Annotated in this window: 50 protein-coding genes, 1 rRNA gene and 1 pseudogene (1 of these 52 running past the window's edge); 20 read left to right on the top strand and 32 right to left on the bottom strand. The window is 63.7% G+C overall.

From position 1 onward, the window contains the following. The 4 genes from GV035_RS21810 to GV035_RS21825 form a co-directional block, all read left to right on the top strand. Positions 1-790, top strand: the 3' portion of a protein-coding gene (locus GV035_RS21810; protein WP_159837019.1) for a prepilin peptidase. It extends 122 nt beyond the left edge of the window; only the last 790 of its 912 coding nucleotides appear in the window; its start codon lies off the left edge, out of view; the stop codon is at positions 788-790. 28 nt (positions 791-818) lie between these two features. Continuing rightward, positions 819-1,433 carry a dephospho-CoA kinase gene (gene coaE / locus GV035_RS21815; protein ID WP_159837020.1) on the top strand — a complete coding sequence of 205 codons (615 nt, stop codon included), beginning with the start codon at positions 819-821 and terminating at the stop codon, positions 1,431-1,433. A 163-nt stretch (positions 1,434-1,596) separates the two neighbouring features. Then, complete coding sequence (gene zapD, locus GV035_RS21820) at positions 1,597-2,352, top strand: cell division protein ZapD (RefSeq protein WP_159837021.1); 756 nt, start codon at positions 1,597-1,599, stop codon at positions 2,350-2,352. Positions 2,353-2,421: 69 nt separating this feature from the next. Further along, on the top strand, positions 2,422-2,613 hold the full coding sequence (locus GV035_RS21825; RefSeq protein ID WP_159837022.1) for a DNA gyrase inhibitor YacG: 192 nt from the start codon (positions 2,422-2,424) through the stop codon (positions 2,611-2,613). A gap of 6 nt (positions 2,614-2,619) precedes the next feature. Here GV035_RS21825 and GV035_RS21830 read toward each other — a convergent pair whose 3' ends face one another. The 4 genes from GV035_RS21830 to secA all read right to left on the bottom strand — a co-directional run bounded on the left by GV035_RS21830 (position 2,620) and on the right by secA (position 8,195). Then, entirely contained in the window at positions 2,620-3,060 is a 441-nt protein-coding gene (locus GV035_RS21830) for an NUDIX domain-containing protein (RefSeq protein ID WP_159837023.1), read from the bottom strand. Beyond that, positions 3,057-3,920, bottom strand: a complete 864-nt coding sequence (locus GV035_RS21835; RefSeq protein WP_159837024.1) for an ATP-binding protein — start codon at positions 3,918-3,920, stop codon at positions 3,057-3,059. The genes GV035_RS21830 and GV035_RS21835 overlap by 4 nt, the downstream gene beginning before the upstream one ends. Positions 3,921-3,952: 32 nt before the next feature. Continuing rightward, positions 3,953-5,194: a bifunctional glutamate N-acetyltransferase/amino-acid acetyltransferase ArgJ gene (gene argJ / locus GV035_RS21840; RefSeq protein ID WP_159837025.1), complete on the bottom strand. Its 1,242-nt coding sequence runs from the start codon at positions 5,192-5,194 to the stop codon at positions 3,953-3,955. A 187-nt stretch (positions 5,195-5,381) separates the two neighbouring features. Then, positions 5,382-8,195: a preprotein translocase subunit SecA gene (gene secA / locus GV035_RS21845; protein WP_159837026.1), complete on the bottom strand. Its 2,814-nt coding sequence runs from the start codon at positions 8,193-8,195 to the stop codon at positions 5,382-5,384. Positions 8,196-8,492: 297 nt separating this feature from the next. Here secA and GV035_RS21850 point away from each other — a divergent pair, with 297 nt between their 5' ends. Then, positions 8,493-8,987 (top strand): DUF721 domain-containing protein, encoded by a 495-nt coding sequence (locus GV035_RS21850; protein WP_159837027.1) that lies wholly within the window; start codon positions 8,493-8,495, stop codon positions 8,985-8,987. Between the two features lie 49 nt (positions 8,988-9,036). Here GV035_RS21850 and lpxC read toward each other — a convergent pair whose 3' ends face one another. The 18 genes from lpxC to coq7 all read right to left on the bottom strand — a co-directional run bounded on the left by lpxC (position 9,037) and on the right by coq7 (position 29,457). Further along, the gene (gene lpxC, locus GV035_RS21855; RefSeq protein WP_159837028.1) at positions 9,037-9,954 is read right to left on the bottom strand and encodes a UDP-3-O-acyl-N-acetylglucosamine deacetylase; all 918 of its coding nucleotides are present in this window, start codon (positions 9,952-9,954) and stop codon (positions 9,037-9,039) included. A 263-nt stretch (positions 9,955-10,217) separates the two neighbouring features. Next, entirely contained in the window at positions 10,218-10,721 is a 504-nt protein-coding gene (locus GV035_RS21860; protein ID WP_159837029.1) for a peroxiredoxin, read from the bottom strand. 267 nt (positions 10,722-10,988) lie between these two features. Next, positions 10,989-12,185 (bottom strand): cell division protein FtsZ, encoded by a 1,197-nt coding sequence (gene ftsZ, locus GV035_RS21865; RefSeq protein ID WP_159837030.1) that lies wholly within the window; start codon positions 12,183-12,185, stop codon positions 10,989-10,991. Positions 12,186-12,329: 144 nt separating this feature from the next. Then, positions 12,330-13,562: a cell division protein FtsA gene (gene ftsA / locus GV035_RS21870; RefSeq protein WP_159837031.1), complete on the bottom strand. Its 1,233-nt coding sequence runs from the start codon at positions 13,560-13,562 to the stop codon at positions 12,330-12,332. Positions 13,563-13,588: 26 nt separating this feature from the next. Beyond that, complete coding sequence (locus GV035_RS21875) at positions 13,589-14,341, bottom strand: cell division protein FtsQ/DivIB (protein ID WP_159837032.1); 753 nt, start codon at positions 14,339-14,341, stop codon at positions 13,589-13,591. 12 nt (positions 14,342-14,353) lie between these two features. Next, positions 14,354-15,295: a D-alanine--D-alanine ligase gene (locus GV035_RS21880; protein ID WP_159838155.1), complete on the bottom strand. Its 942-nt coding sequence runs from the start codon at positions 15,293-15,295 to the stop codon at positions 14,354-14,356. Between the two features lie 32 nt (positions 15,296-15,327). Beyond that, complete coding sequence (gene murC, locus GV035_RS21885) at positions 15,328-16,722, bottom strand: UDP-N-acetylmuramate--L-alanine ligase (RefSeq protein WP_159837033.1); 1,395 nt, start codon at positions 16,720-16,722, stop codon at positions 15,328-15,330. Between the two features lie 3 nt (positions 16,723-16,725). Further along, positions 16,726-17,841: an undecaprenyldiphospho-muramoylpentapeptide beta-N-acetylglucosaminyltransferase gene (gene murG, locus GV035_RS21890; protein ID WP_159837034.1), complete on the bottom strand. Its 1,116-nt coding sequence runs from the start codon at positions 17,839-17,841 to the stop codon at positions 16,726-16,728. Beyond that, positions 17,838-19,100, bottom strand: coding sequence for a putative lipid II flippase FtsW (ftsW, locus tag GV035_RS21895; RefSeq protein WP_159837035.1), 1,263 nt, complete (start codon positions 19,098-19,100; stop codon positions 17,838-17,840). Before ftsW ends, murG begins: the two co-directional genes overlap by 4 nt. Then, positions 19,097-20,608, bottom strand: a complete 1,512-nt coding sequence (murD, locus tag GV035_RS21900; RefSeq protein ID WP_159837036.1) for a UDP-N-acetylmuramoyl-L-alanine--D-glutamate ligase — start codon at positions 20,606-20,608, stop codon at positions 19,097-19,099. The genes ftsW and murD overlap by 4 nt, the downstream gene beginning before the upstream one ends. 45 nt (positions 20,609-20,653) lie before the next feature. Then, the gene (mraY, locus tag GV035_RS21905) at positions 20,654-21,823 is read right to left on the bottom strand and encodes a phospho-N-acetylmuramoyl-pentapeptide-transferase (protein ID WP_159837037.1); all 1,170 of its coding nucleotides are present in this window, start codon (positions 21,821-21,823) and stop codon (positions 20,654-20,656) included. 23 nt (positions 21,824-21,846) lie between these two features. After that, complete coding sequence (locus GV035_RS21910) at positions 21,847-23,277, bottom strand: UDP-N-acetylmuramoyl-tripeptide--D-alanyl-D-alanine ligase (protein ID WP_159837038.1); 1,431 nt, start codon at positions 23,275-23,277, stop codon at positions 21,847-21,849. Then, positions 23,274-24,818: a UDP-N-acetylmuramoyl-L-alanyl-D-glutamate--2,6-diaminopimelate ligase gene (locus GV035_RS21915; RefSeq protein WP_159837039.1), complete on the bottom strand. Its 1,545-nt coding sequence runs from the start codon at positions 24,816-24,818 to the stop codon at positions 23,274-23,276. Before GV035_RS21915 ends, GV035_RS21910 begins: the two co-directional genes overlap by 4 nt. Beyond that, positions 24,815-26,677, bottom strand: coding sequence for a peptidoglycan D,D-transpeptidase FtsI family protein (locus GV035_RS21920; RefSeq protein ID WP_159837040.1), 1,863 nt, complete (start codon positions 26,675-26,677; stop codon positions 24,815-24,817). The genes GV035_RS21915 and GV035_RS21920 overlap by 4 nt, the downstream gene beginning before the upstream one ends. Next, positions 26,674-27,018: a cell division protein FtsL gene (ftsL, locus tag GV035_RS21925; RefSeq protein ID WP_159837041.1), complete on the bottom strand. Its 345-nt coding sequence runs from the start codon at positions 27,016-27,018 to the stop codon at positions 26,674-26,676. The genes GV035_RS21920 and ftsL overlap by 4 nt, the downstream gene beginning before the upstream one ends. Beyond that, positions 27,015-27,968, bottom strand: coding sequence for a 16S rRNA (cytosine(1402)-N(4))-methyltransferase RsmH (rsmH, locus tag GV035_RS21930; RefSeq protein ID WP_159837042.1), 954 nt, complete (start codon positions 27,966-27,968; stop codon positions 27,015-27,017). The genes ftsL and rsmH overlap by 4 nt, the downstream gene beginning before the upstream one ends. Before the next feature lie 16 nt (positions 27,969-27,984). Continuing rightward, positions 27,985-28,413 (bottom strand): division/cell wall cluster transcriptional repressor MraZ, encoded by a 429-nt coding sequence (mraZ, locus tag GV035_RS21935; RefSeq protein ID WP_035510172.1) that lies wholly within the window; start codon positions 28,411-28,413, stop codon positions 27,985-27,987. Positions 28,414-28,803: 390 nt separating this feature from the next. Then, positions 28,804-29,457, bottom strand: a complete 654-nt coding sequence (gene coq7, locus GV035_RS21940; protein WP_159837043.1) for a 2-polyprenyl-3-methyl-6-methoxy-1,4-benzoquinone monooxygenase — start codon at positions 29,455-29,457, stop codon at positions 28,804-28,806. A 350-nt stretch (positions 29,458-29,807) separates the two neighbouring features. On the opposite strand from coq7, the gene GV035_RS21945 reads away from it, so the two are divergent. Then, entirely contained in the window at positions 29,808-30,983 is a 1,176-nt protein-coding gene (locus GV035_RS21945; RefSeq protein WP_159837044.1) for a porin, read from the top strand. A 137-nt stretch (positions 30,984-31,120) separates the two neighbouring features. On the opposite strand, the gene GV035_RS21950 is transcribed toward GV035_RS21945, so the two are convergent. Next, the gene (locus tag GV035_RS21950; protein ID WP_159837045.1) at positions 31,121-32,794 is read right to left on the bottom strand and encodes a long-chain fatty acid--CoA ligase; all 1,674 of its coding nucleotides are present in this window, start codon (positions 32,792-32,794) and stop codon (positions 31,121-31,123) included. Positions 32,795-32,921: 127 nt separating this feature from the next. Further along, positions 32,922-35,003, bottom strand: coding sequence for a molybdopterin-containing oxidoreductase family protein (locus GV035_RS21955; protein ID WP_159837046.1), 2,082 nt, complete (start codon positions 35,001-35,003; stop codon positions 32,922-32,924). Between the two features lie 155 nt (positions 35,004-35,158). Here GV035_RS21955 and GV035_RS21960 point away from each other — a divergent pair, with 155 nt between their 5' ends. Next, positions 35,159-36,349, top strand: a complete 1,191-nt coding sequence (locus GV035_RS21960) for a M20 aminoacylase family protein (RefSeq protein ID WP_159837047.1) — start codon at positions 35,159-35,161, stop codon at positions 36,347-36,349. 89 nt (positions 36,350-36,438) lie between these two features. Here the strand turns inward: GV035_RS21960 and rrf are convergent. Continuing rightward, positions 36,439-36,552: ribosomal RNA gene (rrf, locus tag GV035_RS21965) — 5S ribosomal RNA — on the bottom strand. A 706-nt stretch (positions 36,553-37,258) separates the two neighbouring features. Next, entirely contained in the window at positions 37,259-38,035 is a 777-nt protein-coding gene (locus GV035_RS21970) for an enoyl-CoA hydratase (RefSeq protein WP_159837048.1), read from the bottom strand. A gap of 137 nt (positions 38,036-38,172) precedes the next feature. On the opposite strand from GV035_RS21970, the gene paaN reads away from it, so the two are divergent. From paaN to paaK, 4 genes are all read left to right on the top strand, one after another. Then, the gene (paaN, locus tag GV035_RS21975; protein WP_159837049.1) at positions 38,173-39,882 is read left to right on the top strand and encodes a phenylacetic acid degradation protein PaaN; all 1,710 of its coding nucleotides are present in this window, start codon (positions 38,173-38,175) and stop codon (positions 39,880-39,882) included. Positions 39,883-40,012: 130 nt separating this feature from the next. Next, positions 40,013-40,804: a 2-(1,2-epoxy-1,2-dihydrophenyl)acetyl-CoA isomerase PaaG gene (paaG, locus tag GV035_RS21980; protein ID WP_159837050.1), complete on the top strand. Its 792-nt coding sequence runs from the start codon at positions 40,013-40,015 to the stop codon at positions 40,802-40,804. A gap of 61 nt (positions 40,805-40,865) precedes the next feature. Further along, a complete protein-coding gene (paaI, locus tag GV035_RS21985; protein ID WP_236572760.1) occupies positions 40,866-41,252 on the top strand; it encodes a hydroxyphenylacetyl-CoA thioesterase PaaI in 387 nt (128 codons plus the stop codon). 76 nt (positions 41,253-41,328) lie between these two features. Beyond that, positions 41,329-42,633: a phenylacetate--CoA ligase PaaK gene (gene paaK / locus GV035_RS21990; RefSeq protein ID WP_159837051.1), complete on the top strand. Its 1,305-nt coding sequence runs from the start codon at positions 41,329-41,331 to the stop codon at positions 42,631-42,633. A gap of 23 nt (positions 42,634-42,656) precedes the next feature. On the opposite strand, the gene mltA is transcribed toward paaK, so the two are convergent. Then, a complete protein-coding gene (gene mltA / locus GV035_RS21995; protein ID WP_201304012.1) occupies positions 42,657-43,898 on the bottom strand; it encodes a murein transglycosylase A in 1,242 nt (413 codons plus the stop codon). 94 nt (positions 43,899-43,992) lie between these two features. Further along, positions 43,993-44,367 carry a Co2+/Mg2+ efflux protein ApaG gene (apaG, locus tag GV035_RS22000; RefSeq protein WP_159837053.1) on the bottom strand — a complete coding sequence of 125 codons (375 nt, stop codon included), beginning with the start codon at positions 44,365-44,367 and terminating at the stop codon, positions 43,993-43,995. A gap of 263 nt (positions 44,368-44,630) precedes the next feature. On the opposite strand from apaG, the gene rpe reads away from it, so the two are divergent. The 8 genes from rpe (at position 44,631) to GV035_RS22040 (ending at position 51,831) form a co-directional block, all read left to right on the top strand. Then, positions 44,631-45,320, top strand: coding sequence for a ribulose-phosphate 3-epimerase (gene rpe / locus GV035_RS22005; RefSeq protein WP_159837054.1), 690 nt, complete (start codon positions 44,631-44,633; stop codon positions 45,318-45,320). After that, complete coding sequence (locus tag GV035_RS22010) at positions 45,317-46,054, top strand: phosphoglycolate phosphatase (RefSeq protein ID WP_159837055.1); 738 nt, start codon at positions 45,317-45,319, stop codon at positions 46,052-46,054. The genes rpe and GV035_RS22010 overlap by 4 nt, the downstream gene beginning before the upstream one ends. Before the next feature lie 420 nt (positions 46,055-46,474). Further along, a complete protein-coding gene (gene trpE, locus GV035_RS22015) occupies positions 46,475-47,971 on the top strand; it encodes an anthranilate synthase component I (protein WP_159837056.1) in 1,497 nt (498 codons plus the stop codon). Between the two features lie 12 nt (positions 47,972-47,983). Then, on the top strand, positions 47,984-48,568 hold the full coding sequence (locus GV035_RS22020; RefSeq protein WP_159837057.1) for an aminodeoxychorismate/anthranilate synthase component II: 585 nt from the start codon (positions 47,984-47,986) through the stop codon (positions 48,566-48,568). Between the two features lie 4 nt (positions 48,569-48,572). Further along, positions 48,573-49,604: an anthranilate phosphoribosyltransferase gene (trpD, locus tag GV035_RS22025; protein ID WP_159837058.1), complete on the top strand. Its 1,032-nt coding sequence runs from the start codon at positions 48,573-48,575 to the stop codon at positions 49,602-49,604. Positions 49,605-49,615: 11 nt separating this feature from the next. After that, the gene (trpC, locus tag GV035_RS22030) at positions 49,616-50,401 is read left to right on the top strand and encodes an indole-3-glycerol phosphate synthase TrpC (RefSeq protein ID WP_159837059.1); all 786 of its coding nucleotides are present in this window, start codon (positions 49,616-49,618) and stop codon (positions 50,399-50,401) included. A gap of 12 nt (positions 50,402-50,413) precedes the next feature. Continuing rightward, entirely contained in the window at positions 50,414-51,067 is a 654-nt protein-coding gene (locus tag GV035_RS22035; RefSeq protein WP_159837060.1) for a CYTH domain-containing protein, read from the top strand. Beyond that, complete coding sequence (locus GV035_RS22040) at positions 51,064-51,831, top strand: uracil-DNA glycosylase (protein ID WP_159837061.1); 768 nt, start codon at positions 51,064-51,066, stop codon at positions 51,829-51,831. The genes GV035_RS22035 and GV035_RS22040 overlap by 4 nt, the downstream gene beginning before the upstream one ends. A 59-nt stretch (positions 51,832-51,890) precedes the next feature. Here GV035_RS22040 and GV035_RS22045 read toward each other — a convergent pair whose 3' ends face one another. From GV035_RS22045 to GV035_RS22060, 4 genes are all read right to left on the bottom strand, one after another. Then, positions 51,891-52,487, bottom strand: a complete 597-nt coding sequence (locus GV035_RS22045) for an FMN-dependent NADH-azoreductase (RefSeq protein WP_159837062.1) — start codon at positions 52,485-52,487, stop codon at positions 51,891-51,893. Between the two features lie 147 nt (positions 52,488-52,634). Further along, a complete protein-coding gene (locus GV035_RS22050; protein WP_159837063.1) occupies positions 52,635-54,452 on the bottom strand; it encodes a M61 family metallopeptidase in 1,818 nt (605 codons plus the stop codon). Between the two features lie 111 nt (positions 54,453-54,563). Then, positions 54,564-55,295, bottom strand: coding sequence for a DsbC family protein (locus GV035_RS22055; protein WP_159837064.1), 732 nt, complete (start codon positions 55,293-55,295; stop codon positions 54,564-54,566). Positions 55,296-55,371: 76 nt separating this feature from the next. Next, complete coding sequence (locus GV035_RS22060) at positions 55,372-56,544, bottom strand: UbiH/UbiF family hydroxylase (RefSeq protein WP_159837065.1); 1,173 nt, start codon at positions 56,542-56,544, stop codon at positions 55,372-55,374. Between the two features lie 200 nt (positions 56,545-56,744). Between GV035_RS22060 and GV035_RS22065 the strand changes: the two are divergent. Then, a pseudogene (locus GV035_RS22065) lies at positions 56,745-56,846 on the top strand (GTPase); the annotation flags it as partial. Positions 56,847-57,122: the final 276 nt, after the last annotated feature.

The following is a 57,122-nucleotide window of genomic DNA, read 5'->3' on the forward strand; positions in this document are numbered from 1 at the left end:
CTTTCTGAGCGTCGTCGTGCATCGCTTGCCGGTTATGCTCGAACGCGCGTGGCGAGCGGAATTCGACGCCGCCGTGCCTGATGCGCCGAAGCCGCCGCCCGACGGCTATCCGGCGCGGTTCAATCTCGCCGTTCCACGCAGCGCGTGTCCGCATTGCGGTCACGTCTTGCGCGCGTGGGAGAACATTCCGGTCTTAAGTTATCTCGCGCTTCGTGGACGCTGCTCCGCGTGCGGCGCGCGTGTGAGTCCACGCTATCCGCTGATCGAATTGGCGACCGGCGCGTTCGCCGCCCTCTCGCTCTATGCGTTCGGCCCGGACTGGCCCGCGCTCGCCGCGTTCGGACTCTGCGCGACGCTGCTCGCCGCCGGCCTGATCGACTACGACACGCGTTATCTGCCGGACGTGCTCACGTTGCCGCTGCTTTGGGCGGGACTGATCGTCAATTTCGGCGAAGGCGGCTTCGCGACGCTGCACGACGCGGTGATCGGCGCGATCGCCGGCTACCTGTTTCTGTGGTGTGTGTACTGGCTCTTCAAGCTGGTGCGCGGCGTGGAAGGCATGGGCTACGGCGATTTCAAGCTGCTCGCCGCCATCGGCGCGTGGCTCGGCTGGGCCGCGCTCGCGCAGGTGCTGCTGATTTCGGCGGTGGCGGGTGCGCTGTTCGGTATCCTCGCGACATGGCGCGGACGCATGCGCTTCGAAGAGCCGTTGCCGTTCGGGCCCTTTCTCGCGGCGGGCGGCGCCATCACGCTTTTTATCGGCACGCCGCTTTACGCATTGTTCGGATGAACGAGAGCATGAGAACCAGGAGCAACGGATGTTCAGCATAGGGCTGACAGGTGGCATCGGCAGCGGCAAGAGCACGGTCGCTGATCTTTTCGCGGCGCACGGCGTACCGCTTGTCGATACCGATCTCATCGCGCATCAGGTGAGCGCGCCCGGCGGCGTCGCGATGCCGCTGATCGCGAGCGAATTCGGCAGCGCGTATGTCGCGCAGGACGGCTCGCTCGAACGCGCGAAAATGCGCGAACTCGTGTTCGCCGACGACACCGCCCGCGCGCGTCTTGAAGCCATCCTGCATCCGCTGATCCGTGCTGAGACCGGGCGTCAGCGGGCGGCGGCCGGCGGCGCGTACCATATCGTCGTGGTGCCGCTGCTTGTCGAGTCGGGGGACTGGGCGTCGCGGGTATCGCGCGTGCTCGTCGTCGATTGCCCCGTCGAGATGCAAGTTGCGCGCGTCATGCGTCGCAATGGCTTTTCACGCGAGCAGGTGCTGGCGATCATCGCCAAGCAGGCGTCGCGCGAAGCGCGGCTTGCCGCAGCCGACGATATCGTGCTCAACGACGAGGCAGCCACGCTCGCGTCACTGGCGCAAGACGTTGCGGCGCTGCACGCACGCTATCTGGAACTGGCGTCGGGAAGAAAGGCCTGAGCGGCGCATTGCTTGCCCGAAACAACAGGAAAAGTTCCATTTATTGCCGTGAAACGCGTCAAAAGCGCCGTAAATGTGAGCGGATTTGCTAGGGTAAGGTTGCGGCATTAGAATGTCCTGACTTCCGCTCATGGAAGCAACCGACCCACGCCGAGGCGAGCGCTTGATTCTTTACGAGTATCCCTTCAACGAGCGGATTCGGACGCTGCTGCGCCTCGAAGACTTGTTCGAGCGCTTCACGTTCTTCCTCACGCAGGAAGATCCCCGGGAACATCACGTTGCGCTCACCACGCTCTTCGAGATCGCGGAAGTCGCGGGGCGTACTGACCTCAAAGCCGATCTGATGAAGGAACTGGAACGGCAGCGGCAGACGCTGGCGCCGTTTCGCGGCAATCCGGGCATCGAGCAGGATGCCCTCGAAGCCGTTCTCGGCGAGATCGAGCAGACACTTGCCGGGCTGACCGACATGCACGGCAAAACCGGTCAGCATCTTGCCGATAACGAATGGCTCGCAAGCATTCGCAGCCGCACCATCATTCCCGGCGGCACCTGCAAGTTCGACCTGCCGTCGTATTACGCATGGCAGCAGTTGCCTGTCGAGGAGCGGCGTCAGGACATCGCCAAATGGGTCATGCCGATGCTCGCCCTGCGCGACGCCGCCGCTATCGTGCTACGGCTCGCGCGAGAATCCGGTCAGGCGTCGAAGGTCATGGCCATGCAGGGCAGCTATCAGCAGATGCTGTCCGGCCGTACCTATCAGTTGATGCAGGTGCGCGTGTCGCCGGAAGTGCGTGTCATTCCCGAGGCGAGCGCCAACAAGTACATGCTGTGGGTGCGCTTCACGGTGCAGGACGGCGACCTGAAACCGCGCGCCGTCGATGTCGACGTGCCGTTTCATCTGACGCTTTGCAGTCTTTGAACCACGCGGTTTGGCCTTATATGATCGAATGTCGATCAACGCTGGCTCAATTCAGAACGTCTCACCGTCATGATCACTGTCGTCAAATGCCCGACCTGCGAGAAAGAAGTGCGCTGGGTCCCGGAAAACCGCTTCCGTCCGTTCTGCTCGGAGCGGTGCAAACAAATCGATCTGGGCGCCTGGGCGACCGAAAAGTATCGTATCTCGGGCAATTCTCAGGAAACGCCGCCGGACGACGATTCGCACGGCGGTCTCAACTAACGCGCCCTACTGCCGCGCTTCCGCCGCGAGCCACTCCAGCACGGGAATCGCGGCGGGCAACAGCGGCCCGACTTCCACGGGCAGCGTCTGCCACGCGATAGCCTGTCCTTCGCGGCCGAGCGGCGTGCCGGACCACTCCCTCACCTTGCAGAAAAAGAGCCGCACGTATGCGTGCGGATAGTCGTGTTCCAGCGTGCGCCAGCGTTCGCACGCGATCACGTCGATACCCAGTTCCTCGTGCAATTCGCGCCCGAGCGCGGCTTCGACGCTTTCGCCCGGTTCCAGCTTGCCGCCCGGAAACTCCCAGTAGCCCTCGTAAGGCTTGCCTTCGGGCCGCTGCGCGAGCAGATAACGGCCATCGGGCTGCACCATCACGCCGACTGCGACTTCGGTCACGTTGCGGCCATCGGGAGCGAGATCGCTCGAAACGTCCAACGCGCCGCTCATTGCTTGCGGCCCGACCAGTCGCGTGCGAACTGCCACGCCACGCGGCCCGAGCGCGATCCGCGCTCCAGCGCCCAGACGAGCGCATCGCCACGAGCGGCTTCGATCTCGCTGGCGTCGCAGCCGAAATGCTGGAGCCAGTGCCCGACGATCGACAGATAGTCGTCCTGCTTGAACGGATAGAAGCTGACCCAGAGCCCGAAGCGTTCGGATAGCGAAATCTTCTCCTCGACCACTTCGCCGGGATGAATCTCGCCGTCCGACGTGTGCTTGTAGGTCTCGTTGTCGCTCATGTACTCGGGCAACAGATGCCGGCGGTTCGACGTCGCGTAGATCAGCACGTTGTCCGACTGCGCGGCGACCGACCCGTCCAGCGCCACTTTCAGCGCCTTATAGCCCGATTCGCCTTCTTCGAACGACAGATCGTCGCAGAACACGATGAAACGCTCCGGCCGCGTCGAGATGAGATCGACGATATCGCCGAGATCGTGCAGATCGTCCTTGTCGACTTCGATCAGGCGCAGGCCGTCCTTCGCGTACGCATTGAGGCACGCCTTGATGAGCGACGACTTGCCCGTGCCGCGCGCGCCCGTGAGCAGCACGTTGTTGGCCGGCAGCGTATTCACGAACTGCCGCGTGTTCTGCTCGATGAGCGCCTTCTGGCGATCGATGTTCTGCAAGTCGCCGAGCGAAATCTGCGAGATGGCCGGCACCGGCTGCAAAAAGCCGCGCCCCTGCCGCTTGCGCCAGCGAAACGCAACCGCCGATTCCCAGTCGATTTCCGGCGTGGCCGGCGGCAGCATCCCTTCGATGCGCGCCAGCACCGCTTCGGCGCGCGTGAGAAATTGTTCGAGTTTGTCCATGTTCATTTCTATGCGCGCCGATGAAACGCGCTCTACGAGCGGTAATCCGCGTTGATGCTCACGTATTCGTGCGAGAGGTCGCAGGTCCAGACGGTCGCCTGTTGCTGGCCGCGGCCGAGCACCACGCGAATGGCGATCTCGCTCTTCTTCATCACGCGCTGGCCGTCTTCCTCGCGGTAGTCGGGATTGCGCCCGCCCGCCTTCGCGACGAGCACGTCGTCGAGATACAGGTCGATCTTGCCGACATCCAGATCCGTCACGCCCGCATAGCCGATGGCGGCGAGAATCCGGCCCAGGTTCGGGTCCGACGCGTAGAACGCCGTCTTCACGAGCGGCGAATGACCGATTGCATAGGCAATCTGGCGGCATTCGGCGACGTCCTTGCCGCCTTCGACCGTGATGGTCATGAACTTGGTCGCGCCTTCGCCGTCGCGCACGATCAGTTGCGCGAGTTCCTGTGCCACGGACGTGACCGCGTCGCGCAACGCGGCGTAAGCGGGCGAATCGGTGGACGTGATCGCGGGCAGGCTCGACTTGCCCGACGCGATGAGAATGAACGAATCGTTGGTCGAGGTATCGCCGTCGATGGTGATGCAGTTGAACGAACGATCCGCCACGTGCTTCACCAGTTCGTCGAGCACCGGCTGCGCGACGGCGGCATCGAACGCGAGAAAGCCGAGCATCGTCGCCATGTTCGGCTTGATCATGCCCGCGCCCTTGCTGATGCCGGACAGCGTGACCGTGTGGCCGTCGATTTGCACCTGACGCGACGCGGCTTTCGGCAGCGTGTCGGTGGTCATGATGGCTTGCGCGGCGTCGAACCAGTGCGCCGCCTGTTGATTCGCGAGCGCGGCGGGCAATCCCGCTTTCAGACGGTCGATGGGCAGCGGTTCGAGAATCACGCCCGTCGAGAAGGGCAAAATCTGCTGCGGCTCGACGCCCGCGAGACGCGCGAGTTCCGCGCAGGTTTCGCGCGCGTGCGCCATGCCCGGCTCGCCGGTGCCGGCATTCGCGTTGCCCGTGTTCACCACCAGCGCGCGAATCTCCTTGCCGCCCGCCCGGACCGCGTCCAGATGCTCGCGGCACACCGTGACGGGCGCCGCGCAGAAGCGGTTTTGCGTGAACACGCCGGCGACGGTCGCGCCTTCATCGACGCGAATCACGAGCACGTCCTTGCGATTCGGCTTGCGGATATTCGCTTCGGCCCAGCCTAGCGTGACGCCTGTGACCGGATGAAGCGCGGCGGGATCGATCGAGGGGAAGTTGACAGCCATGTTCGCGACTCGCTGAAGGTGGCGAGTGCCGGCTCGCATGCGCCGGCACGCTGTGAAAGACTGACGCCGCCCGGCAGGCCGGGAGCGCCGTGAAACGCCGGGCGCGCAGCGCAGCGCGTGCCCGGTTCCGCAAAGACAAACGACGCATTGCTGCGTCGCTTGCCTCGTTTGTCGATCGGACAGTTCGTTATACGAGCTTGCCGTGACAGTTCTTGTACTTCTTGCCGCTGCCGCACGGACACGGGTCGTTGCGGCCGACCTTCGGCACGTCGTCGGCGGGGCGCGTCGCGACGGTGATGTCGTCGCCGCCGGCCATCGCCTGGCTGATCATCTGCGCGGTGGCCGTCGCTGCCGCTGCCGCGGGCGCGGCCGGCGCCGCCGCCGCGTTGTAATCCGCGTGCGTGAACGACACGTTCTCGACGTGGCTGCCCTTCTCTTCGTACTGCTCGGCGGCTTCCTCGAGCTGTTCCGGCGACTGGATCTGCACGTTCATCACGACGCGCGTGACTTCCTGCTTCACCGCGTCGAGCATAGCGGCGAAGAGTTCAAACGCCTCGCGCTTGTATTCCTGCTTCGGATTCTTCTGCGCGTATCCGCGCAAGTGGATGCCCTGACGCAGATGATCCAGCGCCGCCAGATGCTCGCGCCAGCGGCTGTCGAGCGTCTGCAGCATGATCGAACGCTCGAACGCGCTGAACGACTCACGGCCCACGAGCGCAACCTTCGCCTCGTACGCTTCGTCTGCGGCGGCCAGCACCGCTTCGGAGATTTCCTCGGCGTCGATCGAATTCGACTCGTTGATCATCTCCTGAATGGCGAGATCGAGCGACCACTCGTTGCGCAGCACTTCTTCGAGCTCGGGCGCGTCCCATTGCTCTTCGATGCTGCCCGCCGGAACGAACGTGCGCACGAGATCCGTGATCACGCTGTGACGCATGGCCGCGATCGTTTCCTGCACGTCGTTGGCTTCGAGCAGTTCGTTGCGCTGCTGATAGATGACCTTGCGCTGATCGTTCGCGACGTCGTCGTATTCGAGCAATTGCTTGCGGATATCGAAGTTGCGCGCTTCCACCTTGCGCTGCGCGCCTTCGATGGAACGCGTGACCATGCCCGCTTCGATCGGCTCGCCTTCCGGCATCTTCAGCCGGTCCATGATGGCGCGCACGCGATCGCCCGCGAAAATGCGCAGAAGCGGATCGTCCAGCGACAGATAGAAGCGCGACGAGCCCGGATCGCCCTGACGCCCCGCGCGGCCGCGCAACTGGTTGTCGATACGGCGCGACTCGTGGCGCTCGGTGCCGATGATATGCAGCCCGCCCGCCGCCTTCACGTGGTCGTGCAGCGCCTGCCATTCATCGTGCAGCTTCTGGATGCGCGCGACTTTCTCGCTCTCGGGAATGGAGAGATCAGCTTCGATGAACGACGCCTGCTTCTCCACGTTGCCGCCGAGCACGATGTCCGTGCCGCGGCCCGCCATGTTCGTCGCGATGGTGACGACGCCCGGCCGGCCCGCTTCCGCGACGATCGCCGCTTCGCGTGCGTGCTGCTTCGCGTTGAGCACTTCGTGCTTGATGCCCGCCTGCGTCAGCATGCCGGACAGCAGTTCGGACGCTTCGATCGACGTCGTGCCGACGAGCGTCGGCTGGCCGCGCTCGACGCAATCGCGAATGTCGCGGATGACGGCGTCGTAACGTTCCTTCGATGTCTTGTAGATCTGATCCTGCTTGTCGACGCGCTTCGGCGGACGGTTCGTCGGAATCACGACCGTCTCCAAGCCGTAGATTTCCTGAAACTCGTACGCTTCCGTGTCCGCCGTGCCGGTCATGCCGGACAGCTTCGCGTACATGCGGAAATAGTTTTGCAGCGTGATAGAGGCGAGCGTCTGGTTCTCGGCCTGAATCTGCACGTGCTCTTTGGCTTCGACGGCCTGATGCAGACCGTCGGACCAGCGGCGGCCGGTCATCATGCGGCCGGTGAATTCGTCGACGATCACGACTTCGCCGTTCTGCACCACGTAATGCTGATCGCGATGGAAAAGCGTATGCGCGCGCAGCGCGGCATAGATGTGGTGCATCAGCGTGATGTTCTGCGGCGCGTACAGGCTCTCGCCCTCGCCGATCAGACCCCACTCGGCGAGCAGGCGCTCGGCCTTCTCGTGACCCGATTCGGTGAGGAACACCTGACGCGCTTTCTCGTCGAGCGTGTAGTCGCCCGGCTTTTCGACGCCCGTGCCGTCCGCCTTTTCCTCGCCGATCTGCAGTTCGAGCAGCGGCGGCAGCGCGTTCATGCGCACGTAGAGTTCGGTGTGGTCTTCCGCCTGACCGGAGATGATGAGCGGCGTACGCGCTTCGTCGATCAGAATGGAGTCCACTTCGTCGACGATGGCGAAGTTGAGCGGCCGCTGCACGCGCGCGTCGGTCTCGTAGACCATGTTGTCGCGCAGATAGTCGAAGCCGAACTCGTTGTTCGTGCCGTACGTGATGTCCGCCGCGTACGCCTCCTGCTTCTGCGAGTGCTCCATCTGCGACAGATTCACGCCGCACGACAGCCCGAGGAAATTGTAGAGGCGCGCCATCCACTCGGCGTCGCGCTGGGCGAGGTAGTCGTTCACCGTCACCACATGCACGCCGCGGCCCGACAGCGCGTTCAGATACGCGGCGAGCGTGGCGACGAGCGTCTTGCCCTCGCCGGTACGCATTTCCGCGATCTTGCCGTAATGCAGAACCATGCCGCCGATCAACTGGACGTCGAAGTGGCGCATTTTCAGCACGCGCCGGCTCGCCTCGCGGCAGACGGCGAACGCCTCCGGAAGTATCACGTCGAGCGATTCGCCGCCCGCGACGCGCTTGCGGAATTCGTCCGTCTTCGCGCGCAACTGATCGTCCGAATATTTCTCGACGGTCGGCTCGAGGGCATTGATCGCCACAACGGTCTTTTGGTACTGCTTGACCAGCCGCTGATTGCGGCTGCCAAAAATCTTCTGAAGGAAACCGGTCGTCATTGGATCAGTGTCTGCGTCGCGGCTTCGGACGGGCGCGTGTGCCAGCTACGGCTAGCTGCGTCCGGGCTCGGAAAACCTCGGCGACTTAAGTCCATTGGGTGAAATTCGAATCGGGAATTTTAGCACGCGAGTCAAGCACATCCTGCGTCGGCGTGGGCGCGCGGGCGTCGGCGCGACGCGACAGTCAACCCGTTGAAAGCTTGGCCGCGCGGGCTTTCGCGGCGGGCGTTCGCGCGAAGCGGGTGGCAGGCTCGCGGTACAATCGAGCGGTCGCATCAGACGTCCGCTGATTAAAAAATGAGCCGCTTTTCTACAAATTCAAGGTCTGCGCCGAGGCGGTTCGATCCGCGCCGGCCGCAAGCCCTAGCCGACGTGCTCGATCGCACCGATGCGTTTCGCGCGCTGCGCGCGGGCGTCGAGCAAGTGGCGGCGTTGCAGCGCGATTTGGCCGCGCTCTTGCCCGACTATCTCGCGGCCAACGTGGAGCCCGGCTTCATCAAGGACGGCGTGCTCGCGCTTTTCGCCGCGCACAACGCGCTGGCGGCGCGCTTGCGACACATCGAGCCGCGGCTCCTGTCGGATCTCCAGCAGCGCGGCTGGGCGGTCGATTCGCTCAGGATTCGCGTGCGTCCGCAATCGATGAAGGAAGCGCCGCCGCCGAAACAGGCGCGCATGTCGGCGGCCGGCGCCTCGGCGCTGCACGATCTTGCGGAGACGCTCGCGCCCTCGCCGCTACAGGAGGCGCTCGCGCGCATGGCGGCGCGTCACCAGGGGCGCGGGCAAAAAAAATGAGCGGCGCTTTCGCTGCCGCTCACCTTCTCGTCCCGCTGTGTGCCGATGATCAGGCAAACGCCGTCTGCGTATCGAACGCGAAACCGCGCGGCGCTTTCTGCGTGTCGTCGAACGTGACGATCTCAAAAGCCTCTTCGTTCGCGAGCAGCTCGCGCAGCAGCATGTTGTTCATGGCGTGACCGCCCTTGTACGCGGTGTACGACGCGAGCAGCGGATGACCCACGACGTACAGATCGCCGATGGCGTCGAGCATCTTGTGCTTCACGAACTCGTCGTCGTAGCGCAGGCCGTCGTTGTTCAGAATGCGGTATTCGTCGAGCACGATGGCGTTGTCCATGCTGCCGCCGCGCGCCAGACCCAGCTCGCGCATCATTTCGACTTCATGCGCGAAACCGAACGTGCGAGCGCGCGCAATCTCACGCACATACGACGTCGTCGCGAAATCGACTTCCAGCGCCTGCCCCGTCTTGTCGACGGCGGGATGGCGGAAATCGATCGTGAAGCTCAGCTTGAAGCCGAAATACGGCTCGAGGCGCGCGAACTTGTCGCCATCGCGCACTTCGACGGGCTTCGTCACCTTGATGAATTTCTTCGGCGCGTTCTGCTCTTCGATGCCGGCCGACTGAATCAGGAAGACGAATGAAGCGGCGCTGCCGTCCATGATCGGGATTTCCTCGGCGGTCACATCGACGTACAGATTATCGATGCCCAGCCCCGCGCACGCCGACATCAGATGCTCGATGGTCGACACGCGCGCGCCGTCCTTCTGCAACACGGACGCGAGGCGGGTGTCGCCGATCGACATGGCGGACGCGGGAATATCGACCGGCTGCGGCAGGTCGATGCGAGAAAACACGATGCCCGTTCCAACCGGCGCCGGGCGCAGCGTCAGATCGACCTTGCGGCCCGAATGTAGCCCGATTCCCACGGTTTTGACGACGGTCTTGATTGTTCGCTGCTTCAACATGATTTTTGTCCGATAGCAATTCCCAATAAAGAGAATTAATCGTTTATTGAACTCTAATAGGCCGAAGTATACTCCATTCGGCTCAAGCCGTCCCAAAGCAGGAGGTATCAACTGTTTCCCTGTGTTACGCCGGGAAACGGGGACAGTCAAGTAGAACGGGCCGATGGCCGGAATGGAGGCATTTCCGGTCATCGGCCCCAAGTTGCCGCCGATTGCGAGGGCGTCTGTGAGCGTTGCGCAAAGACAACGCGACGCCGCTGCGATCAGCGCAACGTCGCCAGAATGCTGCGAGCGTCGCTGACTTCGAACTTTCCGGGCGCTTCGACAGCGAGCGTCTTGACCACGCCGTTGTCGACCACCATCGCGTAACGCTGGGAACGGATTCCCATGCCACGCTCGGATAAATCCTGATCCAGTCCGAGTGCCTGAGTGAAACGCGCACTGCCGTCCGCCATCATCCTCACCTTGCCCGCGGCTTGGAGATCGCGTCCCCACGCGTTCATGACGAACGCGTCGTTGACGGAAACGCACCAGATTTCGTCGATGCCCGCGGCCAGGAACTCATCCGCCGCCTCGACATAACCCGGCACGTGTCTGGCGGAACACGTCGGCGTGAACGCGCCCGGCAATCCGAAGATCACCACGCGCTTGCCGGCGGCCCGCTCGCGCACCGCGAACCCTTTCGGTCCCACGGCGCAGCCCTCGCTCGCCACTTCGATGAACTCGAAGAGACGCACATCAGGCAACGTTTCACCCACTTCGATCATGCTCGGTCCTTCCCTCGTCAGTGCTCGAACACCTTGCGATTGACATCGTCCCGCAGCCTCGCCTCACGTGCATCGGCGATTCAGGCTTCATTTGCTCGTCGGCAAATTCGTGGAGGTCGGCTGGCCACGGCCTGGCGTCTGATGCTGACGCGGCCTTGGACAGTCGCCCCACGCGAAACCTGCGTCGCCGGTTCACGCCCGGCGCGTCCCTGCGGTGGCTGCACCGCTCTTACTAGCGAGCTAGCGAGCAACGAGCACCGCGCGACTTTAGTCCGCTTGCTTGCGCAGGAACGCCGGGATGTCGTACGTATCGACGCCCTTTTCCTGCAATGCCTGCACGTGCGATGCCGCCGTTTCGCGCGTCGAACGCCATACCGCCGGCGTGTCCAGCGAGCCGTAATCCGTTGCCTGACCGTGCTGCGGTGCGTACGTGTTGTGCGCCGCGTGCGCGACCGGCTGATTGTCGGTGCCCGTGCGCAGAAGGGTCATCGGCGCTTGCTGCTGCTTCTTGGCTGCGCGGCCGAGTCCGGTCGCCACCACCGTCACGCGCAGGGCGTCGCCCATTGCGTCGTCGTACACGGCGCCGAAGATCACCGTTGCGTCGTCAGCAGCGTAGCTCTTGATGGTGTTCATCACTTCGCGCGTTTCCGACAGACGCAGCGAACGGCTCGACGTGATGTTCACCAGCACGCCGCGCGCACCCGACAGATCCACGCCTTCCAGCAGCGGGCTCGCCACCGCCTGTTCAGCCGCGAGACGCGCGCGATCGACGCCGGCGACCGTCGCCGTGCCCATCATCGCCTTGCCCTGCTCGCCCATCACGGTCTTCACGTCTTCGAAGTCGACGTTCACGAGGCCGTCGACGTTGATGATTTCTGCGATGCCCGCGACAGCGTTGTTCAGCACGTCATCCGCGCACTGGAAGCACTTGTCCATTTCGGCGTCGTCGCCCATCACCTCGAACAGCTTGTCGTTCAGCACGACGATCAGCGAATCGACGTGATCCTCCAGTTGCTGCGAGCCGGCTTCCGCCACGCGCATGCGGCGGCCGCCTTCGAATTCGAACGGCTTGCTCACGACGCCCACCGTCAGAATGCCCATTTCCTTCGCGATCTGCGCCACCACCGGCGCCGCGCCCGTGCCCGTGCCGCCACCCATGCCCGCGGTGATGAACACCATGTGCGCGCCGCGCAGTGCATCGGCGACACGCTCGCGCGCGTCTTCAGCCGCTTCCTTGCCCTTCTCCGGCTTGGCGCCTGCGCCCAGGCCGGTCATGCCCAACTGCAACACATGCGGCGCGCGCGAACGTGCGAGCGCCTGCGCGTCGGTGTTCATCACGATGAAATCGACGCCCTGCACACCCCGGTTGATCATGTGCTGAACGGCATTGCCGCCCGCACCACCAACTCCGACCACCTTGATGATCGTTCCGTTGGTTTCCGTTTCCAGCATTTCGAAATCCATGTTGCCTCCGTCAAGAATGAAGATCGGCGTTATTCGGAAGAGAGATCGGGCAACCCCTCTCCGCGCGCTAGCCGCCGGTACCGGCGCGAATTATATTCATTACTTAAATACGTTTGTTTCGTACTGCTCTGTTCCGCGCAAGCTTCAGAAGTTTCCGAGGAACCAGTCTTTCATTCGTGTGAGCACCTGGCCCATCGATCCGTTCTGCACTGCGACCTTGCGGCCGCGCATGCGCTGCGAACGACCTTCGGCGAGCAGGCCCATGGCGGTCGAATAGCGCGGGTTGCGCACGACATCCGCCAGACCGCCGGCGTACTCGGGCACGCCGATACGCACTGGCTTCAGGAAGATGTCTTCGCCGAGCTCGACCATGCCGGGCATCATCGCCGCGCCGCCGGTCAGCACGACGCCGCTCGACAGCAGTTCTTCGTAGCCGGATTCGCGCACGACCTGCTGCACGAGCGAGAACAGTTCCTCGACGCGCGGCTCGACCACCGCCGCCAGCGCCTGACGCGACAGCGTGCGCGGACCGCGTTCGCCGAGACCCGGCACTTCGATCATCTCGTCCGGGTCCGCGAGCGCCTGCTTCGCGATGCCGTACGTCACCTTGATGTCTTCCGCGTCCGGCGTGGGCGTGCGCAGCGCCATGGCGACGTCGCTCGTGATTTGGTCGCCGGCGATCGGAATCACGGCCGTGTGACGAATCGCGCCTTCGCTGAAGATGGCGATGTCCGTGGTGCCGCCGCCGATATCGACGAGCACGACGCCCAGTTCCTTCTCGTCCTCGGTCAGCACCGCGAGCGACGACGCGAGCGGCTGCAGGATCAGGTCGTTCACTTCGAGCCCGCAGCGGCGCACGCACTTCACGATGTTCTGCGCCGCGCTCACTGCGCCCGTGACGATGTGCACCTTCACTTCGAGGCGGATGCCGCTCATGCCGATCGGCTCGCGCACGTCTTCCTGACCGTCGATGATGAATTCCTGGGTCAGGATGTGCAGCACCTGCTGATCGGTCGGAATGTTGATCGCCTTGGCCGTCTCGATCACGCGCGCGACGTCTGTCTGCGTGACTTCCTTGTCCTTGATCGCGACCATGCCGCTCGAATTGAAGCTGCGGATATGGCTGCCCGCGATGCCGGTGAAGACGTTCGTGATCTTGCAGTCCGCCATCAGCTCCGCTTCCTCAAGCGCGCGCTGAATGGATTGGACCGTCGCCTCGATGTTGACCACGACGCCTTTTTTCAACCCCTTCGAGTCGCTCTGACCGAGTCCGATCACCTCGTAGTGGCCTTCGCCCTTCAATTCGGCGACGATCGCGACCACCTTCGACGTTCCGATGTCAAGGGAAACCAGCAGGTCTTTATAGTCTTTGCTCATAGCGTGCTCATGCCTGTGATGTCTGCCTACTTCTTGGCCTTGTCGGTGTCGTTGATGAAGCGCATGCCGGCGGCGCGTATCGCGAAGCCGTTGGGGTACCGCAAATCCGCATATTCGATCTCCTTGCCCCACCGCCCCGTCACCGATGCCCACGATGCGACGAAACGCTTGCAGCGGTCATACAGCGTGTCCTGGTTGCGCTCGCGGCCCAGTTCGATCTGCGTGCCGTTCGAAAGCTTCACGGTCCACGCGAAACGCGGCGACAGCGTGACTTCCTCCGGCTGCGCGTCGAGCGGCGCGAACCACTTCTGGAAGTCGCGATACCGCGCCACCACTTCCTTCGCCGTGCCTTCCGGACCGTCGAACGCGGGCAGGTCGTCGTCGAGTTCGCCCTGATTCGCGGTGAACAATTCGCCGTCCACGCTGACCAGCTGGTCGTTGCCCCACGTGCCGAGCGGCCTGTACTCTTCGAGCGTCACGGCGATCGCGTTCGGCCACACGCGACGCACGCTCGCGCGGCGCACCCACGGCATCTGTTCGAACGCGGTGCGCGCGGTGTCGAGATCGACGGTGAAGAAGTTGCCCTTCAGGTGCCCCACGACGCTCGCCCGCACCGTCGGCGAATTGATGTGCGAGGTGTCGCCGTCGATCTGAATCTCGCGCAGCCGGAACTCGGGACGCTGGATCGCGTAGACGCCCGCCGCGCACAGCAGCATCAGCACGAGCATGGCGTGCAGCGCGCTTGCGGCGAGATTCATCTGGCGAACGTTGTTCCACATGGTTGCGCTTCGTCAGTTCTTGAGAGTGAGAGACAGCACCTTCACGACCAGATCCTGGTAGCTGATGCCCACCGCGCGCGCCGCTTTCGGCGGCAGCGAGTGATCGGTCATGCCCGGCGCCGTGTTCACTTCGAGGAAGTACGGGTTCCCGTCGGCGTCCAGCATGAAATCGGCGCGGCCCCAGTCCGTGCAGCCGAGCATGTCGAACGCGCGCTGCGTCAGTTGCTTCATGCGCGCTTCTTCGGCGTCCGTCAGGCCGCACGGAATCAGATACTTCGTGTCGTCGGCGACGTACTTCGCGTGATAGTCGTAGAACTCGCCCGCCGGAACGATCTTGATGACCGGCAGATCGAGATCGCCCGCGATGCAGCACGTGTACTCGCCGCCGCCTTCGATGCTCTGCTCGACGATCACGATCTTGTCGAACTTCGCGGCTTCTTCCAGCGCCGGCGCGAGTCGTTCCGCGCTCTTCACCTTGATGACCGCGACGCTCGACCCTTCGCTCGCCGGCTTCACGAAAAGCGGCAGCCCGAGCTTCGCGATGATTTCCTGTGCGCGCGATGCGTAGCCGTCGCCGCGATAGACCGTTTCGAACGGCGGCGTCGGGATGCCGGTCTGCTGCCACACGAGCTTCGTGCGCAGCTTGTCCATGCCGAGCGCCGACCCGAGCACGCCGCTGCCCGTATAGCGGATGCCGTAGAAATCCAGCGCGCCTTGCAACTGGCCGTTCTCGCCGTAGCCGCCGTGCAGCGCGATAAACGCGCGCTCGAAGCCTTCCGCTTTCAGATCCGACAGCGGCCGCTCGGCGGGATCGAACGGATGCGCGTCGATGCCCGCGTCGCGCAGCCCTTCCAGCACGAGGCGGCCCGAATTGAGCGAGACTTCGCGCTCGGCGGAATTCCCGCCGAGGAGCACCGCCACTTTGCCGAAGACCTTCGGATCGATGTTGTTCACTGTGTTACTCATGACGTCGTTTGTTGCTGTCCTCACTGCGGCTGGCTCTGCGCGAGCCGCCCGCATACACCGCCGATGGAGCCCGCGCCCATCGTGATCACCACGTCGCCATGGCGCGCGAGCGTCGTCACCGCGTCCGGCACTTCATCCACCGTTTCGACGAACACCGGCTCGACCTTGCCCGCCACGCGGATCGCACGCGCGAGCGCGCGGCCGTCGGCGGCGACGATCGGCGCTTCGCCTGCGGCGTAGACATCGGTGAGCACGAGGGCGTCCACGGTGGACAGCACCTTCACGAAATCTTCGAAACAGTCGCGCGTGCGCGTGTAGCGATGCGGCTGGAACGCGAGCACGAGACGCCGGTCCGGGAAGGCGCCGCGCGCCGCCGCGATGGTCGCGGCCATTTCCACCGGGTGATGCCCGTAGTCGTCGATCAGCGTGTACGCGCCTTCGTTGTCGTTCGTCTTCACGTCGCCGTAACGCTGGAAGCGCCGGCCGACGCCGTTAAATTCGGCGAGCGCCCTCTGGATATCGGCATCCGCCACTTCGAGTTCAGTCGCGATTGCAATCGCGGCGAGCGCGTTCTGCACGTTATGCAGGCCCGGCAGATTCAGCACGATGTCGAGCGGCGGCGCATCTTCGCGCACCGTCGTGAAGTGCATGCGGCCGTCGCGCGCTTCCACGTTCACCGCGCGAACCTGCGCGTCCGCGCCGATGCCGTAGCGGATGATCGGCTTCGACACGAACGGCAGAATCTCGCGCACGTTCGGATCGTCGACGCACAGCACCGCGATGCCGTAGAACGGCAGCCGGTGCGTGAATTCGATGAACGCCTGCTTGAGCCGCGCGAAGTCGTGGCCGTAGGTGTCCATGTGATCGGCGTCGATGTTCGTGATGACTTCGATCACCGGGAAAAGATTGAGGAACGACGCGTCTGATTCGTCCGCTTCGGCGACGATGAAATCGCCCGTGCCGAGCCGCGCGTTCGCGCCCGCGCTGATGAGACGCCCGCCGATCACGAACGTGGGATCGAGCCCGCCTGCGGCCAGCACGCTCGCGACGAGCGATGTCGTCGTGGTCTTGCCGTGCGTGCCGGCAATGGCGATGCCCTGCTTGAGCCGCATGAGTTCCGCGAGCATTACGGCGCGCGGCACGATCGGCACGCGCCGATGGCGGGCCGCCAGCACTTCGGGGTTATCGGGACGCACGGCTGTCGACACGACGACGGCGTTCGCGCCTTCGATGTTGTGCTCGTGGTGGCCGATCTCGACGCGCGCGCCCAGTGCCTTGAGGCGCTCCGTGACGGCGCCCTTCGAGAGGTCCGAGCCGCTGACCTGATAGCCGAGATTCAGCAGCACTTCCGCGATGCCGCTCATGCCTGCTCCGCCGATGCCGACGAAGTGAATGTGCTTGACGATGTGTTTCATGACTTAATGTGCCTCTCGAGCTTGGCGCGTAAGATGCGCGCCGGCGACGTCGGCGCACACGCTCGCGACCCGTTCGGTCGCGTCCGGTTTCGCCAGGGCGCGTGAGCGCGCGGCCATCTCCGCCAGCGTGTCGCGCGTCTGCGCACGCAACCAGCCGGCGAGCCTTTCCGCCGACAAATCGCGTTGTTGTATCAATTCCGCCGCGCCGTTCTTCGCGAGGAACGCACCGTTGGTCGTCTGGTGATCATCGACGGCGAACGGGAACGGCACGAAAAGCGCGGCCACGCCGACCGCTGCGATCTCCGACACCGTCATCGCGCCCGAGCGGCAAATCACGAGATCGGCGGATGCGTACGCGCTCGCCATGTCCTCGATGAACGGCACGAGCTGCAAGTCTTCGCCGCGCGCAAGACCGGCCGCCGCGTAGTTCGCTTCGAGTGCCTCGATATGCTTCGCGCCCGCCTGATGGACGATGCGCGGCCGTTCTTCCGGCGACAGCAGCGCGAGCGCCTTCGGCACCGTTTCGTTGAGCGCAGCCGCGCCGAGACTGCCGCCGACGACGAGCACGTTCAGCTTGCCGGTGCGCGACGCGTAGCGTTCTTTGGGCGGCAATGTCGACGTAAGTTCCGCACGAATGGGGTTGCCGGTCCATTCAGCATTCGGCAGAGCATTCGGAAACGCGACAAGCACGCGCTTCGCGAGATGCGCGAGCACCTTGTTCGCGAGGCCCGCGATGGAGTTCTGTTCGTGCAGCACGAGCGGGCAGCCCGCGAGCTTCGTCATCATGCCCGCCGGAAACGTGATGTAGCCGCCCATGCCGAGCACGACATCGGGCTTCACCTGACGCAGCACGCGCAGGCTTTGCGAGCACGCGCGCATGAGGTTCACCGGCAGCATCAGCTTGGTTTTGATGCCCTTTCCGCGCACGCCGCCGAAGCGCACGCATTCCATCGGGATGCCGTGCTTCGGGACGAGCGTCGCTTCCATGCCGCTCGCGTTGCCGAGCCAGACGACGCGCCAGCCGCGCGCCTGCATCCAGTGCGCGACCGCGAGCCCCGGAAACACGTGGCCGCCTGTGCCGCCCGCCATGACCATCAGCGTGGGACTGTGCGCGCTCATACCTTGCCTCCGCGCATCAGCACCCGGTTCTCGTAATCGACACGCAGCAGCACCGCCAGCGCGACGCAGTTCAGCAAGATGCCCGAGCCGCCGTAGCTGACGAGGGGCAGCGTCAGGCCCTTGGTCGGCAGAAGGCCCAGGTTCACGCCCATGTTGATGAACGTCTGCGCGCCGAACCAGATGCCGACGCCCTTTGCCATCAGACCCGCGAACGTGCGATCCAGCGCCAGCGCCTGACGCCCGATTTCGAACGCGCGGCGCACGATCCAATAGAACAGCAGAATCACGCAGATGACGCCGACGAAACCCAGTTCCTCGCCGATCACCGCGAGGATGAAGTCGGTGTGCGCTTCGGGCAGATAGTTGAGCTTCTCGACGCTGCCGCCGAGACCCACGCCGAACCATTCGCCGCGCCCGAACGCGATGAGCGAGTGCGTCAGCTGATACGCCTTGCCCTGCGCGTAGCGGTCGTCCCACGGGTCGAGGTAAGCGAAGATCCGCTCGCGACGCCACGGCGAGAGCCACACGAGCATCGTGAATGTGCCGACCGCCGTGAGCACCAGCCCGCCGAACAGCTTGCCGTTCACGCCGCCGAGAAAGAGCACGCCCATTGCAATGGCGGCGATCACCATGAACGCGCCCATGTCGGGTTCGAGCAGCAGGAGCGCGCCCACCGCACCGACCGCCACGGCCATCGGCAAAAAGCCCTTGCCGAAGCTGTGCATGAACTCCTGCTTGCGCACCGTGTAGTTCGCGGCGTAGATGGTCACCGCGAGCTTCATGATTTCTGACGGCTGCATGTTCGTGATGCCGAGCGGAATCCAGCGGCGCGCGCCGTTCACGCCCTTGCCGATATGCGGGATCAGCACGATGACGAGCATCACCAGCGCGACCAGAAAGAGCTTCGGCGCGAGCTTGTCCCAGGTCTTCACCGGAATCTTGAACGCAACGACGGCGCCGACGATCGCCGTCGCCACCGAAATGAGGTGCCGCACGAGGAAGTGATAGTCGCGATACTGCGCGTACTTCGGCGAATCCGGCATGGCGATGGACGCCGAATACACCATCACGATGCCGAGCCCGAGCAGCGCGATCGTCACCCACAGCAGCGAATGATCGTAGTCGAGCATGCGCGAGCGCGCGGGACGCACGCCGTTGACGGCGCTCGAAATGCCGCCCGAGCGCCCGGCGAGCGAATCGTTCGCGACCGCGCTGCGCTGCCCGGTGATTTTCGATCCGAAGCGGTCCGACCAGCTCATAACATCACTCCTCGCGCGGCGGCGATATCTTCGACCGCGCCGCGAAACACGTCGGCGCGGTGTGCGTAGTTCCTGAACATGTCGAGGCTCGCGCACGCGGGCGACAGCAACACGGCGTCGCCCGGTTCGGCGATGCGCGATGCAGCCAGCGTCGCGGCTTCGAGCGTCGCGTGATCTTCGAGCGCGACGCCCGTCGATGCGAGCGTCTCGCGGATACGCGGCGCGTCGCGGCCGATCAGCATCACGGCACGCGCCCAGCGCGCGACCGGCGCTTCCAGCGGCGAAAAGTCCTGGCCCTTGCCGTCGCCGCCCGCGATCAGCACGACGCGTTGCGCGAGGCCATCGAGCGCGGCGACCGTCGCGCCGACGTTGGTCCCTTTGCTGTCGTCGACATAATCGACGCCATCGATCTGCGCGATCACTTCCACGCGGTGCGGTTCGCCGCGATATTCGCGCAAGCCGTGCAGCAGCGCGGCGAGCGGCATATCGATCGCGCGGGCGAGCGCGAGCGCGGCGAGCGCGTTCGCCGCGTTGTGCAGGCCGCGAATGCGCAGCGCGTCGGACGGCATCAGCCGCTTCGAAACGACGTTCGGCGCGGCGACATCCTGCTTGCGGCGGCGCGACGGCGCGGGTTCGTCGGCGGCGTCGCGGTCGATGCCTTGTGCGAGCCACGCGATGCCGTTGTCGCGCAAGAGGCCGTAGTCGCCCACCTTCGACGGCTCGTTCAGCCCGAACGTCACGACGCGGTCCTGCGCGATATTCGCGGCGAGCGCCATCGTGCGCGCGTCATCGCGATTCAGCACGCGGACCGTGCGCGGACCGAAGATGCGGCCCTTGGCGGCGGCGTAGGCGTCGAGCCCGCCGTGCCAGTCGAGATGATCCTGCGTGATGTTGAGCACGGCGGCGGCATCCGGCGCGAAGCTGTGCGCCGTTTCCAGCTGGAAGCTGGAGAGTTCGAGCACCCAGACGTCCGGCAGCGCGGTCTGATCGATGGCTTCGGCGAGCTTGTCGAGCATCGCCGGGCTGATGTTGCCCGCGACCGCCACGCGCTTGCCCGCGCGCTCGCACAGGAGCCCGGTGAGCGCGGTGGTCGTGGTCTTGCCATTGGTGCCGGTGATCGCGAGCACCTTCGGCTGATAGCCGTTCACGGCGAGTCCGGCGAGCGCCTGCGCGAACAGTTCGAGTTCGCCCCACACCGGGATGCCGCGCTCGTTCGCCGCCGCGATGAGCGGCGCGAGATCCGGCGCGAGCGGCGAAAGGCCGGGACTGATGGCGAGCAGTTCGATGCCGCCATCGAGCAGTTCGGTCGTGAACGCGCCGCCGACGAAGTCCGCGTCGATGTTGTGAATCACGAGCTCCGAGAGATTCGGCGGGTTGTCGCGCGTATCGGCGATCCGCAGCCGGCAACCGTGCCTGGCGCACCAGCGCGCCATCGCGAGGCCGGATTCACCGAGCCCCAGCACGAGCACCATCGGACTTTGCCGACCGGAGAACTTCTCGCCAAACATCGCTTTACCCTTTCCTGAAACCTGAAAAACCGCGGACGTGCACGATCAACGCAACTTGAGCGTCGACAAGCCGAAGAGACACAACATCAAGGTGATGATCCAGAAGCGCACCACCACTTGCGTTTCCGTCCAGCCGGACAGTTCGTAGTGGTGATGGAGCGGCGCCATCTTGAAGAAGCGGCGGCCTTCGCCATAACGGCGCTTCGTGAACTTGAACCAGAAGACTTGCAGCATGACGGAGAGCGTTTCCGCCACGAAAATGCCGCCCATGATGAACAGCACGATCTCTTGCCGAACGATCACCGCGATTGTGCCGAGCGCGCCGCCGAGCGCGAGCGCGCCGACATCGCCCATGAAGACTTGCGCGGGGTGCGTGTTGTACCAGAGGAACGCGAGACCCGCGCCGCCCATCGCGGAACAGAAGATCAGCAGTTCGCCCGCGCCGGGAATGTGCGGAAAGAGCAGGTACTTGGAATACACCGAGCTGCCCATGACGTACGCGAACGCGCCGAGCGACGCACCGACCAGCACGACCGGCATGATGACGAGACCGTCGAGGCCGTCGGTGAGGTTGACCGCGTTGCTCGATCCGACGATCACGAAGTACGTCATCGCGATGAAGCCCCATACGCCGAGCGGATACGTGATCGACTTGAGAAACGGCAGCATGAGGTCGGCGCGCGCGGGCAGGCCCATCGAGAGGCCGCTGCGCACCCACGCCATGAAGAGGTCGAACACGCGCGTGTTGCTGGCCTCGGACACGCTGAACGCGAGATACACGGCGGCGAAGAGGCCAATCACCGATTGCCAGAAATACTTCTCGCGTGAGGACATGCCGCGCGGGTCCTTGTGCACGACCTTGCGATAGTCGTCCACCCAGCCAATCACGCCATACCCGAAAGTGACGAGCATCACGATCCACACGAAGCGGTTCGTGAGATCAGCCCAGAGCAGCGTGGAAACCGCGATGCCCATGAGAATCAGCACGCCGCCCATGGTCGGCGTGCCCGACTTGACGAGGTGCGTTTGCGGGCCGTCCTTGCGCACCGCCTGACCGACTTTCATGGCGGTCAGCTTGCGGATGACCCACGGGCCGCAGACGAGACCGATCAACAGCGCCGTCGCCGTGGCGCCCACCGCGCGGAACGTGATGTAGGTGAACACGCGCATGAAGCTGGCGTCATTCTGAAGCCATTGCGCGAGTGCGAGTAGCATGCTGGTCCTTCTCTTTCTGTGAGTCAGTGTGCAGCGGGCGCGGTGCCCGCAGCGGGTGATTGGGGGCTCGTCAGGGCGTCCACCACGCGTTCCATCTTCATGAAGCGCGAGCCTTTTGCGAGATACGTTGCGCCGGGTCCGAACCCGGCTTGCTGAAGTGCTTCGATCAGTGCGGCCACATCGTCGAAATGAACGGCGGTCTGCTTCGACGCCGCCGCGCGGAATGCGTTCACCGAATCGCGGCTGGCGTCGCCGAGCGCAAACAGCGCGTCGATACCGCGCTCCGCCGCATACGCGCCGACTTCGCGATGAAACGCGGGTCCTTCTTCGCCGACCTCGCCCATGTCGCCCATCACGAGCACGCGCGGCGCTGCCTGCGCCGCGAGCACGTCGATGGCGGCGCGCATGGAATCGGGATTGGAGTTGTAGGTATCGTCGATGATGGTCGCGCCCGCGAGCGTGCCCAGCACCGCGCGCTTCACCTGCAAGCGGCCCTTCACGGGCTGGAACGCTTCGAGGCCGCGCTTGATGGCGTCCAGCGGCACGCCCGCTGCGAGCGCGGCAGCCGTAGCCGCGAGCGCATTGCGCGCGTTGTGTTCGCCGAGCACGGCCAGCGCGATGTCGACGCGGCCTTGCGGCGTGCGGACGTGAACCATCGCGCCGTTCAGCGTGCCGGTGACGGCCGCCTTCGATTCATCGCCGGTCAGCGCGAAGTCCATGATCGGATTGCCCGTGGCGGCCACGCGCCAGATGCTCGCGTAGTGATCGTCAGCGGGGAACACGGCCGTGCCTGTTTCGCCGAGCGCGTGAATGACCGACGCATGTTCGAGCGCGACGGCCTCGACGGTCGCCATGAACTCCTGATGCTCGCGCTGCGCGTTGTTGACGACGGCGACGGTCGGCGCAGCGATCTGGCCGAGCGCATCGGTCTCGCCGGGATGATTCATGCCGAGCTCGACCACCGCGAGCCGATGCGCCGCGCTCAGGCGGAACAGCGTGAGCGGCAAGCCGATGTCGTTGTTGAAGTTGCCCGCCGTCGCGAGCCGCGCGTCTTCGCCGACCGCCGCCGCGAAGATCGACGCGATCATCTCCTTGACCGTCGTCTTGCCGTTGCTGCCCGTGACGGCAACGAGCGGCATGGTGAACCGCGTGCGCCAGCCGTGCGCCAGCGCACCGAGCGCCGCACGCGTGTCCTTTACCTTGATGACTGGCAGCGGCCAGGCATCCGAATTGCGCAGTTCGCGCGAGACGAGCGCGGCAGCCGCGCCGCTCTTGCTCACCTGATCCAGGAAATCATGCGCATCGAAGCGATCGCCCTTCACCGCGACGAACAGATCGCCCGCCTGCACGGCGCGGCTGTCGGTCACGACGCGCGTGATCGCGATGGATTCGTCGCCTTCAAAGACCGCGCCGGGAATGAGCGCGGCGGCTTCGCGCAAGGTGAACATCGTCATTCGCCCCCTCCGCGATGCTGCGTGGCGCGTGCGGCAAGCGCGAGGCGCGCGTGATCCTGATCCGAGAACGCGCGCTTCTTACCCATGATTTCCTGCGTGGCTTCGTGTCCTTTGCCGGCGAGCAGAACGACATCCTCGCGCGCCGCCGAGCGCAGCGCCTGCAAAATGGCACTCGCGCGATCCTCGATGCGCCGCGCCTTCGCGACGTCCTTCATGCCGGCGGCAATCTGATCGATGATGGCAAGCGGATCTTCGCTGCGCGGATTGTCGCTCGTGATGACGACCTGATCCGCGAGACGTTCGGCGATTTCGCCCATCAGCGGACGCTTGGTGGCGTCGCGGTCGCCGCCGCAGCCGAACATGCAAACGAGCTCGCCGCCGCGTGCCTGTGCGATCGCGCGCAGCGCCGCCAGCGTTTTTTCCAGCGCGTCGGGCGTGTGCGCGTAGTCGATCACGACGAGCGGTTCATCGTTTTGCAGCCGGCCGCCGAGTCGCTCCATGCGGCCATTGACGGACTCGAGCTTCGAGATGCGTGCGAGCGCGGCATCGAACGGAACGCCGACTTCCAGCAGCACGCCGAGCACCGCGAGCAGATTGCTCACGTTGAACGCGCCGAGCGTGCTGACTTCCACTTCGGCCTCGCCCCAGTCGGACGCAAGATGAAACGCGGTGCCCGTGGCGGTTGCGCGCACGCGGCTCGCGAGCAGCATGGCGTCGGCGCTCGGCGGCGCATCGGCCGGCATCTCGACGGCGTACGCAATCGTGCGGACCTTGCCGCGCAGCGATTCGATGAGACGCTGACCGGCGGCATCGTCGCGATTGACGATGGCCGTTTTCAGCGATGGCCACGCGAAAAGACGCGCCTTCGCGGCCTCGTACGCCTCGAAGGTGCCGTGGTAGTCGAGATGGTCCTGCGTGAGATTCGTGAAGATGCCGATGTCGAAGTCCGTGCCGTTCACGCGGCCCTGATGCAGCGCATGCGACGAGACTTCCATGGCGACCGCCTCCGCGCCTTGCGCCTTCAGTTGCGCGAGGTTGCGCTGAAGCTGCGGCGCATCCGGCGTGGTGAAGCCGGTGGACACGAGTTTGCCCGGCATGCCGATGCCGAGCGTGCCGATGATCGCGCACGGCCGGCCGAGCGCGGTCAGCGCCGTGGCGATCCACTGGCTGCAAGACGTCTTGCCGTTGGTGCCGGTCACGCCAACGGTGAGCATCGACGCGCTCGGCTCGCCGTACCATGCGGACGCGATCGGACCGGCGAGTTCGTTGAGCGCGGGAACGGCGAGCGCCTTCGAGGCGTCCGGCTTGCCCGCGAAGTTCTCCGGCTGGTACAGCGCGGCAGCCGCGCCCGCGCCAAGCGCCGCGTCGAGATACGGCCGGTTGTCCGCGCCGTCGACGGCATAGGCCAGGAACACGTCGCCGCTCTTCAGCGAGCGCGTGTCGGCGTGCAACTGGGCCTCGGGCTGCGCATGGGCGCGCAGCCATTGAACGGCATGTGAAACGTCCTTCTGCATCTTGCTCTGTCGGGCCTGCGCGCTCATCGCACGACTCCCGGATGTGTCTTCGTGTTGCTCGACACGGCGAGCTTCTTCGCCGTGTTCGCGTTGTTCGAGCCCTTCGCGTTCGCGGGCTGCGCGGACGCTTGCGTGGCGGGATTCGAATCGTCCGTCACGACCATTTGCTTGACCGGCATGTCCGGCGGCACGTTGAGCGCGCGCAGCGTATCTCCGACGATGCCCGAAAACACCGGTCCCGACACCTGTCCGCCGAAGTGGCTGCCGGCCGTCGGTTCGTCGACCGATACGGCGACCACGATGCGCGGATTCGGCATCGGCGCCATGCCGACGAACGACGCGCGGTACTTCGAATGATCGTAGCCGCGGCCCGCGTGCTTGTACGCGGTACCGCTCTTGCCGCCGACGCGATAGCCCGGCACCGCCGCATCCGGCGACGTGCCGTTTTTCGAGACGACGGACTCGAGCATTGCGCGAACTTCGCGTGCGGTGGTCGGCGAGAAGACCTGCTGGCCCACCGGCGGCTGATCGACCGGCGTGCGGAAAATCGAGACCGGCAGAATCGTGCCGTCATGCGCGATGGCCGTGTACGCGCGAGCCAGTTGGAACAGCGAGGCCGACAAGCCGTAGCCGTAAGACATGGTCGCCTGCTCGATGCGGCGCCAGCTCTTCCACGGCCGCAAGCGTCCGGTCACGGCGCCCGGGAAACCGACTTTGGGCGCCTGGCCGAGACCGAGGCTCGTGTACATGTTCCACATTTCTTCGGGCCGCAATTGCATCGCAATTTTGGTCGCGCCGATATTGCTCGACTTCTGAATCACGCCGCCGACGGTGAGCGTGCCGAAACCCGAGTCGTCCGTGATGCGCGCGCCGTCCAGCACGAATACGCCGCCGCCCGTTTCGACGAGCGTGTTCGGCGTCACGCGATGCAGATCGAGCGCGAGCGAAACGGTGAACGGCTTCATGATCGAGCCCGGCTCGAAAGTGTCCGTGAGAATGCGGTTGCGCAACTGCTCGCCCGTCATGCGCGAGCGGTCGTTCGGGTTGTAGGTGGGATAGTTGACGAGCGCGAGCACCTCGCCCGTCTTCACGTCGATCACGATCGCAGCGCCGGCCTTCGCCTTCGTCTTCTCGACGGCCGCTTTCAGGTCCGTGTACGCGATGTACTGAATCTTGCTGTCGATCGAGAGTTCGACGTCCTGGCCGTTATGCGGCACGACCTGTTCGTCGACGTCCTCGACGATGTGCCCCATGCGGTCCTTGATGACGCGACGCATGCCCGGCGTGCCGGCGAGCACGCTCTGGTCGCCGAGTTCGACGCCTTCCTGGCCCTTGTCTTCAATATTAGTAAAACCGATCAGGTGTGCGGTGATTTCGCCTTCCGGATAGAAACGCTTGTATTCGCCGCGCGAATAGATGCCCGGAATGTCGAGCGCGGCGACTTTCTGCGCCACTTCCAGCGGAACCTGGCGTTTCACGTAGACGAACGTCTTGTCCATCGACAGTTTCGCGCGCAAGTCCTTCTGCGTCATGTCGAGCAGCTTCGCGAGTTCGGCGAGCTTGTCCGCGCCGAGATCGTTCGGGACGGCTTCGGGAATCGCCCAGATGGCCTTCACCGGCAGGCTCGTGGCGAGCACGAGGCCGTTGCGGTCGCGAATCTGGCCGCGCGTGGCCGGCATTTCCAGCGTGCGCTGATAGCGGCTTTCGCCCTGCTTCTTGAAGAACGCGTTGCCGGGGCCCTGAATCCAGAAGGCGCGCGCCGCGAGCGCGACGAACGCCATGAACAGCAGGAACACGACGAACTTCGAGCGCCACATGGGCAGACGCACCGCGAGAATCGGGTTCGGCGTGTAGGCGACGTCCTTCTGCTTCGCGGATTTTTTCATCGTTTGGCTCCGCGTGCGGACGGCGCCGAGGCGGGCAACGGCGGCGGCATGGGCGCGTCGGCGGCCTTCGCGGTCGCCGGGTCGTAGGTCAGGTATTGCGTGCGGCCGGTGGTCACGGGCTGCATCTTCAGTGAGTTAGTGGCCAACTGCTCGATGCGCGAAGTCTTCGACAATGCGCTCTGCTGATACTGGAACTGCGCGTAATCCTGCTGAAGCTGGCGCTCCTGCGACTGCGCCCGCTGCAATTCGATGAACACCTGCCGCTGCTTGTTCGTGGCGCTGACGACCGACAGCGCGCACCCGAGCACGACGATCAGGAGAAAAATGTTGAGACGGTTCATGGCGCGATCCGCTCCGCGATACGCATGACCGCGGACCGGGCGCGCGGGTTGTCGGCGACTTCGGCATCGCTCGGAAACACGCGGCCGACGATCCGCAGAGGCGGACTCGGCAGATCGACCGCGCGGATCGGCAAACGACGGTCCACCGCCGGCGCGCTCGATTGCGCCTGCATGAACCGCTTGACGATCCGGTCTTCGAGCGAATGAAAGCTGATCACGACCAGCCGCCCCCCTTGCTCCAACAGCGAAAGTGCCAATTCAAGAACTACTTGCAGTTCCGCAAGCTCTTGATTGATGTGAATCCGTATAGCCTGAAAGGTGCGAGTTGCCGGGTCCTTGCCCTTCTCACGGGTCTTGACGACGTGACCCACGATTTCGGCAAGCTCGCGCGTGCTGACGAGAGGCCCAAGACGGTCGGACTCTGCCCTGCGAGCAACAAGCGCCTTTGCAATCTGAAAAGCAAACCGTTCTTCCCCATAATCTCTGATCACCTCCGTCATTTCCTGCACCGTGGCCCGCGCGAGCCACTCGGCCGCCGACTCGCCGCGAGTCGGGTCCATCCTCATGTCGAGCGGACCTTCCGCGCGGAAACTGAAACCGCGCTCCGGGTCATCCACCTGCGGCGACGACACCCCAAGGTCCAGCAACACGCCCGACACCCGTTCTATCCCGCGCTCGATCGCCGCGCTTCGCAGTGCAGCGAAGCTGTCATGCACGATCGAAAAGCGCGGATCCTGAATCTGCTGCGCCGTGGCGATGGCGAGCGGGTCTTTGTCGAATGCGATAAGCCGCCCCGCCTCGCCCAGCCGCTGCAACACCGCCCGGCTATGACCGCCGCGCCCGAAGGTGCCATCTATATAGATGCCGTCGGCGCGCGTGATCAGTCCGTCTACTGCTTCCTTCAGCAGCACCGTGCGATGCTGCAAGTCATTTCCCATCGCAGGTGCCATGTTTTTCAGCGCCGCGTCAGAAAGTGAAGTTCTTTAGCGCGTCGGGCATGCCCTGCGCCATGGCTGCGGCTTCCTTCGCCGCGTACGTCTGCGAGTCCCATAATTCGAAATGAGCGCCCATGCCGAGCAGCGTCACTTCTTTTTCAAGCGAAGCGGCAGCACGAAGCTCGGGCGAGACCAATACGCGCCCGGCGCTGTCCAGTTCGACATCCATTGCATTACCGAGAAAAATGCGACGCCACCACATGGCTTCCATGGGAAGCGCGGCGACCTTGGCGCGGAAGACTTCCCACTCCGGGCGGGGAAACAGCAACAGGCATCCATCCGGGCTCTTCGTGAGCGTCACCCGGCCTTCTGCCTGCCCTTGCAGCGCCTCCCGATAGCGAGACGGAACGGACATCCGCCCTTTCGCATCGAGCGTCAGCGCCGACGCCCCTTGGAACACTCGCCCTTCTCCCCGTTTGTCGCTGCCTGACTGTCGATGCCTACCGAGACGCCGCGCATGCCTTGAAATTGCCCGAAAGTGGGTCTGCCGTCACACAAACAACCACTTTCTCACACTGTCTCCCACTTTAGAGGAAGGCATTTCCTCGGTCAAGACGCGCGGCTCTTTTTCGGGGAGGTTTTTACTCGTTAGAACAAGGACTTAGCGAAGGGACTTGATGCGGACAGGAAGGGGAAAATCGTTTGAAATTAGCGAACTAGTGAGAGAACTGAACGTAAAGTATGAACATCGGCGCGGGAGACGCGTGAAATGTAACGGTTTCCGCAGGCGCGCATCGCCCGACGCACTCTCAATGTTCATACAAAGCGCGTCGGGCGGCGCTTTCAACGGCTAGACGTAGTATGCCGTGCGCGTCATCACTTTTGCCGCCGCGCGCATCATGAAACGCACGGGAAACGGCATCTCTGAGCCGCCCGCGCCGATCGCGGCGGCCGCGTGCGCGCTTTCGTCCTGACGCATCTGCTCGACGATCGCGCGCGATGCGTAGTCCGTGGGCGGCAGCGTCTTCATGTGGCCGTCGAGATGTTGCTCGACCTGGCGTTCGGTTTCGGCCATGAAGCCGAGACTTGCGCGGTCGCCGAAACGCCCCGCGACGAACCCGATAGCGAGCGCGCCCCCGTACCACAGCGGATTCAGGAGGCTCGGGCGCGAGTCGAGGTCTTTGAGACGCTGCGCGGTCCAAGCCAGATGGTCTTCTTCTTCGCGGGCGGCCTGCTCGAAGCTGGCCTTCAGGCCCGGCGAACCGGTTGCGAGCTTTTGTGCCTGATAAAGCGCCTGGGCGCACACTTCGCCCACATGATTCACCCGCATCAGACCGGCCGAATGCGCCTTCTCCTGCTCCGTGAGCTGCGGCGCTTCGGCGATCATGCCGTCCTCCAGGAGAACCGGCGTTCTCGACTGAGGTATTGGCCGGGACATGCGGCTGACCCCGGTCATGGAACGCAAACCGCGGTCGAACTCGCCAATGATTTCATCGAGCGTCATGTTCTCACCTCGTTGTTGGTGTCATCGTTTCGCGCAACCTTGTACGGACCGTTAGCAATCCCTATTCTCCCGGTCAAAGATGCGAAAACAGCCGTCCGCGAGCGCCACATTTTGTAATTAGGGCAAACACGACTCGCAAAACTGCTGAAAAACCAAGATTTTAGCGCATGTTGCGTAAACGTCACACGCAGCCGCGCGCCCGTTCCCTTTTCCTTTGTGCGAAAAGTCGTCTTTGTTACATTACGTGTCACCTTCGCAAAGAAGATCCCGGCAGGGACCGTCAACACACTGGCGCTAGAACAGTGACCTTGCCAAACAAGTTGCAAATACACTCCTTGGAGATCTAATCAATGAAAAAGTCGCTTCTCGCTCTGGCAGCATTGGGCGTCTTCGCTGGCGCCGCACATGCGCAGAGCAGCGTGACGCTGTACGGCATCATCGACGCAGGCTTTCTGTATTCGAACAACAGCGCCGGTCAAAAGCTGTATGCAATGAACAGCGGCAACGTGCAGGGTAGCCGTTGGGGCCTGCGCGGCACGGAAGATCTGGGCGGCGGTCTGAAGGCTCTGTTCGTGTTGGAGAACGGCTTCAACGTGTTCAACGGCCAGCTGGGCCAGGGCGGCGACATGTTCGGCCGTCAAGCGTACGTCGGTCTGTCGACGGCGCAATTCGGCACGGTCACGCTGGGTCGTCAGTACGACTCCGTGGTCGACTTCACCGGCGCGTTCGAAGTCGGCAGCCAGTGGGCGACGTACTTCGGTGCCCACCCGGGCGACCTCGACAACATGAACAACTCGAACCGCGTCAACAACGCGATCAAGTTCACGAGCGCGAACTACGCGGGCTTCACGTTCGGCGGTCTGTATAGCCTCGGCGGCCAGGCTGGCCAGTTCAACCGCAACCAGATCTGGTCGGTTGGTCTTGGCTATTCGCAAGGCCCGCTGCAACTCGGCGCAGGTTACTTGAACGTCAAGGACCCGAATTACTCGTTCTTCGGTAATAACGCAACGAGCCGCACTGCGGCCACGACGCCTACGGCTTCGAACATGTCGAGCCGCGTGTACTCGGGCTTCGCTTCGGCTCACACGCAGCAAGTGATCTCGGCAGGCGCCGCCTACACGTTCGGCGCGGCGACGCTCGGCGCGACGTATAGCAACACGCAGTTCAAGGATGTCGGCACGGACGCAGGTGCAGGTCTGAACCCGGCTGGCTACGCCGGCGGTTCGGGCAAGTTCCACAACGCCGAAGTCAACTTCAAGTATCAGCTGACGCCGGCTCTGTTGCTGGGTGTTGCTTACGACTACACGAAGGGCTACGGCCTGAGCAATGCCAAGTACCATCAAGGCATGCTCGGCGCGGACTACTTCCTGTCGAAGCGCACGGACGTCTATATCGACGGCGTCTACCAGCACGCTTCGGGTACGGACTCGACGCAACGCGCCGCAGTCGCGAACATCAACGGCCTGTCGCCGTCGTCGACGACGAACCAGGTCGCGGCGCTGGTCGGTATTCGCCACAAGTTCTAAGAAGCGCGTAACAAAGCGGTATCTGCTAAAAGGCGCCTTCGGGCGCCTTTTTTTCGTCCGTCGATGCCGCCACGCGCCATGAAAAAAGCCTTCGCGTCTTGCGACGCGAAGGCTCTGATTCGCTCGACAACGTCCGCTCAGACGGTGCCGTCGCGCAACTCCCGCCGCAGGATCTTGCCGACATTGCTCTTCGGCAAGTCCTGGCGAAACTCGATGATGCGCGGTCGCTTATAGCCCGTCAGCCGTTCCTTGCAGTACGCGATGACGTCGGCCTCGGTCAGATTCTCGTCCTTGCGCACGATGAAGAGCTTCACCGCTTCGCCCGAGTTCTGATCCTTGACGCCGACCGCGGCGACTTCGAAGACGCCCGGCAGCATCGCGACCACATCCTCGATTTCGTTCGGATACACGTTGAAGCCCGAGACAAGAATCATGTCCTTCTTGCGATCGACGATTTTCACGTAACCACGCTCGTCGAACACGCCGACATCGCCGGAGCGGAAATAGCCATCGGGCGTCATGACCTTTGCCGTTTCGTCCGGGCGATTCCAGTAGCCCGCCATCACTTGCGGCCCCTTGATGCAGATTTCGCCCGCCTGGCCGAGCGGCACCTCGTTGTTGTCGTCGTCGCGGATCGAGACTTCGGTCGAGGGCAGCGGCAAGCCGATCGTGCCGGTGTACTCGGTGGCCGTCACCGGGTTGCATGTCACGCAGGGCGATGTCTCCGACAAGCCGTAGCCTTCGACGATCGGCACGCCCGTGACCGCGAACCAACGCTTCGCGACCGCTTCCTGAACCGCCATGCCGCCGCCGTTCGCTGCGATGAGCTTCGAGAAATCCAGCTTCGAGAAGTCGGGATGATTCAGCAAAGCGTTGTACAGCGTGTTGACCGCCGGGAACGTGTTGATCGGAATGCCCTTCAGTTCCCTGATCGTCCCGGCGATATCGCGCGGATTCGGGATCAGCACGCCAAGCCCGCCCGTGCGGATGGTGAGCATGCCGCAGACCGTCAGCGCGAAGATGTGATACAGCGGCAGCGCCACCACGCAGACGAACTGGTCGATGTCGGGCCGCTGCTTGCGCGCGGGTTCTAGCCAGACTTCGGATTGGAGCACGTTCGCGATCAGGTTCCGATGCGTCAGCGTCGCGCCCTTGGCCACGCCGGTCGTGCCACCGGTGTATTGCAGGAAGGCGACGTCATCGGGCGTCTGGTCAACCGGCTGGAGTGCGCGGCGGCCTCCTTCGGCGATCGCATCGTTGAAACGGACACTGCCCGGCACATTCCACTCGGGCACCATCTTCTTGACCTTGCGGACGACGAAATTGACCAGCAGGCCCTTCATGCCCATCAGGTCGCCCATCGCCGCGACGACGACATGCTTGATCGCCGTGTTCTTGATTACCGCCTCGAGCGTGGTCGCGAAGTTTTCCAGAATGACGATCGCTTCCGCGCCGCTGTCGCGAAGCTGATGTTCCAGTTCGCGCGGCGTATAAAGCGGATTCACGTTCACGACGATATAGCCTGCGCGCAGCACGGCCGCGATGGCGACCGGATATTGCAGCACGTTCGGCATCATCAGCGCGACGCGCGCGCCGCGCTTCATGCCTTTGCCCTGGAACCATGCGGCGAGCTTCTTCGACATGTCGTCGAGTTCGCCATACGTTATCGCTTGCCCCATGCAGAGGAACGCGCGACGGTCGCGGTTATTGCGAAAACTGTCCTCGAGCAGTTGCGAAACCGACCGGTACGCCGACACGTCGATTTCCGCGGGTACGCCGGCCGGATACGATTTCAGCCAGAGTTTCTCCATACGGCGTCTCCTTATTTGATTTTCGAATGGTCGTGCGAAAACAGGATGCTAGCCGCTCGTTCCCGTTCCGACAATCCGGTTAGACGCCGCCTTCCAGACCGCTTCGGGTCTGTCGTTGCCACACTTCTCAATGCATTGACTCCACTTCGACCAGGCAGTCGTAGAACGTCGCCGATCCCCCCAGATCGGTCAAAGCCTGGCTTGTGACTTGATTGGCGTTGCAGCCATCGGGGGACAACTTCTTCCACCAGATCGACAAGCCGACGACGACGCCTTCGCGCGCCCGATCCGTGACGCGGGCACGCGCCTGCATCGACCCGCGATCGTTGAAAATGCGCACTTGCGCGCCGTCGGCGATGCCGCGTGCGTCGGCGTCCGCCGGGTGAATGTCCAGATGTGGCTCCTGCTCGGTCGCTCGCAAGCTTTCGATGTTCACGAAGCTGCTGTTCAGGAAGTTGCGCGCGGGCGGCGAGATCATCGCGAGCGGATAGCGGGCGGCAAGCTCCGGCGCGGCTTCGGCCGACTCGTACGGCGGGAGGTAATCCGGCAGTGGGTCGAGGCCTTCGCGCTTCAGACGCTCGCTGTAGAACTCGCACTTTCCCGATGGCGTGCGAAAACCGCCATGCGCAAGCGGCGCGTCGGGCAGGTCGAGCTCGAGCCAGCGCGACGCCTTGAGGGCTTCCCATCCGCGGCCCTTGAGCGTCGGATCGTCCCAGCGGAAGGCTTTCGATGCGATTTGTTCGTCCGTTTCGAAAAGCGACGGTTCGGTGAGATTCATCGCGCGGGAGAGTCCGCGGAAGAAATCGGTGTTCGTGCGCGACTCACCCACCGGTGCAATGGCGGGCAGGTTCGCCATGAGGTGCGTGTGTCCGTAGGACTTGTGTACGTCGAGGTGCTCGAGCTGCGTGGTCGCCGGAAAAATGAGATCGGCGTAATCGGCGGTGTCCGTCTGGAAGTGCTCCAGCACGATGGTGAACAAGTCTTCGCGCGCAAAGCCCGCCGCGACTTTCGCCGAATCCGGCGCGACGGCGACGGGGTTCGAGTTGTAGACGATCAATGCTTCGATCTTGGGACCGAAGGCCGCGTCGCCCGGATGCAGCAACGCGTCGCCGATTGCGTTCATGTTGATGCTGCGCGGCAGCTTGTTCGGCCAGCCCGGCAGCAAGTCCGGGCGTTCCAGCGCCGCGTTGTCGACCGGCGCCCAGCCCGACGACGACAACAGCAGACCGCCCGACCGCTCGCGCCACGCGCCCGTCAGCGACGGCAGACAAGCGACGGCGCGCACCGCGTTGCCGCCACCGCGCACGCGCTGCATACCGTAGTTCAGGCGGATCGCGGCCTTCTTCGTCGAGCCGAAAGCGCGCGCCAAATCGACGACGGTCTGTTCCTCGATTCCGCAGATGGCTGCTGCCCGCGACGGCGGGTACTGCGCGGCACGCGCCGCGAGCTCATCGAAACCAAACGTGTGATCGGCAATGTATTCGTGGTCTAGAAGATTCTCGCGGATCAGCACGTGCATCATGCCGAGCGCGAGTGCGGCATCGGTGCCCGGCCGCAGCGCGACATGTTGATGGCACTTTTCTGCGGTCAGCGATCGATACGGATCGATCGCGATCAGCTTCGCGCCGCGCCGCTTCGCTTCCTGCGCGCGGGTCCAGAAATGCAGGCTCGACGCGATCGGGTTCGCGCCCCAGATCAGGATCAGTTCGCTTTCCTCGAAGAACTCGACATGCATGCCGATGCCCGCGCCGTACGTGTAGCGCAGCCCAGCCGCCCCGGCTGCCGCGCAGATGGTGCGGTCCAGCCGCGACGCACCGAGCACATTGAAAAACCGCGCGGCGATGCTTTCCCCTTGGACGAGGCCCATGGTGCCGGCGTAGCTGTACGGGAGGATCGCTTCGGGCGCACGGCGTGCGATCGGCTCGAGGCGCGCGGCGGCGATCCGTAGTGCTGCGTCCCAGCTGATCGGCTCAAAACGATTCGAGCATTTCGGCCCGACACGGATCAGCGGCGTTTGCAGGCGCTCCTTATGATGCGTTCGCTCGGCGTATCGCGAGACCTTCGTGCAAAGAACGCCTTGTGTCGGCGGGTGATCGGGGTCGCCGCTCACCTTGACTGCCCTGCCGTCTTTCACGGTGACGCGCATTGCGCAGGTGTCGGGGCAATCGTGCGGGCATACGGCTCGGGCGAACTCAGCGGGGGCGTTCATCGGGTTGTCCGGTCAATCGGCAAGGGCGGCAGATGTCAGAATTCTATTACGCCGACTATGCGACCGACCGTCAGATCCCTCAAATTGTGGCAACGTAGAATGAACGAGCGGCGCGCAGCACGGGTGGTCCGAATTCAAACCAGCGAGCAGTTCAAATGAATCTGATACCGGAAATCGAAGCATCTCACGATGAAATCCAGGCCCTTCGACGAACAATCCATGCTCATCCCGAACTTCGCTATGAAGAGGTAGGGACCGCGAAGCTGGTGGCGGAAAATCTCGAACGTTGGGGCATTACGGTTCATCGAGGATTGGGCAAGACGGGCATCGTTGGTGTCTTGAAGCGCGGATCGGGCAGCCGCTCCATCGGACTTCGCGCAGACATGGACGCGCTGCCGATTCAGGAAACGAACAGCTTTGGTCACAAGTCGACCCACCCCGGACGGATGCACGCGTGCGGTCACGACGGGCACACGGCCATGCTGCTCGGCGCCGCCAAATACTTGGCGCAGCACGGAAAATTTGACGGGACGGTCGTATTTATCTTCCAGCCGGCGGAAGAAGGCGGCGCAGGCGCGAAGGCCATGATCGACGACGGGCTTTTCACGCGCTTCCCGGTGGACGCCGTTTTCGGCATACACAACTGGCCAGGCTTTCCCGCCGGGCACTTCGGCGTGACGGAAGGGCCGATCATGGCGTCGAGCAACGAGTTTCGCATCACGATTCGCGGCGTTGGATCGCACGCCGCTTTGCCGCATAACGGGCGCGATCCCGTCTTCAGCGCGGTCCAAGTTGCAAATGCATTGCAGGGCATCATTACGCGCAACAAGAAGCCGCTCGATACGGCCGTGCTATCCATCACTCAGATTCATGCGGGAGATGCAGTGAACGTGGTTCCCGATCATGCGTGGCTAGGCGGGACGGTGCGTACGTTCACCGTTGAAACACTTGATTTGATCGAGACGCGAATGCGCAAGATCGCTGAAGCGACTGCATCGGCTTACGACTGCGAAGCGGAGGTATATTTCCATCGAAACTATCCCCCGACGATCAATGATCCGGCGCAGACGAAGTTTGCCGCGGAGGTAATGGCGGAAGTGGTCGGCGAGGAGAACGTCGATTGCTCGGTTGAACCGACGATGGGTGCCGAGGACTTCTCCTTCATGTTGCTAGAGAAACCTAGCTGCTATGCGTTCCTGGGTAATGGCGATGGCGCGCATCGCGACCATGGACACGGCGAAGGCCCGTGCATGCTGCACAACGCAAGCTACGACTTCAACGACACGCTGCTATCGGTTGGTTCTTCGTATTGGGTGCGGCTGGCCGAGCGGTTCTTAGCGCGTTGATTTCCATGGGCGGAGCCGTTTAGCTTCTGGCACCCCCAACGCAAAAACCCCACCTTTGAGGGGTGGGGTTTTTGTTTTCGGCATGAGGAGCCTGACGATTACCTACTTTCACACGGGCAATCCGCACTATCATCGGCGTGGAGTCGTTTCACGGTCCTGTTCGGGATGGGAAGGGGTGGGACCGACTCGCTATGGTCATCAGGCATGTCCGAAGATCCCCCGCTTTCCTCCGTAGATCGTATGCGGTATTAATCCGGCTTTCGCCGGGCTATCCCCCACTACAGGACACGTTCCGATGTATTACTCACCCGTTCGCCACTCGCCACCAGGGTTGCCCCCGTGCTGCCGTTCGACTTGCATGTGTAAGGCATGCCGCCAGCGTTCAATCTGAGCCAGGATCAAACTCTTCAGTTCAATGCCTGTTACTGTTTTCGGTTCCGTTAGAAACCGGTCGCTCACTCAACGTACTGACGATGATTAATCCATCCTAAGACAGATAAACCTTCCTCTGATACTTCGTGTGAGACTCTTGATTACTTTTGCTTTTGCCGCAGCGCCTAAGCACCGCAACCGCACTCGCCATCAAGCGCCCACACTTATCGGCTGTTAGTTTTTAAAGAGCAATCCGCCAAGACTTCCTGCTTCGCCGCACCGAGCATCTCGCTCAGCACCGCTTCGTCTTGCGTCGCTGCATCAGCAGCAGAGAAACGAGATTATGCACGTCGTTTCGGTCAGTGTCAACAAGTTTTTGAACCACTTCTTCACTTGCCAACCGCGCTTGCAATATTTCTCACCACTCACAAGCTCACTGCCAAACCGCCACTCCCGCTTCCTTCGCGTTCAATGAATCGCGAAGGAACGGAATTCTAGTGAGCCGCACGATAATAAGCAAGGGTTCCGCGCAATAAATTATCGATGCTTGAATACCGGCTTGCGCTTCTCGACGAAGGCGGACATTCCCTCCTTTTGATCCTCCGTCGCGAACAGCGAATGGAATAGACGCCGCTCGAAGTGGACGCCTTCCGAAAGCGTCGTCTCATAGGCGCGGTTGACCGATTCCTTGGCCATCATGACCGCGGGCAACGAGAAGCCTGCAATGATCGTCGCGGCCTCGACAGCTTCGTCCAGCAATCGATCCGCACCCACCACGCGCGACACCAGTCCTGCTCGTTCGGCTTCGGCGGCGTCCATCATGCGGGCTGTCAGACACAAGTCCATCGCCTTTGCCTTCGATACAGCGCGTGGCAGGCGCTGCGTGCCACCCGCCCCCGGGATCACGCCGAGTTTGATCTCGGGCTGACCGAACTTCGCCGAGTCCGCCGCAATGACAATGTCGCACATCATGGCCAGCTCGCAGCCGCCGCCCAGCGCGAAGCCGGCCACCGCCGCGATGATCGGTTTCCGGATCGACCGGATGGTCTCCCAGTTTCGCGTGATGTAGTCGCCTTTGTAGACATCCATGTACGAATAGCCAGCCATCATGCCGATGTCCGCGCCCGCAGCAAAAGCCTTCTCGCTGCCGGTCAGCACGATCGCCCCGATGTTGTCGTCCGCGTCGAACGACTTCAGGGCCGCGCCGAGCTCCTCCATTAGCGCATCGTTCAGCGCGTTCAGCGCCTTCGGACGATGCAACGTGATCAGTCCAACCCGCCCGCGTGTCTCAACCAGCAGATTCTCGTAGCTCATGCACTCCTCCTAGCGATCCTCAGGAAAGTCCCAATGAAAAGACCTCGTCCGCGTCATCTCGATAATGCTACCATCACCAACCAACCGGTCGGTTAATTAATCCGGCTGACCCGTCCTTCACTTCCGTTCTCGCGACCATGACACATCCGCTATTCACGAAGCACAAAGCGATGCTCGACCAAGGGCTTTCCGCCATCGAAACCCGCGGCTACTGGAGTCCTTTCGCCGAGACGCCGAGTCCCAAAGTGTACGGGGAAACGGCCAACGCGGACGGCGAAGCGGCATTCAAGTCGCACCTCGGCAAGACGTTCGAGCTGGATCAACCGTCGACGGGCGAAACCGTTGGCAAGGAGCGATCGCCCTTCGGCGTCACGCTCGACGTCCGGTATCCGAAGGCCGACCCGGACGCGCTCATCCACGCCGCCGCCGAAGCGCAAGCCGAATGGCGCGCCGCTGGTCCGCAGGCGTGGGTCGGCGTAAGCCTCGAGATCCTGTCGCGTCTGAACCGCGCGAGCTTCGAAATTGGCTATAGCGTGATGCACACCACCGGGCAGGCTTTCATGATGGCTTTCCAGGCGGGCGGCCCACACGCCCAGGACCGCGCGCTTGAGGCCGTGGTCTATGCGTGGGACCAGCTGCGCCGCATTCCTTCAGAAGCCCATTGGGAAAAGCCGCAGGGAAAGAATCCGCCGCTCGCCATGCAAAAGCGTTACACCGTCGTCCCTCGCGGCACGGGCCTCGTACTCGGTTGCTGCACATTTCCGACCTGGAATGGATACCCCGGCCTGTTCGCGGATCTCGCCACCGGCAACGCCGTCATCGTCAAACCGCACCCCGGCGCCATTCTGCCGCTGGCTATCACGGTCCACATTGCCCGTGAGGTGCTATGCGATGCCGGCTTCGATCCGAACGTCGTCACACTGCTCGCCACCGAGCCGGACGACGGCCCGATCGTGCAGCAACTCGCGGTGCGCCCCGAGATCAAACTCATCGATTTCACCGGCAGCACGCAGAACGGCGCCTGGCTCGAGCGCAACGCGCATCAGGCCCAGGTTTATACCGAGAAAGCGGGCGTCAATCAGATCGTCATCGATTCCGTCGACGACATGAAAGCCGCCGCGCGCAACATCGCGTTCTCGCTCGCGCTCTACTCCGGCCAGATGTGCACCGCGCCGCAGAACATCTACGTGCCACGCGACGGTATCCGTACAGCGGACGGTCACTTGAGCTTCGACGACGTCGCGAAAACACTCGCCGGGGCCGTCGAGAAACTGACTTCCGATCCGGCGCGCGCCGTCGAGCTCACTGGCGCGATTCAGAACGAAGGCGTCATCGCACGCATCGCCGAAGCGCGCGGAGCTGGCGACGTGTTGCTCGATAGCCGGACGCTCGCACATCCGCTGTTCCCGGACGCACGGGTGCACACGCCCCTCGTCCTCAAGATGGACGCGCGCTCGGATCAACCCAAGTTCACGAAGGAATGGTTCGGCCCCATCTCGTTCGTGATCGCCACCGATTCGACCGCGCAATCGCTCGATCTCGCCGGCTCGATCGCACAAGAGCACGGCGCGCTCACGTTGTCCGTCTACACCACCGACGATGCCATCATGCACGCGGCTCACGAGGCGGCCATTCGCGGCGGCGTCGCGCTGTCGATCAATCTGACGGGTGGCGTGTTCGTCAATCAGTCAGCCGCCTTCTCCGATTTCCACGGCACCGGCGCAAACCCGGCCGCCAACGCCGCGCTCGCGGATGCCGCCTTCGTCGCCAACCGTTTCCGCGTTGTCCAGAGTCGAATCCATGTTGCCCCGAAAGCGGCATCGGCGGAAGCTGGCCAAACGGCATAGGAAAAAAGCGACGACACACGAAACCGTGCAATTGGCTTATGCCATCTGGCCTAATGGAAAGCGGCGCGCCGCGCGTCTAGTATCGGCGGGTAACTACTCAACGCGGCCGGCCCGTGTGCAAGGAGATGCCATGTCAGAGAAGTCTGTCCTGTACCACATTGATGGCGACACCCGGGTCGCGACCATCACGCTGAATCGTCCGGACAAGCTAAACAGTTTCACGCGCGAGATGCACGGCCATCTCAGTCATGCGCTCACGGAAATCGAGGCAAGCAATGCGCGCGCGGTCATCCTCACGGGTGCCGGGCGCGGCTTCTGTGCGGGGCAAGACCTCGCTGATCTCGACTTCACGCCCGGATCGATGTCCGACCTCGGCGAGTTGATCGACGCGCACTTCAATCCGCTCGTGCGGCGGCTTCAGGCGATGCCGCTGCCCGTCATCGCCGCCGTCAACGGAACAGCCGCAGGCGCGGGAGCGAACCTCGCGATGGCGTGCGATTTCGTCCTCGCGGCGCGCTCGGCGAGCTTCATTCAGGCGTTCGTGAAGATCGGCCTCGTTCCGGATTCGGGCGGGACGTGGCTGTTGCCGCGGCGCGTCGGCGAGGCGCGTGCACTCGGGCTGGCACTCACGGGCGAAAAGCTGAGCGCGGAGAAGGCAGAAGCATGGGGCATCGTGTGGCGCGTGGTCGAAGACAGCGAACTGCAGCAGGCAGCCGCGCAACTGGCGGCACAACTCGCGCAACAGCCGGCGCGCGCTGTCGCCGCGATCAAACAACTGATACGTTCAAGCGCCGCCAAGACGCTGGACGTGCAACTCGACCTCGAACGCGACGTCCAGCGAGAACTCGGCGCATCCCCCGACTACATCGAGGGCGTCGCGGCATTCAAGGAGAAGCGCGGGCCGCGCTTTGAAGGTCTTTGACAATCCACTACCGGAGAACCGTGTGACGCCTCAACAACTCGCGGAAGCCACCGCCAAGTCCATGTACGAAGCAGACGCCTGCTCCCGCGCGCTCGGCATCGAGCTGGTGGAAGTGCGCCCGGGCTATGCGCGCCTGCAGATGAATGTCCGGCCCGACTTCCTCAACGGTCATGCGATCTGCCACGGCGGTCTGATATTCACGCTGGCGGATTCCGCGTTCGCTTTTGCGTGCAACTCGTACAACGTCAGCACGGTCGCGGCGGGCTGCTCAATTGAATTTCTGCGGCCCGTGCAGGGCGGCGACCGGCTGACAGCGGAGGCCGTCGAGCAGACGTTGAACGGGCGCGCCGGTATCTACGACATCCGCGTGACTAACCGCGACAGCGAAACAGTGGCGATGTTTCGCGGGAAGTCGGCGCAAATCAAGGGCACCGTCATTCCCGCCTGACGGGATCGCTTCCCAAGCGGACACAGCACGACAGACCGACACACTGCGCCAGACAGCGAGCATGAAGGAGACACCGATGACTACACCATTGCCGCTCGACCCGATCGAAAAAGCGAGCCGCGACGAACTCGTCGCCTTGCAATTGCAACGCCTGAAATGGACGCTGAAGCACGCCTACGAGAATTCGCCGGTCTATCGGCGCAAGTTCGACGAAGCGGGCGTGCATCCGGACGAAGTGCAGTCACTCGCCGACCTCGCACGTTTCCCGTTCACGACGAAAAAGGACTTGCGCGACAATTATCCGTTCGGCATGTTCGCCGTGCCGCAGGAGCGTGTCGCACGCATTCACGCGTCGTCGGGAACCACGGGAAAGCCGACTGTCGTCGGCTACACGGCGAACGACATCGACACGTGGGCGAATCTTGTCGCGCGTTCGATTCGCGCGGCGGGCGCGCGTCGCGGCGACAAAGTGCACGTGAGTTATGGCTACGGCCTGTTCACCGGCGGCCTCGGCGCCCACTATGGCGCTGAGCGTGCCGGGCTGACCGTCATTCCGTTCGGCGGCGGGCAAACTGAGAAACAGGTGCAGTTCATTCAGGATTTCCGGCCCGAGATCATCATGGTCACGCCGAGCTACATGCTGTCCATCGCAGATGAACTCGAGCGGCAAGGCGTCGATCCGGCGACCTGTTCGCTGCGCATCGGCATTTTTGGCGCGGAGCCGTGGACGAACGACATGCGTCGCGCCATCGAGGAACGCATGGGTATCGACGCGGTAGACATCTACGGACTTTCGGAGGTCATGGGTCCGGGCGTCGCGTCGGAGTGCGCGGAAACGAAAGACGGTCCGACGATCTGGGAAGATCACTTCTACCCCGAAATCATCGATCCCGAGACAGGCGAAGTCCTGCCCGATGGCGAATTCGGTGAACTGGTGTTCACATCGCTCACGAAAGAAGCGTTGCCGATCATCCGCTATCGCACGCGCGATCTGACGCGCCTCTTGCCGGGCACCGCGCGCACGATGCGCCGCATGGAGAAGATCACCGGCCGCTCCGACGACATGATGATCGTGCGCGGCGTCAACGTGTTCCCGACGCAGATCGAGGAATTGCTGCTCAAGCGTCCGGTGCTGGCGCCGCATTATCAGATCGTGCTGACGAAGGAGGGCCCGCTCGACGTCTTCACGCTCAACTGCGAGCCGTGTCCGGAATCGGCGCCGGACATCGTCGCGCTCGAAAGCGCGAAAACTGCGCTTGCCTATGACATCAAGGCGCTCATCGGCGTGAGCGCGGTCGTGAACGTGCTCGCGGTCAATGGCATCGAGCGGTCGGTTGGCAAGGCGCGGCGCGTGGTCGACAAGCGCAATGTAAGACCGTGAGCGTTCGTCGCGGCCACGCCGAATCAGGAATTCGGCATCAGCAACCACATCCGGCCGCCCTGCTTCATGCGTCCGGCTAGATCGCCGGCGTTGTCGCCGAGGCCCCAGAAGTAGTCGGCGCGCACGCCGCCTTTGATCGCCGTGCCCGTGTCCTGCGCGAACACGAGGCGGTTCATCGGCTGATTACTGAGCGGCCGCGTGGTTTGCAGGAAAACGGGCGTGCCGAGCGGAATCGCGGAGGGATCGACGGCGATCGAACGTTCGGGCGTGAGCGGCACGCCGAGCGCGCCGACGGGGCCATCGCCCAGGCTCGCGGGCATCACGTCGTTCGCGGGCATCTCGCGGAAAAACACGAAGCGCGGGTTCACGTCGAGCAGCGCATCGACGCGCGCCGGATTCGCCTTCGCCCAGGCCTTGATGCCCTGCATGGTCGCCTGCGCGGGCGTGAGTTCGCCGCGATCGAGCAGTTCCTTGCCGATGGACCGGTACGGCTGGTTGTTCGTCCCGCCGAAACCCACGCGCATGACGCTGCCGTCTTCCATCACGATGCGCCCCGATCCCTGCACTTGCAGAAAGAACGCTTCGATCGGGTCGTCCACCCACACGAGTTCGTTGCCGTTCAACGCGCCCGAGCGTTCGAGCTGCGCGCGCGCCGGCAGCGCGGAACCCGGCTTATAGCGATACGGCCAGCGATACAGCGCGTACTGATACGGACCGTGGCGCGTGCGCGAACCGCGCAGCAGCGGTTCGTAGTAGCCGGTCACGAGGCCGTCCACCGTGCCATCGGTATTGGCTAGCTGAAACGGCGTGAAATACGTCTCGAAGAAGTTACGCGCCGCCGACATGTCGAGGTCGTCGAGAGTTTGCGCTGCCGCACACGCCTTCTGCCAGCCGGGCTGGCGCGCCAATCGGCTGCAGTTCTGCCGCAGCGCGGCGGTCGCTCCTATCAACGTGTCGTCCTGCCAGCCGGGAACCTGCTGCCAGCTCACAGCGGTCAGCCGCGAGGACGCGCGCTGGCCCGTGGTGATAGGCGTGCCGCCTGCCGTGCCCGGCCCCGGTTTCACGTAACTGCCGCCGCCGCACGAGGCGAGCAGCACAGCCGTTGCAATCGACGCGGCCCAGGCCGCTCCTCGTGCGGCGCGTGGCGCTAACCGCATACAATGCTCGTTCTTGATGGGAACCGCCATGTCTGATCTGTTCGACGAATATCCAATGCTGATCTTCGCGCTCGAGGCGCTCGTGGCGCTTGGACTACTGATTTTCATCGTCGCGTGGACGGCTTCGGGTAAGAAGAAACACCAGAACCGCGCGAACGACCCGGCCAAACGCCGCTGATTGCGCTTGGCCGCGCGCCCGGACTCAGTGCAGCGTGCGCGGCACGTGCAAAGCAAACTCCGCGATGGGCGCTTCGAAGCGTTCGCCGTCGTCGGCCACGCAGAAATACTCGCCGCGCATGGTGCCGACCGGCGTCGCGATCACGGCCCAGCTCGTATATTCGAACTGCGCGCCCGGCGCAAGCAGCGGCTGCTGCCCGATCACGCCCAGCCCCTTCACTTCCTGCACGTGATTCTCGCTGTCGGTGATGATCCAGTGGCGCGCAATCAATTGAGCCGTCACCTGGCCTGTATTGCGGATCGTCAGCGTGTAGGCGAAAGCGTATTGGCGGTTGTCCGGGTCGGACTGCTCGGGAAGATATCGCGTCTCGACGGACACGGTGAATTCGTACTGGCTCATCGTCGTTCCAAGTCAATTCATCGCTGCGCTGCGAAAAACAGCGCGCGGGTGCGCCGCTACTGGTCAGGCATTCTGCTTGATGCAGCCCGCGCCCGCAACACGGAAACAGGCTGGCCGAGACCATTCTGCGCCGTCAAGCTGGCCGTTCGGCCGACTTACGCCAGCGAAAACGCGGGTTAAAATCACGCTTCACACCGTCGGCTGCACGCTTGGCCGCGCGAATCGAGCCTCCTGGTCCCCGCGGCCGCAAACCGGATACGTCCATGGCGCAATTTCACATCGCTCCCAGCATTCTTTCCGCCGATTTTTCCCGGCTCGGCGAAGAAGTCCGCAACGTCGTCGCTGCCGGAGCCGACTGGATTCACTTCGACGTGATGGACAACCATTACGTGCCGAATCTCACGATCGGCCCCATGGTGTGCGAAGCCATTCGCCCGCACACGGAAGTGCCCATCGACGTGCATTTGATGGTTCGGCCGGTGGATCGCATCGTGCCCGATTTCGCGAAAGCCGGCGCAAATGTGATCAGCTTTCACCCGGAAGGTTCGGACCACATCGACCGCACGCTTTCGCTGATTCGCGACCACGGCTGCAAGGCCGGTCTCGTGTTCAATCCCGCGACGCCGCTCAATTATCTGGATCACGTGATGGACCGGCTCGACCTCGTGCTCATCATGTCGGTGAATCCGGGCTTCGGCGGCCAGTCGTTCATCCCCGAAGCACTGAACAAGTTGCGCGAGGCGCGCAGCCGCATCGACGCGTACCGCGAGCGCACGGGCCGCGAAATCCATCTGGAAATCGACGGTGGCGTGAAGGTCGACAACATCGCGGAAATCGCCGCAGCCGGTGCGGACACCTTCGTCGCCGGCTCGGCGATTTTCGGCAAGCACGATTACAAGCAGGTCATCGACGCCATGCGCGCTGAACTAGCGAAATCGGGAGCGCAGCAATGAGTGAAGCCAGCGCGCCGCCCGCCTTCACGAACCGGCCCATTCGCGCCGCGATCATCGACCTCGACGGCACCATGGTCGATACCGCCGACGACTTCGTCGCCGCGCTCAACGGCATGCTCGCGCGCGTCGGCATTGAGAAGCCTGTCTCGCGCGAGGAAGTCGTGGGTTACATCGGCAAGGGTTCCGAGAACCTGATCCGCAGCGTGCTTGCCGCGCGCCTGCCGCACCCGCAGGCCACCGCCCAGTTCGACGACGCCCTCGCCACTTACCAGAGCGAATACGCGAAGATCAACGGCAAGCATTCGACGCTCTTCCCCGAAGTGGAGGAAGGACTGGAGGCCATGCGCGACCTGGGCATCGCGCTCGCGTGCGTGACCAACAAGCCGCATCGCTTCGCGGTGGAATTGCTGTCGCACTTCGGCATCGCGCAGTACTTCAAGGTCGTTCTCGGCGGCGATTCCGTGCCGCTGAAGAAGCCCGACCCGCTGCCGATGCTCACCGCGTGCGAGCGGCTCGACGTGCTGCCGCGCGAGACAGTGGCGGTCGGCGATTCCGAAAACGACGCGCTCGCAGGCCGCGCCGCCGGCATGGCGACCCTCACGGTGCCCTACGGTTACAACCATGGGAAAGCCGTGCAATCGGTGAAGTCCGATGGTATAGTTTCCACGCTGCGCGCAGCGGCTTCTGCAATCGCCGCGACACTCGCGCCGCCGAATACCACACTGACTGAATAGTCCATCTCTCATGTTTCTCAACAGAAAACGGAGTCTGAGCAGCATCGACCGGGGAGCCTGGCCCTGGCGTCGCTGGTCGCGCTAACCTCGCCCGAGGTACGCTGAAGCCACCTTGCGTTGCGTTCCAACTCGCTTCGTCCGCTTCAGCAACCGTTTTTTGTTTCGCTGCGCATTCCCGCGCCGTTTCCGTTGATTGGTCGTACATCGAGCCTTGCTTCGGCATGCAGCGTCATGCGTTGCGCACGCCGCCGCGCAAGGCCCGCTTGCCGCGCAAGCCGCCCGAGTTGCATCGGATTCATTCGATGCCGCGGGACAACCGCATCGACCGATCATCCGGCAAACACGCCGCTCGCAGCGCCTTAAGCACCTCCCGACGCCGTACTCCGATATAAGGAACGCGCGTCGCTCAAGGACCGCAAGATGACCGAACTCGAATTCCAATCGCTGGCGAACGAAGGCTACAACCGCATTCCGCTGATCGCCGAAGCCCTCGCCGACCTCGAAACGCCACTCTCGCTTTATCTCAAGCTCGCCCAAAGCGAGCGCAATGGCGCGAACTCCTTCCTGCTGGAATCGGTCGTCGGCGGCGAGCGTTTCGGGCGCTATTCGTTCATCGGCTTGCCGGCCCGCACGACGGTGCGTGTGCAGAACGGCGTATCGCAAGTCGTCACGGACGGCAACGTCACGGAAACCGACGAAGGCGATCCGCTGGCGTTCATCGAACGCTTCCAGAAACGCTTCAAAGTGGCGCTGCGCCCCGGCCTGCCGCGCTTCTGCGGCGGCCTCGCCGGTTATTTCGGATACGACGCGGTTCGCTATATCGAAAAGAAGCTCGCCGGCACGGCCCCGCGCGACGATCTGAACCTGCCCGACATCCAGTTGCTGCTGACGGAGGAAGTCGCGGTCATCGACAATCTCGCAGGCAAGCTCTACCTGATCGTCTATGCCGACCCGACGAAACCCGAAGCCTATGCGAAAGCCAAGCATCGTCTGCGCGAGTTGCGCGGCCGTCTGCGCGCCACGGTCCAGCCGCCGGTGACATCGGCGAGCGTGCGCACGGAGACGTATCGCGAGTTCGCGAAAGAGGACTATCTGAACGCCGTCCGGCGCGCGAAAGAGTACATCGCGGCGGGCGAGCTGATGCAGGTACAGGTCGGCCAGCGCCTGACCAAGCCGTTCCGCGACAATCCGCTATCGCTGTATCGCGCGTTGCGGTCTTTGAATCCGTCGCCGTACATGTACTACTACAACTTCGGCGGCGATGTTCACGTGGTCGGCGCATCGCCCGAGATTCTCGTGCGTCAGGAAAAGCGCGCCGAGGACCGTATCGTGACCATTCGTCCGCTCGCCGGCACGCGGCCGCGCGGCAATACGCCCGAGCGCGACGCCGAACTCGCCACCGAATTGCTGAACGATCCGAAGGAAGTCGCCGAGCACGTGATGCTGATCGACCTCGCGCGCAACGACGTCGGCCGTATCGCGGAGACGGGCTCCGTCGCGGTGACGGACAAGATGATCATCGAAAAGTACTCGCACGTGCAGCACATCGTGAGTTCGGTCGAAGGTCGATTGAAGCCGGGGATGAACAACTTCGACGTGCTGCGCGCGACCTTTCCTGCGGGCACGCTTTCGGGCGCGCCGAAGGTCCGCGCGATGGAACTGATCGACGAACTGGAGCCCGTGAAGCGCGGGCTGTACGGCGGCGCGGTCGGCTATCTGTCGTTCAGCGGCGAGATGGACCTCGCCATCGCCATTCGCACGGGTCTCATTCACAAGGGCAACCTGTATGTGCAGGCAGCGGCGGGCGTCGTTGCGGACAGCGTGCCCGAATCCGAATGGCAAGAGACGGAGAACAAGGCGCGCGCCGTGTTGCGCGCGGCCGAGCAAGTGCAAGACGGCCTCGACAGCGACTTCTGAGGAGACAAGACCATGCTGCTGATGATCGACAACTACGATTCGTTCACCTATAACCTGGTCCAGTACTTCGGCGAACTCGGCGAGGACGTGCGCACGTATCGCAACGACGAAATCACGCTCGACCAGATCGCGGAACTGCAACCCGAGCGCATCTGCCTTTCGCCGGGCCCGAGCAACCCGCAGCACGCGGGCATCACGCTCGACGTGCTGCGCGAATTTTCCGGCAAGCTGCCGATTCTCGGGGTCTGTCTCGGCCATCAGGCAATCGGCGAGGCGTTCGGCGGGCGCGTCGTGCGCGCGCAGACCATCATGCACGGCAAGGTGAGCCAGATCGAGACGGACTGCAAGGGCGTGTTCTCCGACTTACCCAAACACTTCAACGTCACGCGCTATCACTCGCTCGCCATCGAGCGCGAGTCCTTGCCTGACTGCCTCGAAGTATCAGCGTGGACGGCTGACGGCGAAATCATGGGCGTGCGCCACAAGGAACTTGCCGTGGAAGGCGTGCAGTTCCATCCGGAATCCATTCTGTCCGAGCACGGCCACGCGCTGCTCGAAAACTTCGTGAAAAACACGGCGTCCGGCAAGCGGGCCTGAGAACATGACGATCACTCCCCAAGAAGCCCTGCAACGCACCATCGAGCACCGCGAGATCTTCCACGACGAAATGCTGCATCTCATGCGCCAGATCATGCGCGCCGAGTTGTCGCCCGTCATGGCCGCCGCGATCATCACCGGCTTGCGCGTGAAGAAGGAAACCATCGGCGAGATCGCGGCGGCGGCGACCGTCATGCGCGAGTTCGCGAATCACGTCGATGTGGCGGACAACTCCAATTTCGTCGATATCGTCGGCACGGGCGGCGACGGCTCGCATACCTTCAACATCTCCACGACGTCGATGTTCGTCACGGCCGCAGCCGGCGCGAAAGTCGCGAAGCACGGCAACCGGGGCGTGTCGAGCAAGTCGGGCAGCGCGGACGTGCTCGAAGCACTGGGCGTCAACATCGACCTGACGCCGGAACAAGTGGCCGCCTCCATTGCCGAAACGGGCATGGGCTTCATGTTCGCGCCGAACCATCATCCGGCCATGAAGAACATTGCGGCCGTGCGGCGCGAACTCGGCGTACGCACCATCTTCAATATTCTCGGGCCGCTGACCAATCCGGCGAGCGCGCCCAATCAGCTTCAGGGCGTGTTCCACGAAGACCTCGTCGGCATTCAGGTTCGCGTGATGCAGCGGCTAGGAGCGAAGCACGTGCTCGTCGTGCACGGCAAGGACGGCATGGACGAAGTGTCGCTCGGCGCGGCGACGAAAGTCGGCGAACTGAGAAACGGCGAAGTGCGCGAGTACGAAATCCATCCGGAAGACTTCGGCTTGCAGATGGTCTCGAACCGCTCGCTGAAAGTGCAGGACGCGCAGGAGTCGAAGGCCATGCTCCTCGGCGCGCTGAACAACAAGGCGGGAGTCGCGCGCGAGATCGTCATACTTAACGCGGGCGCGGCGCTCTATGCCGCTGACGTCTACGACTCGATCGCCGAGGGCATGGCGGCCGCACGCGAAGCGATCGAGAACGGCGCGGCGCGCGAGAAGGTCGAGGCCTTGGTACGCTTCACGCAGCAATTCACCAAATAACGGAATCCATCATGAGCGACATTCTCGACCGCATCATCGCGGTCAAGCGCGAGGAAGTCCGCGCCGCCGAACAGAGCGCGCCGCTCGAAGAGCTGAAGCTCGAAGCGAGCGCGCGCGATCTGCGCGATTTCGTCGGCGCATTGCGCGCGAAGCACGCCGCCGGACAAGCGGCAGTGATCGCGGAAGTGAAGAAGGCGAGCCCGTCGAAAGGCGTGCTGCGCGAAGACTTCGTGCCTGCCGAGATCGCCCGTTCGTACGAAAAAGGCGGCGCCGCGTGCCTCTCCGTGCTCACCGACGTGCAGTTCTTCAAGGGCAGCGTCGCGTATCTGGAAGAAGCGCGCGCCGCGTGCAGCCTGCCGGTGCTGCGCAAGGACTTCATCGTCGATCCTTACCAGGTGATCGAAGCGCGCGCGATGGGCGCGGACTGCATCTTGCTCATCGCAGCAGCACTGGAACTCTCGCAGATGCAGGATCTGGAAGCGTACGCGCATTCGCTCGGTCTCGCGGTGCTCGTCGAAGTCCACGACGCCGACGAACTGCGCGACGCGCTCACGCTCGAGACGCCGCTCATCGGCATCAACAATCGCAATCTGCGCACATTCCAGACGACCATCGACACGACTATCGGCATGCTCGAATCCGTGCCGGACGACCGTATCGTGGTGACGGAATCGGGCATCCTGTCGCGTCTCGATGTCGAACGGCTGCGCGCCATGCGCGTGGACACCTTCCTCGTCGGCGAGGCGTTCATGCGTGCCGACGACCCGGGCACTGAACTCGCCCGCATGTTTTTCTAACCGGACCGCATCGTGGGAATCGAACGCGAGATCAAGCTGGCGCTGCCGCCGTCGCAACATGACGACGTGGCGCGTTTCTTTGACGAGCGCGCCGGCGCGGGCAAGCCGTTCGACCTCGGCAACGTGTACTTCGACACGCCGACGCTCGCGCTTGCCGAGGCCAAGGCCGCACTGCGCCTGCGCCGCGCGCCGGACGAATGGCTGCAAACCTACAAGACGCTCGGCGAATCCCGGGCGGGCATGCATAGCCGTCACGAATGGGAGATGCCGGTGAAAGGCGAGGCGCTCGAAATAGACGCGCTCCTCGACGCCTGCGACGACGAACCCGCCCGCGAGGCGCTGAAAGCCGCCGCGCCGGAACTGATCGCTCTGTTTCGCACGGATTACCGGCGCATCGTGTGGGACGTGGAGTGCGAGGGCGCGAAGATCGAAGTGGCGCTCGATCTCGGCGAAGTGACGGCGGAAGTCGACGGCGAAACGCGTCGCGCGGAAATCAGCGAACTCGAATTCGAGCTCAAGTCCGGCGACGAACGCGCGCTGGAAATGCTTTCCGCCGAAGTGCGCGGCGCGTTTCCGGAGCTCGACCCCGAGGATCTGAGCAAGGCGCAGCGCGGCTATCGGCTGCGCGAGCGGCCGCAAAGCAGTATTCAAGACGCCGAAGCATGAATCGCCAGTCTTCCCTTTTTGAAGCGCCGGAAAGCGCGGTAATCGCGCCCGCGTTCACAACGCTCGAAAGCCAGTTCGACGCACTGCCCGCCGACTGGCGCCGGCATCTGATGCCGTTCATCGAAAGCCCGCGGTTTGCGGCGCTCTGCGCGTTCGTGGATGCGGAGCGCGCCGCCGGCAAGACCGTCTATCCCGCCGACGTATTTCGCGCGCTGCGTCTGACGCGCCCCGGCGACGTCAAAGTCATCATTCTCGGCCAGGACCCGTACCACGGCGAGGACAAGGGCGCGCCGCAAGCGCACGGCCTCGCGTTTTCGGTGCCCGCGCCGGTCCGCCCGCCGCCGTCGCTGCGCAACATCTTCAAGGAAATTCAGGCGAGTCTCGGCTTCACTGCGCCGTCGCACGGTTGCCTCGATACCTGGGCGAAGCAAGGCGTATTGCTCTTGAACACGTCGTTGACCGTCGAGCGCGACAAGGCGGGCAGTCACGCAAAGCGCGGCTGGGAGCAATGCACGGATACGCTCATCCACGAGATGGCGCTTCGGCACGACGGCCTCGTGTTCATGCTGTGGGGCGCGCACGCGCAGGCCAAGCGCGGGTTGATCGAGGGCACCGGCAAGGCGCATTGCGTGCTGGAAGCGCCGCATCCGTCGCCGCTCTCCGCGCATCGAGGGTTTTTCGGCTGCGGGCACTTCGCGCGCGCGAATGCGTATCTCGTCGAACACGGACGAGAGCCGATCGACTGGCGCTTGCCGGCTGCATGAAAAAACCCGCTGCATCGGACGACGCAGCGGGTTTTACGATCGACGGCTCGAAAATTCGCTTACAGCGCGGCGATGGCCTCGCGCGCTTGCGCCAGCGCCGTGCCGGCCACGTCCGCGCCCATGTTCAGGCCTTCGGCATAGATGAAGCTGACATCGGTCATGCCGAGGAAACCGAGGAACGATTGCAGATACGGCGTCTGCGAGTCGTGCGGCGTGCCCACATACTTGCCGCCGCGCGCCGACACCACGAACACCTTCTTGCCTTTCACGAGACCTTCCGGACCATTCGCGGTGTAGCGGAACGTGATGCCGGCCCGCGCGATCTGGTCGAAATACGCCTTTAGCTGCGACGAAATGCCGAAGTTATAGAGCGGCGCCGCGATCACGACGATATCCGCCGCTTGCAATTCGTCGATCAGCGCCATGCTCTTCGCGTCGATGGCGGCTTGCTCGGGCGTGCGCTTGTCGGCGGGCGTGAAAAACGCGCCCAGCGTGGCGTCGTCGAGGTGCGGCAGGTTGTCGGCGAGCAGATGGCGGACGACGACCTTCGCGCCCGGATTGCCTTGTTGCAGCTTCGCGGTGAGTTCGTCGGCGAGCAGCGTCGACTGAGCGCCTTGCGAACGCGCGGCGGAATTGATTTGCAGAATCGTCGTCATGATGGCTTCCTTCCTGATTGAGGAGCGGGCACTGAGCGCACCCGCGTTAGGAAGCATTGTTCGTTTTTCGACGTCCGGGAAAAAGCCGCGCGGCCGTGAAGGATCGTTGCACCCGTAGAACAATCCTCCGACGTCCGCTGCGTTCTTTCAAGCTTTCAGCCAGCGTTCGCGCCACTGCTTCGACGGACCGCGGCCATCCATCGCGGTCAGCACGTATCGCGACACTTCCGGCGCGTCGAGCCGAACTTCCGTGCGGCGCAGTTCGTCGCGGCGGAACGTGTGGACCTCGATTCTCGCGCCCGGCAGATAGCGCGACAGCAGCGCGTCGAGATTCGATCCAGTGACGCGCAACCCGTCGATGGCCACGAGCACGTCGCCCGCCGACAGTCCCGCCTTCTGCGCCGCGCCGCCGTCGTGGACGACCGCGAGCGTCGACTCGGCGCCGCCGCGCACGCGCGCCCCGAGCGACGGCTTACCGGCCGTGCCGTTGGTCGGCATGTCGGGCGCGAGTGCAATGCCGAACGGCTCGAACAGCGCGTCGAGCGGCAAGTCGCGCGTGCCGCGCACGCCATCGCGAAAGAGCGCGCGCAGATCGGCGCCGGTCGCCTCCGCGAAAAGCGCCTCGACGTCTTCTTCGCGGATGCCGCGCGGCTTGCCGGTGTAGAAATCGCGGCCGTATCGCTGCCACAGCAGCCGCATGACGTCATCCAGCGACTTGCGGTTGTCCGTCTGCGCGCGAATCGACAAATCGAACGCCAGCGCGAGCAGCGATCCCTTCTGGTAATAGCTGACGATGGCGTTGGGCGCGTTCTCGTCGGCGCGGTAGTACTTGACCCACGCATCGAACGAACTCTGCGCGACCGATTGCTTCAGCCGGCCGCTGCCGCGCAGCACGCCGCCGATGGTCTTGCCGAGCAGCGAGAAATAGTCGCCCGCGCTGATGAGCCCGCTGCGCACCAGCATGAGGTCATCGTAATAGGACGTGAAGCCCTCGAAGAGCCACAGCAGCGACGTGTAATTTTCCTGCGACAGATCGTAGGGCGCGAACGCCGCCGGCTTGATGCGCTTCACGTTCCACGTATGGAAGTACTCGTGGCTGCACAAGCCCAGGTACGTGCGATAGCCGTCCGTCATTTCCGGGCGGCCCTGCACCGGAAGGTCGGTGCGATTGCAGATCAGCGCCGTCGAAGCGCGATGCTCCAGCCCGCCGTAACCATCGCTGACGGCGACGGTCATGAACACGTAGCGGTCCATCGGCGCTTTTTTCGTGCGCGGTTCGAAAAACGCGATCTGCGCTTCGCACACGCGCTTCAGGTCGGCGGCGAGCCGCTGCATGTCGAGCGCGACGACGCGCCCCGCGATCACGATGTCATGCTTGACGCCGTGCGCGGTGAAGTTGCCGAGCGCGAATTCGCCGAGCGTGACGGGATGATCGACCAGTTCGTCGTAGTTCGCCGCTTCGTAGCTGCCGAAAGCGTAGCGTTTCGTCCCGCGCGATTCGGCAAGCGCCGTCGCGACGCGCCAGTTGCGGTGCGCGCCGCCCGGCGGCGGTTGAATATCGACCAGGCAAGGTGCGCCCGCCTGCCCTTCCACCGCCAGAAAGACGCTCGTGCCGTTGAAGAAGCCGACCGTATCGTCGAGATGCGCGGCGCGCACCGACATGTCCCACGCATAGACTTCGTAGCGCAGCGTGAGCGGGCCGTCGAGCGGCGCGGCTTGCCACGCGTGCTTGTCGGTCTTCTCGATGGCGACGCGCCGGCCCGCCGCGTTGAACGCCTGCAACGTCACGATGTTGCGCGCGAATTCGCGGATCATGTAGCTGCCCGGAATCCACACTGGCAGCAGGAATCGCTGCCCGGCCGGGTCCGGCTGCGCGACGGTCAGCGTCACTTCGAACAGATGCGCCGCCGGGTTCTTCGGACCAATGCTGTAGCGCACCGGTTGCGTGACTGAACTCGTTGCCATATGCGTCCTTGTTCTTGTTCTGGGCGTTGCTTCATTGCGCGTCGTGCGCAACGGCGAGCCGTAAAAAGAAAGGAGGCGCTCTCGCGCCTCCCTTGCCTGATCGGGCCGTGCTCAGTGCGCGGCCGAGATTTCCTTCTCCAGCCGGTCGGCGGGCACTGCGCCCGGCAGACGGCGTCCGTCCGCGAGGAACACGGTCGGCGTGCCGGAGACGTTCATCGCGTGGCCGAGCTTCAGGTTCTTGTCGATCGCGGCGGTGTCGCACGTGCCGGCGGTGGTCGGCGGCTTGCGGTCGAGCATCCAGCTTTCCCAGCTCATCGCGCGGTCCTTCGAGCACCAGATCGACTTTGATTTCTCCGTCGAATCCGGCGACAGCACCGGATAGAGGAACGTGTAGACGGTCACGTTGTCGATGGACTTCAGCGACGATTCCAGCTGCTTGCAATACGGACAGTTCGGATCGGAGAACACGGCGATCTTGCGGCTGCCGTTGCCTTTGACGACCTTCACCGCGTTCTCGAACGGCAGCTTCGCGAAGTCGATCTTGTTGGTTTGCGCGAGCCGCGCTTCGGTCAGATTCTTGTTGCTGCGCGTATCGACCAGATCGCCGATCATCACGTAGTTGCCGGTTGCGTCGCTATAGACGATCTGCGAGCCGAGGTTCACTTCGTAGAGCCCCGGTATCGGCGTCTTGTCGATGCTCTTGATGGTCGCTTCGCCCATGCGCGATTCGAGCGTCGATTTCAGTTTGTCCGTGGTTTGGTCGGCCTGCGCCGAACATCCGAGTCCGAGCGTCACGGCAAGCGTTGCTGCCGCGGCAAGGGCGAGGCGAAGAGTGGTTTTCATGCCGTTTCCCGAGAGTGGGGGCGACGCGTGAGGTGCGCGCCCGCCGTGGAGATTAAGTGCGATCGCTGCTGACGCCTCACCCGAGCGCCGCCGACACCAGCCAGCGTTTGGCGAGCGGCTGCGCGCCGACGAGCGCCATGCCCGTGTTGCGGACCGCCTGCGCGAACGTGCCCGGCGCCGAAAAGAGCCGCTGCATGCCGTCCGTCACGACCATCAGCTTCTGAATGTCTTCCCGGCGCGCGCGCTCGTAGCGGCGCAGCAGGATTGGATCGCCGAGATCGCGGAAGGCTTCCTTGTTGGCGATGACGTCGGCGAGCGCGGCGACATCGCGTAGGCCGAGATTCATGCCCTGCCCGCACAGCGGATGAATGAGATGCGCGGCATCGCCGACGAGCGCGACGCGCGGCGCGATGAGCCGGTCCACCGTCTGCAGCCCGAGCGGGAAGCCCTGCGCGGGCGTCACGCATTCCAGCGCGCCGAGCGTGTTTTCCGTGGCCTCTTCGACTTTCGCGGCCAGTTGTGCCGGATCGAGCGCAAGCAGCTCGTCCGCGTGCCCGGTGCGCGCCGACCAGACGAGCGACACGTGATCGCCCGGAAGCGGCAGGAGCGCGATGATTTCGGTATCGCGAAACCACTGATAGGCCGTTTCGCCGTGCGGCCGCTCGGCCTTGAAGTTCGCGACGACACCCGTCTGCCGGTAGTCGCGGCGATGCATCTTCGCGCCCATTTGCGCGCGCACCCACGAATGCGCGCCGTCCGCCCCGACGATCAGATCCGTCTGCAGCGTCTCGCCGCTCGAAAGAACGACGTGCGCGGCGTCGTCGTCGATCGTCATGCCCTGTGCGCGCGCCTCGAACCACGACAGGCTCGGCTGAAAGCGCAACGCGGCGTCGAGCGCCTGTTCGATCAACGTCGATTCGACGATCCACGCAAGCTGCGGCACCGAAGCCTGAAACGCCGAGAAGTGCAGCTCGGCGTGCGTGTCGCCGAAAACGCGCATGTCGAACACCGGGCCGAGCCGCGAGCGATCGAGCGCCTGCCACACGCGCAGCCGTTCGAGCAGCGTCTCTGAACTGGACGACAGCGCGTAGATGCGCGAATCGAACACGGCGCCTGCGGCCAGGCCCGCCGCGGGCGGCGCGAGCAGCGCGACACGCCGGCCCGACTGAGCGAGCGCGAGCGCGGCCGTCTTGCCGACGAGCCCGCCACCGACGACGACCGCGTGAAAGGTCAAGGGATGCGAAGTCATCCGGGCATTATAGCCGCGAGGGTTGCGCGGGTTTTGCCGCTCGCCGGACGAAAACGCAGGCGCGGCCCGGCGGTACAATAGCGGTTTGCCCGGCCGCCCGAGCGGCCGCCGCGCTGGCGGGCGCGCTTGTCGCCGCCCGGCGCGCATCGTTTGACGAAACCCGCGCGGCGAAGCGCCGTCTCACCAGTTCGAAGGATTCCATGAGCCTCCAATGCGGCATCGTCGGCTTGCCTAACGTCGGCAAGTCCACGCTTTTCAATGCACTGACCAAGGCGGGGATTGCCGCCGAGAATTATCCGTTCTGACGGTCCGCTTGGTTTTGCCTTTGGAAGCAGTAGGTTAGTGAATCCCCGGCAACACCTAGCAACAAAACAAGAACAAAATCGAGGCTCTTTTCATGAGCGCCTAATCATACCTCCAGTGCGCCATCGCTTCCGTGTTATTGATCGATGTCCGGCTTGTCATCTCGCATCACGTGGTAGGTGCCATCCCGCCAATCAATAGCCCACGCGTGTTGATCTCTAAGATAGACCGTGCATACGTCTGGAGAAGGAGGATCGTTCCAACCTTTCTCGGTA

Source organism: Burkholderia sp. 8Y (genome assembly GCF_902506145.1).
Taxonomy (GTDB): Bacteria; Pseudomonadota; Gammaproteobacteria; order Burkholderiales; family Burkholderiaceae; genus Caballeronia.

What these genes read in the sequence shown, in the direction of transcription:
- argJ (WP_159837025.1), bottom strand. Translation starts at nt 5,194, where the DNA reads ATGGCTGTCAACTTCCCCTCGATCGATCCCGCCGCGCTTCATCCGGTC.
- GV035_RS21945 (WP_159837044.1), top strand. Translation starts at nt 29,808, where the DNA reads ATGAAAAAGTCGCTTCTCGCTCTGGCAGCATTGGGCGTCTTCGCTGGC.
- mraY (WP_159837037.1), bottom strand. Translation starts at nt 21,823, where the DNA reads ATGCTACTCGCACTCGCGCAATGGCTTCAGAATGACGCCAGCTTCATG.
- murG (WP_159837034.1), bottom strand. Translation starts at nt 17,841, where the DNA reads ATGAGCGCGCACAGTCCCACGCTGATGGTCATGGCGGGCGGCACAGGC.
- murC (WP_159837033.1), bottom strand. Translation starts at nt 16,722, where the DNA reads ATGAAACACATCGTCAAGCACATTCACTTCGTCGGCATCGGCGGAGCA.
- lpxC (WP_159837028.1), bottom strand. Translation starts at nt 9,954, where the DNA reads ATGTTGAAGCAGCGAACAATCAAGACCGTCGTCAAAACCGTGGGAATC.
- GV035_RS22055 (WP_159837064.1), bottom strand. Translation starts at nt 55,295, where the DNA reads ATGAAAACCACTCTTCGCCTCGCCCTTGCCGCGGCAGCAACGCTTGCC.
- ftsL (WP_159837041.1), bottom strand. Translation starts at nt 27,018, where the DNA reads ATGAACCGTCTCAACATTTTTCTCCTGATCGTCGTGCTCGGGTGCGCG.
- GV035_RS21950 (WP_159837045.1), bottom strand. Translation starts at nt 32,794, where the DNA reads ATGGAGAAACTCTGGCTGAAATCGTATCCGGCCGGCGTACCCGCGGAA.
- GV035_RS21850 (WP_159837027.1), top strand. Translation starts at nt 8,493, where the DNA reads ATGAGCCGCTTTTCTACAAATTCAAGGTCTGCGCCGAGGCGGTTCGAT.
- GV035_RS22050 (WP_159837063.1), bottom strand. Translation starts at nt 54,452, where the DNA reads ATGGCAACGAGTTCAGTCACGCAACCGGTGCGCTACAGCATTGGTCCG.
- GV035_RS21825 (WP_159837022.1), top strand. Translation starts at nt 2,422, where the DNA reads ATGATCACTGTCGTCAAATGCCCGACCTGCGAGAAAGAAGTGCGCTGG.
- ftsW (WP_159837035.1), bottom strand. Translation starts at nt 19,100, where the DNA reads ATGAGCTGGTCGGACCGCTTCGGATCGAAAATCACCGGGCAGCGCAGC.
- rsmH (WP_159837042.1), bottom strand. Translation starts at nt 27,968, where the DNA reads ATGGCACCTGCGATGGGAAATGACTTGCAGCATCGCACGGTGCTGCTG.
- coq7 (WP_159837043.1), bottom strand. Translation starts at nt 29,457, where the DNA reads ATGACGCTCGATGAAATCATTGGCGAGTTCGACCGCGGTTTGCGTTCC.
- GV035_RS21875 (WP_159837032.1), bottom strand. Translation starts at nt 14,341, where the DNA reads ATGTGGAACAACGTTCGCCAGATGAATCTCGCCGCAAGCGCGCTGCAC.
- trpC (WP_159837059.1), top strand. Translation starts at nt 49,616, where the DNA reads ATGAGCGACATTCTCGACCGCATCATCGCGGTCAAGCGCGAGGAAGTC.
- ftsZ (WP_159837030.1), bottom strand. Translation starts at nt 12,185, where the DNA reads ATGGATTTCGAAATGCTGGAAACGGAAACCAACGGAACGATCATCAAG.
- GV035_RS21955 (WP_159837046.1), bottom strand. Translation starts at nt 35,003, where the DNA reads ATGAACGCCCCCGCTGAGTTCGCCCGAGCCGTATGCCCGCACGATTGC.
- paaK (WP_159837051.1), top strand. Translation starts at nt 41,329, where the DNA reads ATGACTACACCATTGCCGCTCGACCCGATCGAAAAAGCGAGCCGCGAC.
- GV035_RS21960 (WP_159837047.1), top strand. Translation starts at nt 35,159, where the DNA reads ATGAATCTGATACCGGAAATCGAAGCATCTCACGATGAAATCCAGGCC.
- mltA (WP_201304012.1), bottom strand. Translation starts at nt 43,898, where the DNA reads ATGAAAATCAGTAGTCCAAGCGCCACGAGCGCCTCGAGCGCGAAGATC.
- paaI (WP_236572760.1), top strand. Translation starts at nt 40,866, where the DNA reads ATGTACGAAGCAGACGCCTGCTCCCGCGCGCTCGGCATCGAGCTGGTG.
- GV035_RS22060 (WP_159837065.1), bottom strand. Translation starts at nt 56,544, where the DNA reads ATGACTTCGCATCCCTTGACCTTTCACGCGGTCGTCGTCGGTGGCGGG.
- GV035_RS22045 (WP_159837062.1), bottom strand. Translation starts at nt 52,487, where the DNA reads ATGACGACGATTCTGCAAATCAATTCCGCCGCGCGTTCGCAAGGCGCT.
- rpe (WP_159837054.1), top strand. Translation starts at nt 44,631, where the DNA reads ATGGCGCAATTTCACATCGCTCCCAGCATTCTTTCCGCCGATTTTTCC.
- paaG (WP_159837050.1), top strand. Translation starts at nt 40,013, where the DNA reads ATGTCAGAGAAGTCTGTCCTGTACCACATTGATGGCGACACCCGGGTC.
- secA (WP_159837026.1), bottom strand. Translation starts at nt 8,195, where the DNA reads ATGACGACCGGTTTCCTTCAGAAGATTTTTGGCAGCCGCAATCAGCGG.
- GV035_RS22020 (WP_159837057.1), top strand. Translation starts at nt 47,984, where the DNA reads ATGCTGCTGATGATCGACAACTACGATTCGTTCACCTATAACCTGGTC.
- GV035_RS22010 (WP_159837055.1), top strand. Translation starts at nt 45,317, where the DNA reads ATGAGTGAAGCCAGCGCGCCGCCCGCCTTCACGAACCGGCCCATTCGC.
- apaG (WP_159837053.1), bottom strand. Translation starts at nt 44,367, where the DNA reads ATGAGCCAGTACGAATTCACCGTGTCCGTCGAGACGCGATATCTTCCC.
- murD (WP_159837036.1), bottom strand. Translation starts at nt 20,608, where the DNA reads ATGTTTGGCGAGAAGTTCTCCGGTCGGCAAAGTCCGATGGTGCTCGTG.
- GV035_RS21915 (WP_159837039.1), bottom strand. Translation starts at nt 24,818, where the DNA reads ATGAGCGCGCAGGCCCGACAGAGCAAGATGCAGAAGGACGTTTCACAT.
- coaE (WP_159837020.1), top strand. Translation starts at nt 819, where the DNA reads ATGTTCAGCATAGGGCTGACAGGTGGCATCGGCAGCGGCAAGAGCACG.
- GV035_RS21830 (WP_159837023.1), bottom strand. Translation starts at nt 3,060, where the DNA reads ATGAGCGGCGCGTTGGACGTTTCGAGCGATCTCGCTCCCGATGGCCGC.
- GV035_RS21835 (WP_159837024.1), bottom strand. Translation starts at nt 3,920, where the DNA reads ATGGACAAACTCGAACAATTTCTCACGCGCGCCGAAGCGGTGCTGGCG.
- ftsA (WP_159837031.1), bottom strand. Translation starts at nt 13,562, where the DNA reads ATGAGCAAAGACTATAAAGACCTGCTGGTTTCCCTTGACATCGGAACG.
- GV035_RS22040 (WP_159837061.1), top strand. Translation starts at nt 51,064, where the DNA reads ATGAATCGCCAGTCTTCCCTTTTTGAAGCGCCGGAAAGCGCGGTAATC.
- paaN (WP_159837049.1), top strand. Translation starts at nt 38,173, where the DNA reads ATGACACATCCGCTATTCACGAAGCACAAAGCGATGCTCGACCAAGGG.
- GV035_RS21860 (WP_159837029.1), bottom strand. Translation starts at nt 10,721, where the DNA reads ATGATCGAAGTGGGTGAAACGTTGCCTGATGTGCGTCTCTTCGAGTTC.
- trpD (WP_159837058.1), top strand. Translation starts at nt 48,573, where the DNA reads ATGACGATCACTCCCCAAGAAGCCCTGCAACGCACCATCGAGCACCGC.
- trpE (WP_159837056.1), top strand. Translation starts at nt 46,475, where the DNA reads ATGACCGAACTCGAATTCCAATCGCTGGCGAACGAAGGCTACAACCGC.
- GV035_RS21970 (WP_159837048.1), bottom strand. Translation starts at nt 38,035, where the DNA reads ATGAGCTACGAGAATCTGCTGGTTGAGACACGCGGGCGGGTTGGACTG.
- GV035_RS21920 (WP_159837040.1), bottom strand. Translation starts at nt 26,677, where the DNA reads ATGAAAAAATCCGCGAAGCAGAAGGACGTCGCCTACACGCCGAACCCG.
- GV035_RS21910 (WP_159837038.1), bottom strand. Translation starts at nt 23,277, where the DNA reads ATGACGATGTTCACCTTGCGCGAAGCCGCCGCGCTCATTCCCGGCGCG.